General features: G+C 50.0%; 30 protein-coding genes (1 of these 30 only partly in view). 18 read left to right on the top strand and 12 right to left on the bottom strand.

The window, feature by feature from the left end; translation table 11 throughout:
• The 6 genes from ACW6QF_RS11045 to ACW6QF_RS11070 all read left to right on the top strand — a co-directional run.
• A protein-coding gene (locus ACW6QF_RS11045; protein ID WP_456087868.1) for a TolC family protein crosses the window boundary here: on the top strand, nt 1–946 show its 3' portion. 236 nt of this gene lie to the left of the window's left edge; the window shows 946 of its 1,182 coding nt (coding positions 237–1,182); its start codon lies off the left edge, out of view; its stop codon occupies nt 944–946.
• A 225-nt stretch (nt 947–1,171) separates the two neighbouring features.
• Nucleotides 1,172–1,717 (top strand): RNA polymerase sigma factor, encoded by a 546-nt coding sequence (locus tag ACW6QF_RS11050; protein WP_456087890.1) that lies wholly within the window; start codon nt 1,172–1,174, stop codon nt 1,715–1,717.
• A 6-nt stretch (nt 1,718–1,723) separates the two neighbouring features.
• Entirely contained in the window at nt 1,724–2,953 is a 1,230-nt protein-coding gene (locus ACW6QF_RS11055; RefSeq protein ID WP_456087869.1) for an outer membrane beta-barrel protein, read from the top strand.
• Nucleotides 2,954–3,087: 134 nt separating this feature from the next.
• A complete protein-coding gene (locus tag ACW6QF_RS11060) occupies nt 3,088–5,397 on the top strand; it encodes a GH92 family glycosyl hydrolase (RefSeq protein WP_298548020.1) in 2,310 nt (769 codons plus the stop codon).
• A gap of 66 nt (nt 5,398–5,463) precedes the next feature.
• Nucleotides 5,464–7,719, top strand: a complete 2,256-nt coding sequence (locus ACW6QF_RS11065) for a GH92 family glycosyl hydrolase (protein ID WP_456087891.1) — start codon at nt 5,464–5,466, stop codon at nt 7,717–7,719.
• 27 nt (nt 7,720–7,746) lie between these two features.
• A complete protein-coding gene (locus ACW6QF_RS11070; RefSeq protein WP_456087870.1) occupies nt 7,747–8,259 on the top strand; it encodes a UpxY family transcription antiterminator in 513 nt (170 codons plus the stop codon).
• Nucleotides 8,260–8,279: 20 nt separating this feature from the next.
• Here ACW6QF_RS11070 and ACW6QF_RS11075 read toward each other — a convergent pair whose 3' ends face one another.
• Entirely contained in the window at nt 8,280–9,812 is a 1,533-nt protein-coding gene (locus tag ACW6QF_RS11075) for a cobyric acid synthase (RefSeq protein WP_456087871.1), read from the bottom strand.
• The gene (locus ACW6QF_RS11080) at nt 9,809–10,312 is read right to left on the bottom strand and encodes a GNAT family N-acetyltransferase (RefSeq protein ID WP_456087872.1); all 504 of its coding nucleotides are present in this window, start codon (nt 10,310–10,312) and stop codon (nt 9,809–9,811) included. The genes ACW6QF_RS11075 and ACW6QF_RS11080 overlap by 4 nt, the downstream gene beginning before the upstream one ends.
• A gap of 410 nt (nt 10,313–10,722) precedes the next feature.
• On the opposite strand from ACW6QF_RS11080, the gene ACW6QF_RS11085 reads away from it, so the two are divergent.
• The 8 genes from ACW6QF_RS11085 to ACW6QF_RS11120 all read left to right on the top strand — a co-directional run bounded on the left by ACW6QF_RS11085 (nt 10,723) and on the right by ACW6QF_RS11120 (nt 21,177).
• Entirely contained in the window at nt 10,723–11,313 is a 591-nt protein-coding gene (locus tag ACW6QF_RS11085) for a hypothetical protein (RefSeq protein WP_456087873.1), read from the top strand.
• A 1-nt stretch (nt 11,314) separates the two neighbouring features.
• Complete coding sequence (locus ACW6QF_RS11090; RefSeq protein ID WP_456087874.1) at nt 11,315–12,196, top strand: DUF2764 domain-containing protein; 882 nt, start codon at nt 11,315–11,317, stop codon at nt 12,194–12,196.
• A 113-nt stretch (nt 12,197–12,309) separates the two neighbouring features.
• Nucleotides 12,310–14,067, top strand: coding sequence for a V-type ATP synthase subunit A (locus ACW6QF_RS11095; protein ID WP_298548007.1), 1,758 nt, complete (start codon nt 12,310–12,312; stop codon nt 14,065–14,067).
• A 50-nt stretch (nt 14,068–14,117) separates the two neighbouring features.
• Entirely contained in the window at nt 14,118–15,437 is a 1,320-nt protein-coding gene (locus tag ACW6QF_RS11100) for a V-type ATP synthase subunit B (protein ID WP_456087875.1), read from the top strand.
• A 132-nt stretch (nt 15,438–15,569) separates the two neighbouring features.
• Nucleotides 15,570–16,193 carry a V-type ATP synthase subunit D gene (locus ACW6QF_RS11105; protein ID WP_456087876.1) on the top strand — a complete coding sequence of 208 codons (624 nt, stop codon included), beginning with the start codon at nt 15,570–15,572 and terminating at the stop codon, nt 16,191–16,193.
• On the top strand, nt 16,190–18,013 hold the full coding sequence (locus ACW6QF_RS11110; RefSeq protein WP_456087877.1) for a V-type ATP synthase subunit I: 1,824 nt from the start codon (nt 16,190–16,192) through the stop codon (nt 18,011–18,013). The genes ACW6QF_RS11105 and ACW6QF_RS11110 overlap by 4 nt, the downstream gene beginning before the upstream one ends.
• 76 nt (nt 18,014–18,089) lie before the next feature.
• Nucleotides 18,090–18,542: a hypothetical protein gene (locus ACW6QF_RS11115; protein ID WP_005638767.1), complete on the top strand. Its 453-nt coding sequence runs from the start codon at nt 18,090–18,092 to the stop codon at nt 18,540–18,542.
• Between the two features lie 196 nt (nt 18,543–18,738).
• On the top strand, nt 18,739–21,177 hold the full coding sequence (locus ACW6QF_RS11120; protein ID WP_456087878.1) for a DPP IV N-terminal domain-containing protein: 2,439 nt from the start codon (nt 18,739–18,741) through the stop codon (nt 21,175–21,177).
• Between the two features lie 58 nt (nt 21,178–21,235).
• Here ACW6QF_RS11120 and ACW6QF_RS11125 read toward each other — a convergent pair whose 3' ends face one another.
• Entirely contained in the window at nt 21,236–21,520 is a 285-nt protein-coding gene (locus ACW6QF_RS11125) for an HU family DNA-binding protein (RefSeq protein ID WP_298547989.1), read from the bottom strand.
• Nucleotides 21,521–22,928: 1,408 nt separating this feature from the next.
• Here ACW6QF_RS11125 and ACW6QF_RS11130 point away from each other — a divergent pair.
• From ACW6QF_RS11130 to ACW6QF_RS11145, 4 genes are all read left to right on the top strand, one after another.
• A complete protein-coding gene (locus ACW6QF_RS11130; RefSeq protein WP_298547986.1) occupies nt 22,929–23,342 on the top strand; it encodes a BlaI/MecI/CopY family transcriptional regulator in 414 nt (137 codons plus the stop codon).
• Nucleotides 23,343–23,392: 50 nt separating this feature from the next.
• Nucleotides 23,393–24,766 (top strand): M56 family metallopeptidase, encoded by a 1,374-nt coding sequence (locus tag ACW6QF_RS11135; RefSeq protein WP_456087879.1) that lies wholly within the window; start codon nt 23,393–23,395, stop codon nt 24,764–24,766.
• Between the two features lie 8 nt (nt 24,767–24,774).
• On the top strand, nt 24,775–26,013 hold the full coding sequence (locus ACW6QF_RS11140; protein ID WP_456087880.1) for a DUF4934 domain-containing protein: 1,239 nt from the start codon (nt 24,775–24,777) through the stop codon (nt 26,011–26,013).
• A 102-nt stretch (nt 26,014–26,115) separates the two neighbouring features.
• Entirely contained in the window at nt 26,116–27,102 is a 987-nt protein-coding gene (locus ACW6QF_RS11145) for a Gfo/Idh/MocA family protein (protein ID WP_456087881.1), read from the top strand.
• A 74-nt stretch (nt 27,103–27,176) separates the two neighbouring features.
• On the opposite strand, the gene ACW6QF_RS11150 is transcribed toward ACW6QF_RS11145, so the two are convergent.
• The 9 genes from ACW6QF_RS11150 to ACW6QF_RS11190 form a co-directional block, all read right to left on the bottom strand.
• Entirely contained in the window at nt 27,177–29,675 is a 2,499-nt protein-coding gene (locus ACW6QF_RS11150; RefSeq protein WP_456087882.1) for a beta-N-acetylglucosaminidase domain-containing protein, read from the bottom strand.
• A gap of 146 nt (nt 29,676–29,821) precedes the next feature.
• Entirely contained in the window at nt 29,822–31,519 is a 1,698-nt protein-coding gene (locus ACW6QF_RS11155; protein ID WP_456087883.1) for a DUF3857 domain-containing protein, read from the bottom strand.
• Nucleotides 31,520–31,678: 159 nt separating this feature from the next.
• On the bottom strand, nt 31,679–33,646 hold the full coding sequence (locus tag ACW6QF_RS11160) for a DUF3857 domain-containing transglutaminase family protein (RefSeq protein ID WP_456087884.1): 1,968 nt from the start codon (nt 33,644–33,646) through the stop codon (nt 31,679–31,681).
• Between the two features lie 47 nt (nt 33,647–33,693).
• Complete coding sequence (locus ACW6QF_RS11165) at nt 33,694–34,767, bottom strand: AMP-binding protein (RefSeq protein ID WP_456087885.1); 1,074 nt, start codon at nt 34,765–34,767, stop codon at nt 33,694–33,696.
• A 19-nt stretch (nt 34,768–34,786) separates the two neighbouring features.
• Entirely contained in the window at nt 34,787–35,812 is a 1,026-nt protein-coding gene (locus ACW6QF_RS11170; protein WP_456087886.1) for an o-succinylbenzoate synthase, read from the bottom strand.
• A gap of 16 nt (nt 35,813–35,828) precedes the next feature.
• Nucleotides 35,829–36,653, bottom strand: a complete 825-nt coding sequence (gene menB, locus ACW6QF_RS11175; RefSeq protein ID WP_298547961.1) for a 1,4-dihydroxy-2-naphthoyl-CoA synthase — start codon at nt 36,651–36,653, stop codon at nt 35,829–35,831.
• 37 nt (nt 36,654–36,690) lie between these two features.
• On the bottom strand, nt 36,691–38,355 hold the full coding sequence (gene menD / locus ACW6QF_RS11180; protein ID WP_456087887.1) for a 2-succinyl-5-enolpyruvyl-6-hydroxy-3-cyclohexene-1-carboxylic-acid synthase: 1,665 nt from the start codon (nt 38,353–38,355) through the stop codon (nt 36,691–36,693).
• Nucleotides 38,356–38,517: 162 nt separating this feature from the next.
• The gene (locus ACW6QF_RS11185) at nt 38,518–42,384 is read right to left on the bottom strand and encodes a TIM-barrel domain-containing protein (RefSeq protein ID WP_456087888.1); all 3,867 of its coding nucleotides are present in this window, start codon (nt 42,382–42,384) and stop codon (nt 38,518–38,520) included.
• Between the two features lie 19 nt (nt 42,385–42,403).
• Nucleotides 42,404–42,749: hypothetical protein (locus ACW6QF_RS11190; RefSeq protein WP_456087889.1), on the bottom strand; the 346-nt coding region annotated here is incomplete at its 5' end.

Consider the following 42,749-nt stretch of genomic DNA (forward strand, 5'->3'; position numbering starts at 1 on the left):
ATTGGTCGCTTCGCAATCGTTCGACTTCCCGTCTTTATATATGCAGCGGAACAAGCTTTCCAGGCAGAAAGGCGAAAACTACGATCGGCAGGGCGAAGAAGTACGCCAGCAGATTTTGTTGCAAGCCAAGGAAGCCTGCCTGGACTTGATCTTTCTGAACCAGCAAAAGAACCTGCTGGATATCCGCCGGAAAAGTGCCGAACAGCTTGCCGCACTCTATCAGCAACGTTTGGAACAAGGAGATGCCAATATTTTGGAAACGAACAAGATCGAACTCGAACTCTTGAACGTCCGCAACGAAGCACGCATGAACGAAGCGGCCCGTGTGAATAAGCAGCGGGAATTGGAAATGCTGAACGGAGGAATTGCCGTTCAACTGACCGATACGGCTTACGAGGCCGTGGAACTTCCGCTCTCATTTGCCGACCTGCGTCAGGAAATCTTGGGGAATGATCGGCGTCTGTTGTCTTTGCAAAGCGCGAAGGCCGTATCATCGAGACAAATCAGTGTCAATAAGACGATGGGATTGCCTTCGTTCGAGTTGGGTTACCGTATGAACCCGTCTTCGGGCGGCGAACGCTTCAATGGCTTTTTGGTCGGCATCAGCATTCCTCTTTTCTCTAATCGCAACAATGTGAAACAGGCGAAGGCGCAAAGCCTTTACACCGATTTGCAGTTGGAAAGCGCGACGACGGCGGTAGAGAACGAATTGCTCCAACTCTATAACCAGTCGGTAGCCTTGAAGACTTCCATCGACGAGTATGGCGAAGTGCTGAAAAGCCAGAACAACCTGGCGTTGTTGAACAAGGCGATCCAGGCGGGACAAATCTCGATGATCGAATATTTTGTAGATGTCACCACGCTCTATCAGAGCATGCAGAATCATATGCAGTTGCAGAACGAATACCAGAAGGTGATGGCGCAGTTGTATAAATTCAAGTTATAAGAGTGGAGGGGAGTCCTGTTCTATCGAACGGCTCCCCTTTTTGTTTCAGTTATTTTCCTGTACTGAAAATTTATTTTCATGCCTATGAAACTTTTGTTTCACCAGCAGGAAACTTTTATTTCATCCCAGAGAAACTTTTTTCTCATCGGGATGAAATTTTCTTCTTCCCTGCATGCAAGGTTTTATATGTCCCTGCATTTACTATTAAAAGCACTATAAGAATTGATGACAGAAACGGAGTTGGCCGATAGATGCAAGACGGGGGATAATCTTGCCCGCAAGGAGCTGTATGAGCGCTTTGCGGAGAGGATGCTATGCCTGTGCTACCGTTATACCGGCGATGGAGAGACGGCCCACGATCTTCTGCATGACGGCTTCCTGAAAGTCTATTCGTCCATCTCTTCTTTTACTTATAGAGGCGAAGGAAGCCTCCGTGCTTGGCTGAGCCGGGTGTTTGCCAACGTTTCTCTGGAATATCTCCGCCACCGGGACTTGCTTCGTGACGGGATGTCGTTGGAGGAGGTGTCGGACTTGACGGATGAGCCGGAGCCGGATGCAAGTGCGTTGTCGATGGAGGTGCTGATGAAGTTTGTGGCGGAACTGCCTCCCGGCTATCGTACCGTGTTCAACTTATATGTGTTTGAACGTTGGAGTCATAAAGAGATTGCACAAAGCCTGCATATCAATGAAGCGTCGTCGGCATCCCAATTGAACCGTGCCCGCCGCCTGCTGATTACCCGCATCAAGGAACAATTAAAGAAAACGGAATAAAGAGACATGAACGATAAGAACGACATCCTGCAAATGCTCCGAGACCGGGAAGATGAATTCCATCTCCCTCTCCGGAAGGACGGCTGGGAAAAGCTGGAAGCAGAACTTCCTATGCTCATGCCTGAACCGGGAATGCCCGGCTTGCAGACGAAAACGGTCCGCCACAAGTTGTACCGTTGGGTGTCTGTTGCCGCCATAGCCTTGTTGTGCCTGATGATATCGGTTGTCGTTTTCCGCCGTGAGGAGCCGGAGGAAGCAGTGGCGGAACATCCCGTAGCCCCGTCTCCCGAAAAGAAAGAATCCGTTGTACCGTCACAAGCACGCTTTTTCCCATATATTCAGGTAATCGATAGCCTGATGCCGCAACTTGACCCCGTTGATTTGCCGGAAAAGGTGATGATCGCCGGAAACGACTCCGATGATGCCGGAGAGACGGAACCGGTCATGCCGAAACACCGGGATTCCGGGCCGCAGCCGGATAAGCGGAACCGTCTGCCTTATCGCCCTGCTGAGGAAAAGAAGAAGATATTTGATTTTAACCGCTTTGCTTTCGGCATCCAGACCGGTAGCAACCAGATGACGAATATGGGAGGCGGTTTCGAGCATCGTGAAGAATGGGTTAGCCAACCGAATCATCCGAGACCGGAAGAGAAACCTGAAAAGCCGGATGACAATCCGTCGGAAGGGCTTCAGACGAAAGCCGCTACGGGTGGAGGCGGAGGAAGTCCGGAAAACTGGAAGACGGACTATTATTACCGCCATCATATTCCCATCTCTTTCGGATTGTCGGCCCGCCTGTTTGTCACACCCCGGATCGCTCTGGAGACGGGCCTGTCCTATACCTATTTGTATTCGGAAATCCTGAAGGAAGGGAAGACGCAGGACGGTTCGCAAAAGTTGCATTATATAGGCATTCCGCTAAAGTTGAGCTGGACGTTCTATAGATGGAAGAATCTTTCGCTCTATGCTTCGGGAGGCGGAATGATCGAATATTGCGTATCGGCCAAGAAGACAGGGATGGACTTGCGGATCAACCGTTGGCAACCATCCTGGAACGCGGCCGTCGGTATGCAGGCGGAACTTCGCCGGCCACTCTCGTTGTTCGTCGAGCCGGGAGTGAACTATTATTATAATATGAACCCGCAATATCGCAATAGCGAGCTTCGTTTCGAGAGCATGAGGACTTCCCGCCCGTTCACTTTTACCTTCCAGGTCGGGATCCGGTTCACTTACTAAGTGCGGCGTCCTTGGTATAGGATCGGGAAAAATCTCCCTTTTTATTGATTTTTGAGAAAAATCCACATTACTTGCTTTTACTTGAGAGCTTGTTTGGCTTATCTTTGTAAGTAGAATAGTAATCGTATAAGAATATGAAGAAAAAAAGTATATGGGCCTTCGCCCTTATTGCTATGCTGACCAGCTTGGGTAGGCCCGCCGTTGCGGCGGAAGGTGCTTTTGATCCGGTAGAGTATGTTAATCCTTTAATGGGGACGCAATCGTCGTTCGAGCTATCGACCGGTAACACCTATCCGGCCATAGCGCGTCCTTGGGGTATGAATTTCTGGACACCGCAAACCGGCAAGATGGGTGACGGGTGGGGATATACCTATACCGCCAATAAGATACGCGGCTTTAAACAAACCCACCAGCCGAGCCCCTGGATCAATGACTACGGGCAGTTTGCAATCATGCCGGTTGTCGGCGCTCCTGAATTCGACCAGGACAAGCGTGCCAGCTGGTTCTCCCACAAGAGCGAGATCGCGAAACCTTATTACTACGAAGTCTATCTGGCGGAACATGACGTGAAGACCGAGCTGACGCCGACGGACCGTGCCGCCATGTTTCGTTTCACTTTCCCGGAAAACGAACATTCGTATGTCGTGGTGGATGCGTTTGACAAAGGTTCCTACATCAAGGTGATCCCCGAAGAAAACAAGATTATCGGCTATACGACCAAGAATAGCGGCGGCGTACCGGACAATTTCAAGAACTACTTCGTGATCGAATTCGATAAGCCTTTCACCTACGAAGCCACTTTTGCCGATGCAACATTGAAGGAAGGTGCGCGTGAGCAGCAATCCGACCATGTCGGCGCCGTTATCGGTTTCAAGACGGCGAAAGGCGAGATTGTCCATGCGAAGGTCGCCTCTTCGTTTATCAGCTTCGAACAGGCAGCTCTCAATATGAAAGAGTTGGGTTCTGACAATTTCGACACATTGGTGCAAAAAGGCAAAGATGTATGGAATAAGGAGCTGGGCAAGATCGAAGTGGAAGGTGGCACGCTGGACCAGTACCGGACGTTCTATTCCTGCATGTACCGTTCGCTTCTGTTCCCCCGCAAGTTCTATGAAATAGACGCGGCCGGGAAAGTCGTGCATTATAGTCCTTACAATGGCGAGGTATTGCCGGGCTATATGTTTACGGATACCGGTTTCTGGGATACGTTCCGTAGCCTGTTCCCGTTCCTGAACCTGATGTACCCGACGATGTCGAAAGAAATGCAGGAAGGCCTGATCAACACTTATAAGGAAAGCGGCTTCTTCCCCGAATGGGCGAGCCCCGGACATCGGGGTTGCATGGTGGGCAACAACTCTGCTTCGGTTTTGGTGGATGCTTACGTCAAAGGCATAAAGGTGGACGATCTTGAAACTTTGTACAAAGGCTTGATCCACGGGACGGAAAATGTGCATCCGACGGTTTCGTCTACCGGCCGCCTCGGACACGAATATTACAACAAATTGGGCTATGTGCCTTATGATGTGAAGATCAACGAGAATGCCGCCCGTACGTTGGAATATGCCTATAACGACTGGTGCATCTACCAGATCGCAAAAGACCTGGGGCGTCCTAAAAAGGAGCTGGACCTGTATGCCAAACGGGCGATGAACTACAAGAATCTGTTTGACAAGGAGACTAAACTGATGCGTGGAAAGAATAAGGACGGCAAGTTCATGGCCCCTTTCTCGCCCTTGAAATGGGGAGATGCTTTCACGGAAGGGAATAGCTGGCATTATACATGGTCGGTTTTCCACGATCCGCAGGGATTGATCGACTTGATGGGAGGAAGAAAAGAATTCATCACCATGCTCGACTCCGTGTTTGCCGTTCCACCCGTGTTCGACGATAGCTATTACGGGCAGGTGATCCATGAGATTCGTGAAATGCAGATTATGAACATGGGGAACTATGCGCATGGCAACCAGCCGATCCAGCACATGATCTACCTGTATAACTATGCCGGTGAGCCTTGGAAAGCCCAATACTGGCTTCGCCAGGTGATGAACCGCATGTACACCCCGACACCGGACGGCTATTGCGGTGACGAAGATAACGGGCAGACTTCCGCCTGGTACGTGTTCTCCGCTCTCGGCTTCTATCCGGTTGCTCCCGGAACGACGCAATATGTATTGGGGGCGCCTTTGTTCAAGAAAGCCACCCTGCACTTCGAGAACGGGAAGAATCTGGTCATCAATGCGCCGGAGAACAGCGACAAGAACATCTATATCGAGTCGATGTCTTTCAACGGCAAGGAGTACACCAAAAACTACCTGGAGCATTTCGAATTATTGAAAGGCGGGATCCTGGACATCCGGATGGGAGATAAGCCGAACATGAACAGAGGCGTGAATCCGGAAGATTTGCCGTATTCATTTTCAGTTAATGAGAAACAAAAGAAATAAGCGATGGAGATACTAAAGAAAACAGGAAAATTTTTATTGGGCGTCGTGATCGGATTTGCCATCATGATGTTTGCCGACAGGTATTATGTAAAGGGAAAACGGCTGGTGGCCGATAACCTGCCGAAAGAGCCGGTCGAATATGTCAATCCCTATATGGGCAACATCAGCCATCTGTTGGTGCCGACCTATCCGACGGTCCATCTGCCTAACAGCATGTTGCGCGTCTATCCCGAACGGGGTGATTTCACGGGCGACCGGTTGAGAGGGTTGCCTCTCATCGTGACGAGCCATCGGGGCAGTTCGGCTTTCAACCTGAGTCCTTACCAGGGCGATGAGGCCGGTCTGAAACCGGTCATCCCGTATAGTTACGATCGGGAAAAGATCGTCCCGTACCGGTATCAGGTCTATTTGGACGATGTGGATATCGAGGTCGATTATGCTCCTTCCCACCAGAGTGCGGTTTATAGCTTTACATTCGGGAAAGACGAGCCGGCTTACTTAGTGTTCAATAGCCGGAATGGGGAATTGAAATGTGAAGGGAAAACGGTCAGCGGTTTCCAATACGTGGATAAGAAGACGAAGGTCTATCTATATGCCGAGATAGGAAAGGCCCCTGAGAAATCGGGCGCCCTGGTCGATGGAACCGTGAGATACGGCGAGACATCCGTAGAAGGGAAAGATGCCGCCCTGGCACTGGTTTTTGTCGGTCTGAAAGGGCTCAGCGTTCGCTATGGAATCTCCTTTATCAGCACAGAGCAAGCCCGCAAGAACCTGGAGCGCGAGATCAACTCCTACGATGTGGATGCGATCGCCCGGATCGGACGCAACGAATGGAACGATGCTTTAGGCAAGATCCAGGTAAGCGGGGGGAGCGAAAACGACAAGACCGTTTTCTATACCTCTTTGTATCGTTGCTATGAACGTCCGGTAAACCTGAGCGAAGACGGCAGATACTATAGTGCTTTCGACGGCAAGATACACGAAGACGGCGGCCATTCGTTCTATACCGACGACTGGATTTGGGACACTTACCGGGCCACCCACCCGCTTCGCATCCTGATCGACAACGAGCGCGAGAGCGATATTATCAATTCATACCTTTTGATGGCCCAACAGATGGGAACGAACTGGATGCCGACATTCCCTGAAGTGACCGGCGACTCCCGCCGCATGAACTCCAACCATGCCGTTGCCACCGTCATCGATGCATGGCGGAAAGGCGTTCGCGGTTTCGATCTTGAAAAGGCCTACGAAGCAGCCCGCAAGGGCATCGAGGAGAAAACGCTGATCCCCTGGTCGGCGGCTCCTTCCGGATGGCTGGATGAGTTCTATAAGGAACATGGCTATATCCCGGCTTTGAGACCGGGTGAAAAAGAAACGGTGGCTAACGTCTCTCCGTGGGAAAAACGCCAGCCCGTCGCCGTTACCTTAGGAACGGCTTATGACGAATGGTGTCTTTCCCAGATTGCGGCCGAACTGGGAAAGAAAGAGGATGCGGAATATTTCCTCGCCCGGTCTTACAACTACCGGAACCTCTTCAACCCGGAAACCCGTTTCTTCCATCCGAAGGATAAGGACGGCCGGTTTATCGAAGGAGTGGATTACCGGTATTCGGGCGGATTGGGCGCCCGGGATTATTATGACGAGAACAACGGCTATGTTTATCGTTGGGATGTGCAACACAACATCGGCGACCTGATTTCGCTCATCGGAGGAAACGAGGCTTTCACGGCTGCCCTCGATTCGATGTTCGACACTCCTTTGGGAATGTCCAAGTGGCAATTCTATTCGTTCCTGCCCGACCATACCGGTAATGTCGGCATGTTCTCGATGGCAAACGAACCGAGCCTGCATATCCCGTATCTGTATAATTATGCCGGCCAACCCTGGAAGACGCAGAAACGTATCCGTGCCTTGCTCGACCAATGGTTCCGCAACGACCTGATGGGGGTTCCGGGTGATGAAGACGGCGGCGGCATGTCTGCCTTCGTGGTGTTTAGCATGATGGGATTTTATCCGGTGACACCTGGATCTCCGACCTACAACATCGGTAGTCCGGTCTTTTCGGATGTGAAGATCGACCTCGGCAATGGCAACGTGTTCGAGATCGTGGCGGAGGCAGAGGACGGCTCGCGAACCGCCTCTGGGCATGATAATAAATACGTGCAATCGGCCACTTTGAATGGCGAAGAGCTGAACCGGCCTTGGTTCGATCATAGCCGGATTGCCGCCGGCGGTGTCCTGTCTCTCAAGATGGGTCCGAAAGCGAACAAGGAGTGGGGGATCGGAAACCCTCCGCCATCGGCCGGGCCGATGAAATAAGCGCGGTCGTATATTTTTGTGTACGTTATGGAGAAAAAAGGACTTAAGCCGAACGCCGATAAGACAAGTTGGTATGTACTGTACACCGCCCCCAGGGCGGAAAAACAGGTGAGGGACAGGATCGATGCGCTTGGGGTCGAGTGCTGGCTTCCGCTTCATCGTGCCCCCAGGGTCTGGTCTGACCGTGTCAAGATCGTGGAGTTGCCGTTATTCAACTCCTATCTGTTTGTACGATGTACCGATCCGGAGTTGAGAAACCTGGTCCGGGTGTATGGCGTGGCCCGTATCGTCTATTACAATGGGAAACCGGCCGTTGTCCGTCAGAAAGAGATCGACGCCATCCAGGAGTTTCTCGACCAGGCGTCCGAACACGCCCTATGCCCCGGCGAAGAGGTCGAAATTCTTTGCGGCGCCATGAAACATGTATCCGGAAAGGTGAAGAAGATCAAAAAGAACCACCTGGTTCTTTACCTCGAACAATTGGGGGCCACCGTCTGTGTCAAGCTAAACGACGTCGCCAGGGTGGATCGGTTAAGGTAGTACGGGGAGTGTACGGGCGATTAACGGGTCGCCCGTAGTTGCCCGTAGATATAATCCATGTCGACATGTTCCCTGACCAACGCCGCCAACTTGTCGTATTGCTCTTCCTTGAATGCGGCATAGTCGAAAGGGACGTTTTCCGCTTCTTTATCAAATCCTTCGGCCAGGTTGTCCAAGACTTCCGGGTTGTCCAGTATTCCGTGCATATAGCTGCCCCAGCATGTGTTATCGAGATAATAACCATCCGTCCGTCCGTCGTCGAGGATGCAGGCGGGGCTTTCGGGAGCATCGCCGAGCAGGGTCGTCCGCCCCATATGTATCTCGTAGCCCCGACAAGTAGGAGCGGTTCGCGAACCGTCTTCCTTATGCGCCGTGCCCCTACCGTCCGCGGGCAGGAAGGCGAAGGTGCTTTGGCGGGTTATTTTCTCCCGTTCGATGACCGTGCATTGCGGTAGCAGGCCCAACCCCGGAACGGCCGGAAGGTTGCCTTCGAGGGCATCCGGGTCTTCGAGGCGCACCCCCATCATCTGATAGCCTCCGCAGATGCCGATGACCTTTTTCCCGTTCTTGTGGGCGCGGATAATCGCTTCGGCTATACCGGCTGCCCGTAGGCTTTGCAGGTCTGAAAGCGTGTTCTTGGAGCCGGGGAGCAGGATGATGTCCGCTTTTTCTATCTCGTCGATGTTGTTCGTATAATAGGCATTGAAGCGGGGATCCATGTCCAGCACATCGAAGTCGGTGAAGTTGGACATCCGTTTCAACAGGATGATCGCCACGTTGATCTTTCCGTCCCGATGAGTATTGTGTTTCATATCAAGGGCGACCGAGTCTTCTTCTTCGATCTTGATATCGCCGAACCAAGGGATCACGCCTACTACCGGCACGCCGGTCAGGTCCTCGATGATCTTCCTGCCGTCGTCGAAAAGCGAGGCGTCTCCTCTGAACTTATTGATGATGATCCCTTTCATCAAAGCTCTTTCTTCCGGTTTCAGGAGGGCGATCGTCCCGTAGACAGACCCGAAGACGCCGCCCCGGTCTATGTCGGCAACCAAGAAAGTCGCCGCCCCGGCCTGCCCGGCCATCCGCATGTTGGTGATGTCGCGGTCACGCAGGTTCAGTTCGGAAATGCTGCCCGCCCCTTCCAGGACGATCGGGCTATAGCGGTTTTCCAAGCGTCGGAAGGCCTCGATTGCTTTTTCGAACAATTCTTCTTTCCGGTTTTGCATGCCGAAATAATCCCGTGCCGACATGTTCCCGACCGGCCGGCCGTTCAAAACGACCTGCGAGCTCTTGTCATTCGTCGGTTTCAGCAACACCGGGTTCATGTCCGTGTGCGGAACGATCCCGCAGGCTTCGGCTTGTACGACCTGTGCACGTCCCATTTCTCCGCCTTCGGGAGTAGAGTAGGAGTTGAGCGACATATTTTGTGCCTTGAACGGAGCCGGGTAATACCCGTCTTGTTTGAATATACGGCAGAAAGCCGCATTGATGACGCTTTTGCCTGCATCGGAACAAGTTCCGACAAACATGATCGGTTTCAGTCGCTTGTTCATCCTTTTACCTCCATTCTCATGATGTAATCGTTCATGTAGTAGCCGTTCCCGATATGGAAATCACGGGTTGCATGTTCGTGGAACCCCATATGCTTGTAGAAACCTACGGCCGGATTGTGGCGGTTCACGTTCAGCTCTATCGTGAAAGGACCCGGATGGATCGTCTTCAGGTAAGCGACTCCCTGTTCGATTATGAACCGCCCGATCCCCGAACCGTGGAGGGAAGGCAAAGAATAGATTTTCTGGAATTCATATAAATCCTTGCCTACGGTTTCGATGGACAGGTAACCGGAAGGGACGCCGTCGGCATAGATGATGAAGAATCGGTGACCGAGCTCGTTCATCTGCTTCGACAGGCTTTCGAGGCTGTACATCATCTCGAACATGTAGTCGAGCTGCTCGCGGGAGAGGATCGAACCGTAGGTCGGTTCCCAGATATGGGATGCCAGCGTCCGGATCAGCGGACAATCGGCGGGGGTTGCTTTTTCGATGGAAAACATATATTTTGAATTATGAATTTACTGTTTGGGGGCAAAGATACGGTGCATGCCGCCGTTTGCCAAAAAACAGAGGGGGCTAAGGTGTGAAAAAACTGTTAATGCAATGTGTAAAGGTGAGAAACTATGTTTTCCGGTGTGTAAACCATTGTTTCACGAGACGCAGAGCTGTGTGTTGTCATTTGTCACGATTTTTGTCAATCGAAGCGTGTTAACATTTATATTCATTTTATTTTATGCCTTACGTCTATCTTTTTTTGTGTTCGGAGGTTGGGAGCGTATCTTTGCGATATGAAAAAGAAAACGGCCGACCATTGTTGTTTATTCAAAGAAAAGAATAACTTTGTAGGCGTTAAGTACGGGCGGTTCCCGAACCGCCCTGACGGGGAACAACTTAAAAAAATTAGATAGAAATGGATACAAAGATTCAGGAACTGACCGACAAGATCTACAAGGAAGGCGTAGAGAAAGGCAACGAAGAAGCAGGGCGGATCATAGCCGATGCAAATGCCCGGAAAGAGGCTATTTTGACGGAAGCGGAAGCGGAAGCGAAGCGTATTGTGGCACAGGCTGAGAAGCAGGCCGCTGAGTTGAAAAAGAATACGGAAGCCGAGTTGAAACTCTTTGCCGCCCAGTCTGTAGAAGCGCTGAAGAGCGAAGTGGCAAATCTTATTACCGGAAAAATCACCTCCTCCAATGTGAAAGCGATCGTTTCTGATACTGCATTTATGCAGAAAGTGATTTTAGAAATGGCAAAGGAATGGGTGGCGAAGGAAGCGATCACGATCCGGACGGCCGATGCCGAAGCCCTCACCCGATATTTCGAAGCCAACGCCAAAAGCCTCTTGGATGGCGGTGTGAAGATTGAAAAAGTGAACGGCCATGACGCCGGTTTCACGATCGTTCCGGCCGACGGCTCGTATAAGGTGAGTTTCGGCGAAGACGAGTTTGTCGCTTTCTTCAAGGAATTCCTTCGTCCCGGTTTGGTAGAAATGCTGTTCTGATATGGGGAAGTATTATTGCTTAATCGCAGGACTCCCCAATATCGCGCTCGACGATAGTAAACTGACCTGTTCCATCAATGAATTCAGACGGGAACTGGACGGCATACTGACGAAAGCCGATAAGAAGCTGATCGATCTGTTCTTCCTCAAATTCGACAATAAGAACCTGATCGCCCATGCCCAACAACCGGATCGCGATCCGGACCCGCGGGGATGTATAACGTATGATGAGTTCGATGCCCTTTTCAAAGCGTTGAAGGAAGAAGAGAAGCCGCCTAAGAATGACCGGATACCTCCTTATTTCAAGGTGTTTTTGGAAGCATGGATCGTAGAGGGAGGTTTGCGAAACGCCCTTACGGCAACTGCTTCCACATGGGAAGACCGTTTGGCTGCCCTCTATTATGCGTATGCCATGAAAAATCCGAACAAGTTTGTTGCGGATTGGTTCGAGTTGAACCTGAACATCAACAACATGCTGACCGCTATCACCTGCCGCAAACATGGTCTCGATAAAGCCGGTTATATCGTCGGGGACAATGAAGTAGCCCAGGCTCTTCGCACATCTAACGCCCGCGATTTCGGGTTGGGAGATACGGTGGATTATCTGCCGGACCTGCAACGTATCGCCGAAGAAAACGATCTGATGGTCCGCGAAAAGAAGGTAGACCTTTTAAAATGGAAATGGCTTGAAGAGCATACATTCTTTAAGCCTTTCGGCATAGAGAGTGTTTTTGCTTATCTGCTGAAACTGGAGATGATCGAACGTTGGACAACGTTGGATAAGGGGACAGGCGAGAAGACATTCCGCGAAATCGTGGGAGCAATGAAGAAAGGGAGCGAGAATGCCCTGGAAGAATTTAGGAAATTAGAAATGAAGAATTAAAAATTAAAAAATAAAGAGTTAAGAATGAAGGGGTAAGAAATCTAAGGATTGAGTTCGACGCACAATCTTGATTTTTTAATTTTTAATTCTTAATTCTTAATTAATTAAACGTTATGGCTACGAAAGGAATTGTAAAAGGGATCGTTTCCAACCTTGTTACCGTTGAGGTGGATGGACCGGTTTCCCAGAATGAGATCTGTTACATTTCCGTAGGAGGCGTGAAGCTGATGGCGGAAGTTATTAAGGTAATAGGCAAGAATGCTTTTGTACAGGTATTTGAGAGCACTCGCGGTATGCGGGTGGGCGACGAAGCCGAGTTTGAAGGGCATATGTTGGAGGTGACGTTGGGGCCGGGTATGTTGTCACGCAACTACGATGGTTTGCAGAACGACCTCGACAAGATGGAAGGCGTTTTCCTCAGACGTGGAGAATATACTTTCCCGTTGAACAATGATAAGTTGTGGGATTTTAAGCCTCTTGCCCGGGTGGGCGACAAGGTGGCCGCCGGTGACTGGCTGGGTGAAGTGGACGAAAACTTCCAACCTCACAAGATCATGGTTCCCTTTACCTTCAAAGGCGAATATACGGTGAAGAGCCTGAAAGAGGCGGGCGAATATACCATCAACGAAGTGATAGCCGTCCTGACGGACGAAGCCGGCAAAGATGTGGAGGTGACGATGATACAACGCTGGCCTGTAAAACGCGCCATCACCTGTTATAAAGAGAAGCCGCGTCCTTACAAGCTGCTCGAAACGGGTGTCCGTACGATCGACACGGTGAACCCGATCGTGGAAGGCGGTACGGGATTCATCCCCGGACCGTTCGGAACAGGAAAGACCGTGCTCCAGCATGCTATCTCCAAACAGGCGGAGGCCGATATCGTGATCATTGCCGCTTGTGGCGAACGTGCGAACGAGGTGGTGGAGATCTTTACCGAATTTCCCGAACTGATCGACCCGCATACGGGCCGCAAGCTGATGGAGCGTACCATCATTATCGCCAATACGTCCAACATGCCTGTGGCTGCCCGTGAGGCATCCGTCTACACGGCCATGACAATCGCCGAGTACTACAGGAGCATGGGATTGAAGGTGCTTTTGATGGCCGACTCGACTTCCCGTTGGGCACAGGCCTTGCGTGAGATGTCCAACCGTCTGGAAGAACTTCCCGGACCGGATGCGTTTCCGATGGATTTGTCCGCGATCGTGGCCAATTTCTATGCGCGTGCCGGCTATGTGCATTTGAACAATGGTGAAACAGGTTCCGTGACCTTCATCGGTACGGTATCGCCTGCCGGGGGTAACCTGAAAGAACCTGTGACGGAAAACACGAAGAAGGTGGCCCGTTGTTTCTACGCATTGGAGCAGGAACGTGCCGACCGTAAACGCTATCCGGCCGTGAACCCGATCGATAGTTACTCCAAATATCTGGAATATCCCGAATTTCAGGAATATATTGCGGGGCATATCTCTCCGACCTGGATCGACAAGGTGAACGAGATCAAGACCCGTATGTTGCGTGGAAAGGAGATTTCCGAACAGATCAACATCCTCGGTGACGATGGTGTCCCTGTGGAATATCACGTGATTTTCTGGAAATCGGAACTGATCGACTTCGTGATTTTGCAACAGGATGCGTTCGATGCGATCGACGCGGTGACCCCTCTTGCGCGTCAGGAGTTCATGTTGGACAAGGTGGTCAAGATTTGCCATACCGAGTTCAAGTTCGACACTTTCCTCGAAGTAATGGAATACTTTAAGAAGATGATCAACATCTTCAAGCAAATGAACTATTCCGAATATGAGAGTGAACAGTTCAAGAAGTTCGATGAGCAACTCGACGCTTTGCTTAATGAGCAATTGGGTAAATGACCGTGACGTGTGACAATATGACAAATGACAATTAATAAAATCGATTTTTTATGAAGGCATTTCAAAAGATATATACAAAGATTACCCAGATCACAAAGGCGACCTGTTCGCTGAAAGCAACGGGAGTGGGGTATGACGAGCTGGCCTCTGTCGACGGTAAGCTGGCTCAGGTGGTAAAGATCATCGGCGACGAAGTGACCTTGCAGGTCTTTTCCGGAACGGAAGGCATCCGTACGAATGCCGAAGTCGTATTCATGGGAAAGGCTCCTTCCTTGAAGGTGGGCGACCAGCTGGCCGGCCGTTTCTTCAATGCGTATGGTGAGCCGATCGATGGCGGTCCCGTCCCCGAAGGCAAGGATGTCGAAATCGGAGGTCCGTCCGTGAACCCGGTTCGCCGCCAGCAACCTTCCGAGTTGATCGCTACGGGTATTGCCGGTATCGACCTTAACAATACGTTGGTGACCGGACAGAAGATCCCCTTCTTCGCCGACCCCGACCAGCCGTTCAACCAGGTAATGGCGATGGTTGCCTTGCGAGCCCAGTCCGATAAGATTATCCTGGGCGGTATGGGGATGACGAATGACGACTACCTGTTCTTCAAGAATACGTTTAGCAATGCCGGTGCGCTGGATCGAATCGTCAGCTTTATCAACACGACGGAAGACCCGTCCGTGGAGCGCATTCTGATTCCCGATATGGCCTTGTGCGCGGCCGAATATTTTGCCGTGCAGAAGAACGAAAAAGTACTGGTGCTGCTCACCGATATGACCAACTATGCGGATGCTTTGGCGATCGTGTCCAACCGTATGGACCAGATCCCGTCGAAGGACTCCATGCCGGGCTCCCTGTATTCCGATTTGGCTAAGATCTATGAGAAAGCCGTCCAGTTCCCTGCCGGCGGTTCGATCACGATTATTGCCGTGACGACCCTCTCCGGTGGCGACATCACGCATGCCGTACCTGACAATACGGGTTACATCACCGAAGGCCAGTTGTACCTCCGCAAGGATAGCGATGTCGGCAAGGTAATCGTCGACCCGTTCCGAAGCCTCTCCCGTCTGAAACAATTGGTGACCGGGAAGAAGACGCGCGAGGACCATCCGCAGGTGATGAATGCCGCCGTCCGTCTGTATGCCGATGCCGCCAATGCGAAGACGAAGATGGAGAACGGTTTCGACCTGACGGACTACGACAACCGTACGTTGGCTTTCGCAAAGGATTATTCCGAAAAGCTCTTGGCTATCGACGTCAACCTCGATACGACCGAAATGCTCGATGTGGCATGGGGCTTGTTCGGCGAGTATTTCGATCCTGCCGAAGTGAATATCAAACAGGCGTTGGTCGATAAATACTGGAAAATTAAGAAGTAAGAATTAAGAATTAAAAAATAGGAGTTGAGAATTAAGAATTAAAAAATAATGATTCGGGATTTGCTGACTAATCTTTCTAAATTGAAGTATTATTTCTTAATTCATAATTCTTAATTCATAATTCAATAAGAAGTGGCAATAAAGTTTCAATATAATAAAACCTCTCTTCAACAATTGGAAAAGCAACTGAAGATGCGCGAGCGTTCCTTGCCGACGATCAAGAGCAAGGAAAGCGCCTTACGTCTCGAAGTGAAGCGGACCAAAGACGAAGTGACGAAATTGGAACTTCAGCTTGAACAGGAGATACAGAGTTATGAAAACATGGTGGCTTTGTGGAACGAGTTCAATCCCGAACTGATCGCAGTGCGGGATGTTTCTCTCTCTACCAAAAAGATAGCCGGCGTGGTGGTCCCTGTGTTGGACGAGATCGAATTCGAGATCGGCCGTTATAGCCTGTTCAATGCCCCTGCCTGGTTTACCGACGGTATCGAGCTATTGAAAAAATTGGCGCGTACTGGTATCGAAACCGAGTTTTCGGGTATGAAGCTGGAGTTGTTGGAGCATGCGCGGAAGAAAACCACTCAGAAAGTGAACCTTTTTGAGAAGGTGCAGATCCCGGGTTATAAAGATGCGATCCGTAAGGTGAAACGATTTATGGAAGACGAGGAAAGTCTCTCCAAGTCATCACAAAAGATCATGCGGGGGAATCAGGAAAAGCGTAAAGCGAAAGAAGAAAAAGAGGAGGCTGAAGTATGATAGTAAAGATGAGCAAATATGCCTTTATGGTATATCATAGAGAATATGATGCGTTCCTCACGACTCTCCGCGAATTGGGTGTTGTGCATGTGAAGGAAACGAACTCGATTCTGGATAATGCGGAACTACAGGCTTTGTTGGCCGAACGGAAACAGGTCAATGCGGCTATCCGTTATTGCAAGAGCCTGAACTCCCAGACGAAAGAAGGGGTGGCTCTCGCTCCGGCGCGTGAGTTGACGAAGTCCGAAGGGCTGAAGCTGGCGGGCAAGCTGGAAGAAATGCAGGAAGAGAAGGTCCGTTTGCAAGCGGCAAAAGCCTCGCTTGAGAAGGATATCGCGTATATGGATATCTGGGGAGAGTTCAGCTATGCAAATATCAGACGGTTGAAAGAGGCGGGCTTCGATGTGACGTTTTTTACTTGCCCGACTTCCAAATACGAACCTAAATGGGGAGAAGAGTATAACGCTTTCCTGGTCAATAATTTCCAGTCGGTCACCTATTTCGTGACGGTCACCAAGACGGGGACGCCGATCGATATCGATGCCGAGCGTTCGAAAATGCCGGACCGGGGCTTGGCGAAACTTCATCTCGCGATGGAGCAATTGCTGGACAATATCAAGGCATTGGACAACCGGTTGAAGGAATATGCGGCCGGGCAATACAATACATTGGTCGAGTTGGAAAAGAACATCCAAAACGAATTCAACCTTTCCAATACATTGGTGCAGACGGATCGCGAAGCCGGTGATAAGCTGATGTTGTTGGAAGGCTTCGTCCCCGCGGAAGAGGCTCCGGCTATGGAGGCCGCCCTTGAAAAAGAAGGTTACTATTTCCAGGAGTTGGATATACAGGATGGGGACCGGGTCCCGATCAAGCTGAAAAATAACAAGTTCAGCCGGTTGTACGAACCGATCACCAAGATGTTCTCCTTGCCGAACTATGCCGAGTTCGACCCGACGCCTCTTTTTGCCCCTTTCTTCATGCTTTTCTTCGGGTTGTGTTTCGGAGACGGGGGATATGGCTTGTTGGTGTTATTGGTTTGCACGTTCCTCAAGCGGAAAGTCAATCCGGACTTCAAGCCTTATCTGACCTTGTTCCAATATTTGGGCTTAGCGGCTATAATCGTCGGCACCTGCACGGGGTCTTTCTTCGGGATCGCATTGGCCGATGTCCCGGCATTCTCGAAAGTGAAAGATTACTTTGTGAGTAGCGACAATCTGATGACATTCTCGATCGTTATCGGCTTGGTCCAGATTATCTTCGGAAAGACGGTTGCCGCTTTTAAGATGAAAGCGCAGAAGGGTGTCAAATATAGTATCGCTCCTTTTGCCTGGGTTTTTGTCATTACGGCTTTGGCGTTGGCATTCGGGCTTCCGATGCTGAATTTGCAATTGCCAGAAAGCGTCAAGACGGTCTTTATCGGCATTGCGGTTGTCGGCTTGGTTGTCGCTTACCTCTATAACTCGCCGGGAAAGAATGTCTTCCTGAATTTCGGTACGGGGCTTTGGAATACCTATAATATGGCTTCCGGGTTGCTGGGCGACACGTTGTCGTATATCCGGTTGTTTGCAATCGGTTTGACAGGCGCGATTTTGGGAGGTGTATTCAACCAGTTGGCCGTAGATATGACGGAGGGCATGAACATCGTGTTGCGTGCGGTATGCATGTTGCTGATCCTGCTGGTCGGCCATGCTATCAACATCGGGCTTTGTACGATCAGTTCGCTTGTCCATCCCCTACGTCTTATCTTTGTCGAATATTATAAAAATGCCGAATTTGAAGGAGGAGGTAAAGAGTACCGGCCTTTTAAGAAAGCATAGGCAAACGAGATATGTTTTCCATTATTAAAAAGTAAATTAAACAATAACAAAAAAATAAATTAAAACAATTATCATTATGGAACCAATTTTATTAGCTTATCTGGGTATTGCGTTGATGACAGGTCTGACTTTCATCGGTAGTAGTTATGGGGTGACGATAGCGGGTAACGCCGTTGTCGGGGCAATGAAGAAGAATCCCGATGCACTGGGTACTTATATCGCGTTAAGCGCATTGCCTTCTTCTCAAGGATTGTATGGATTCGTGGGCTATTTCATGATGCAGAAGTTTCTGGTCGATAGCATTACGATGTTGAATGCGACCGCTATCTTCGGTGCAGGCTTGGTGTTAGGTTTTGCCGGTTTGTTCTCTTCCATCCGACAGGCGGAAGTTTGTGCAAATGGTATCGCTGGTGTCGGGGCCGGTCACAATGTGTTCGGTGCTACTATGGTGATGGCCGTATTCCCCGAATTGTATGCCATCTTGGCTTTGTTGGTTGTTATCCTGATCGGTGGTACTCTTCCGGTATAATATCATAAAATAAACGAAGGAGGAGGTGTGTCAAAACTCCTTTATCACGATCTTTTAGGCACGGATTTCACGGATTTACACGGATAAATTTATTATCTTTCCGTGTAATCCGCGTAATTCGTGCCTAAATTATGTCTATTGTAAGCAAGATTTTCTTTTGACACACCTTCTTTTATTTATATAAAAACAACGTCAAATGAAAAAACAACTACTATTAGCGATGCTTTGTGCCGGTATGTTCTGCGGTACGGAAGCTCAAGGGCAGGAGACGGAGCGGCTATCCGGATACGTTCAAGCGGAACGTTTCACGAAAGAGAAGCTAAACACGATGCTTTTCTCCACTTCTGTCGATCCACATTGGTTCCGGAAGGGCAATAGTTTCTGGTATGAATATAAGACCGGCAACGGTAATGCCTGGTATGTCGTCGATCCGGTGGCAAAGACGAAGCGTCCGCTTTTCGACCTCGACGATATCGCTGCGCAGATAACCGAGATCGTCAAAGACCCGTTCACCGCCCAGCAACTACCCATCCGGAAGCTCGAAGCAGGAGAGGACGGACGCACTTTCACTTTTCAGATCACTTCTTCGCAAGATGCCAAGAAAGACAGTACCGACAAGGATAAAGGGCCGAAGAAAGAGATCTTCTTTTTCTCCTACGACTATCCTACGCGCAAGCTGACTTGGCTCAAGGATAAGAAAAAAGAGACGGAATATCCCGACTGGGCCTCTTTCTCACCCGATGGCAGGACGGTCGTGTATGCAAAAGATCTGAACCTCTACCGGATGTCCCGTGAGGACTACGAGAAGTTGAAGAAAGACGATAAGGATAGTACGGTTACGGACATACAACTCACAACTTTCGGTGTGAAAGACTTCGGTTTCGGCCAACCTTATAGTTTACTAAACACCGACACGCTTTGCAATGGTAAACGGAAAGGGGTTTGGGGTATCGTCTGGTCACCCGATTCCCGCTATTTCGCCGTGACGGTTGAAGACGAACGTGCCGTGAAAGATCTCTGGGTAATCAACTCCATGGCTTCGCCCCGCCCGACATTGGAAACCTACAAATACCAGATGCCCGGCGAGAAGGAAGCGCCCGTCGAACACCTGTTCCTGTTCGATATGAACGACAATAGCTACAAGGAAATCCGTACGTCCGCATTCAAAGACCAGACGTTGCGTCTGGCACGTCGGCCATGGCAACAGAAAGACCGCGACCGGAAAGAGGTGGCGAGTGTTTGGCTGGGCGATAACGACCGTTTCTTCGTCACCCGTTCGAGCCGCGACCTGCACCGCATCGACATTTGTTCGTATACGGTCGGCCAGGATTCTATTCGTCCGATTATCGAAGAACGGATGAACACGTATCAGGAAGTTCGCCCGTTGGCAACCGTCGGCAATGGCAAAGAACTGATCCAGTGGAGCGAACGCGACGGTTGGGCGCACCTGTACCTCTATGACGGCGAAGGCAACCTGAAGAACCGCATCACACGCGGCCCTTGGCATGTGGACCAGATCGTGAAGGTGGACGAAGCTAAACGTGTCGTTTATTTCCTGGCTAACGGGAAAGATAAAGATGAAAATCCCTACTACGAACATCTGTATCGTGTGGGTCTCGATGGAAATGGTTTGCAACAGGTCACGCCGGGCGACTATTTCCACATGGTCAGCATGGATGACAATGCGGCCTTCGTGGTTAATAACTATTCGCGTGTGAACACGATCCCGCGTACGGATTTGATGGATAGTAACGGCCGGAAACTGATGACGCTCGAAGAGAGTGACTTCTCTGGGTTGCTGGCGGCCGGTTACCGGTTTCCCGAACCTTTCAAGGTGAAGGCGGCAGATGGCGTGACCGATCTCTACGGTGTGATGTACAAACCGTTCAACTTCGATTCAACGGCCCTGTATCCGATTATCGATTATGTATATCCGGGTCCGCAGGTCGAAGCTACCGTTTATCCGTTCAGCCGCATGAGCGTGCGCACGGATCGTCTGGCACAGGCCGGCTTCGTCGTGATCACGGTCGGGAATCGGGGCGGACATCCGAGCCGTTCGAAGTGGTATCATAACTTCGGCTATGGCAACTTGCGCGATTATGGGTTGGCGGATCAGAAGGCGGCTATCGAGCAATTGGCCAACCGCTATTCATTTATCGACATCAACCGCGTCGGCATTCATGGTCATTCGGGTGGCGGATTCATGTCTACGGCTGCTATCCTGCAATATCCCGACTTCTTCAAGGCTGCTGTTTCGTGTGCAGGAAACCATGACAACCGCATTTATAACCGTTGGTGGAGCGAAACGCATCATGGCGTGAAGGAAGTGGTCAGCGAAAAGGGCGACACGACTTTCGTCTACAACATCAAGACGAATGAAGAGATCGCTCCGCGCCTGAAGGGGCACCTGATGCTCGTACACGGTGATATCGACAATAATGTCCATCCGGGTAATACGCTACGTGTGGCAGATGCCCTGATCCGAGCCGGAAAACGTTTCGATATGTTGCTTTTGCCGCAACAACGACATGGCTTCGGTGACATGGACGAATATTTCTATTGGCGTATGGTCGACTATTTCTCTCGCAACTTGCTTGGCGAGCAGGAGACATCGGTAGATATCCCGAAACGATAACTAAAGTGCACCCCGAAGTTTTATGTCTGACTTTTGGGGTGCACTTCATCTTTTTTTGTTATTTCCCGGTATTCAATTTTTGAATCAGGATTTCACTGGCCTTGAATTTTACTGATGTGCGGGCACGTATTTTACATTCTTCTCCTGTGCGAAGGTTACGTCCCGGACGTTCTGTCTGGTAGTGGGGAATCAGTTTGCCAAAATAATGAATGCTCACCCCTTCACCTTCTGAAAGTTTTTCGGTTATTAGATCGATGTATGAATTCAGAAATTTCTTCGCGGCAACGTCCGTACATTCCATCCGTTGTGCCAATTCCTTAATTAGAGCTCTTTTTGTAGTCATATAATAGTTTGTTTTATCGTTATTGTTTTTCTTTTCCTACCCTGTCCCTGGGCGGATTTGTTCAAGATGAAAAAGCGCGGGACCGTTGTTTTTAATACTATCGCTAATCCTGATTAGTATAAACATAGCCCACGCTTTACAAATACGATAAAACGTAAGGAGCTGATTGTTTAGCTACTTCTCCCGGATGGCTTGAAATTGTCTAGATTTCTACTTAGGGATAATACTAAAATCGCTTATTGTGGAAAAATTATTGTCTTATTAATTCATAGGCATTTTTGTTAAATTGTCCGGTAGTCCTCCGAAATCGGACGTATTATAAAATAAAAAAGCGTGAGGACTGTTGTTCGGACTTAAGTAGAGGTTCTAGACAACCCGCCATGAGTTCTATGCAACAGTTTGCTCACGCCCTTATGCTATATACATGAGTATATAATCGAAACATGAGCATTTTTGTTTATGACCCTTCTATGGCTTGAAATTGTCTAGATTTCTACTTAAGGATAAACCAAAACGCTTTTCATATAAATCATAAAATAATGTTTCCTTGACGCTTCAAGGTTCAATTATCACGACAAAGATAGGAAACATCTATGAAAAACCCGATTCATTTCATTAAAAAAGCTCTTATTTATTCACAGGTTTTGAGAATTTAATAAGGGCGTGAATTTATAATTTCCAATTCCCTATAGCAATAACAATGTCTAGATTCCTACTCCGATGAATTGGTTTTACCTCCATACCTGACCACTTTTTCAACGAGATGTTCGGGATTTGTGACTGAAAGATACGATTTTGCATTCAATAATCAAGTGCCGTTTTAATTTGTTTACGACTCTGGAAACTGGAAAGAAATACGGAACAATCCGCTTCTCGGATTAAAAAGCCCGGCTAATGAGAGAAGTTGTAGGGCGGTGATTGTGACAGGAAGGAGCGAGAGCGTAGTGGAAGCAAAATGTTTTTCTTTGTAAAAGTATTTCTTGATTATTATGGAGAATTACAATTTCACTTTTCGTGACTTTGGAACTGGAACTGGACGGAATGGACTGTTTTCCTATGTTATTCCGGAGGGATGGATGAGAGTGTCAAGAGGGGGCAAACAAATCAGAAAAAGAGGGATATGAGAGTGTTGTTAAAAAATGTTGTCATTGAATATTTTAATAATTCTTATCATGAAACAATTGTTCGGAGACCTGCAAAAAGGATGAAAATAAGTGCGGATCGTCTCATTCATCAATCACATCGCGTAACTCGGAGACGGTGTCGTCAAGATGAAGAAGTAACTGCACTTATGCTTCTTGATAATTTTATAATTCCTCTCTCACTAAAAAAAATAGTTCATAAAATAATCTAAATAGTTTGGAAACTATTTTTTTTAGTTACATTTGTCCCGAACAAACAAAATATCATGAAACGACTGACTATAAGAGAAGAAGAGATCATGGGCTATTTCTGGACGAAAGGCCCTTTGTTCGTCAAACAATTGCTTGAATTTTATGACGAGCCGAGACCGCATTTCAATACCCTTTCAACAATTGTACGCGGATTGGAGGATAAAGGCTTCCTAGCACATAACACGTTTGGCAATACTTACCAATATTATGCCGTGGTGACGGAAGCCGACTATAGCCGGGGTACCTTGAAAAACGTCATTGCCAAATATTTCAACAATTCCTACCTCGGCGTTATCTCTTCGCTGGTGAAGGAAGAGGAGATTTCGGTGGAGGAACTGAAGGAGCTGATCGAATCGATTGACAAGCATGGGCGATCTGAGAACGTCGAATGCGGGCGGCTCACGGATCGCCCCAATGGTGACAATTAAGGGGCTGTGTTTATTTTTCAATTTTTCAATTTCAATTTTAAATTTTCAAAATGGGAACATTTTTAGTCTTCATAATGAAATCCACCTGTTGTTTGGCGGTGTTTTATCTGTTCTATCGTCTGCTTTTGAGTCGGGACACGTTCCACCGTTTCAACCGGATGGCGCTTCTCAGCGTGATAGCCTTTTCAATTGCAATTCCTTTTATACGGCTTGTTACCGATGAACCGACCGGTGTGCAACGTACGGTATTGGACATCGAGCGGTTATTGCAGATGACCGGGACTCCTGTGGAAGAAGAGAGTCGCTTCCCGTTTTGGTTGGCGAGCCTGTTTATGGCCTATATCGGCGGATGCCTCTTTTTTGCAGGACGGTTCCTCTATTCCGTTTGCCAGATCATACGTCTGGTGCGTTCGGGTGTGGCAACCGTATTGGAGGATGGGATGCAGCTTGTCGTGACCGACAGGACGATCCAGCCTTTCAGCTGGATGAAATATATTGTCATCTCTCGCATTGATATGGAAGAGAGCGGAGCCGAAATCCTGGCGCACGAACAGGCACATATCAGGGCTTGCCATTCATTGGATATGTGGCTTGCCGGATGTTGTACCGTCCTGCATTGGTTCAATCCCGCCGCCTGGTTGCTGAAACAGGAGTTGCAGAACGTGCACGAGTATGAGGCGGACGAAAGTGTGATCGCGCATGGCGTGGATGCAAAACATTATCAATTATTACTGATAAAGAAGGCGGTCGGCGCACAGCGTTTTACCTCTATGGCCAACAGCTTCAACCATAGTAAACTAAAAAAGCGTATTAACATGATGTTAAAACAAAAATCAAATCCCTGGGCTCGCCTGAAGTTCTTTTATGTGCTTCCGCTTGCAACCGTTGCCGTTGTTGCATTCGCCCGTCCTGAAATCTCCCGACCGTTGGAAAAAGTTTCCGATGTGGAGCTTACCGAAGTCCTCACGCCCCAACACGACAAAAAGATGTCGCAGGTAGAGAAACAAAAGGAAGTCCGTAACGAAGTTCGCCAGGAAAAAAAGCAGGCGCACAAAGATAAACCTCAAGTCGAGATGGCAGTCAACCAGGAGCCTCGCGAGGAGGTAGTCGTCATCGGCTACGGATCGATGACGCATCAGGATGGAAAGGTCTTTGACATAATAAAAAAAGACAGGCCTCTCTTGCGTTCTCTGGAACTTAAATCGAATATGCGTCCTGCCAAAGGTGTCGGATATGCCAAGCCGGACCCGCTTGTCATAGTCGACGGTGTCGAATATACGGATGGACTGGATAAAATCGATTCTGACAAGATCGAATCGATATCAATAATGAAAGATAAGAACGCCATCGAAATGTACGGAAAAAAAGGGGCGGCAGGCGTGATTCTGATCACAACGAAAAAAAGATCTTCTAAAGTAAAATAAAAAATCGTATGAAAAATCATGTGTTTGCGGCAATGGCGTGTCTTTTTCTTGCCGCTTGTGGTAGCGGAGGCGAGACGAAGGTGGCAAAACTCGAAGTGATCCCTTTGGGAGCCGCTTTCGACAATCAGACGGAGTTGAAGGCTTCCGATTGTTTCAGGAAAATACGTTATGTCGCATTGGAAACAACGGATAGTTGCCTGGTGGGACAAGGGGCGTATACTGTCGTCCTGAATGATTGGATTGTGGTAACATCCGGGCGAGACCGTTGTCAGTTGTTCGACAAAAAGACGGGTCGTTTTATCCGTTCGATAGGGCATGTGGGCGAAGATCCCGAAGGCTATTCGAATGTTCACGGAGGTTGGCAGAATCCGTACATCGGCAAACTGAGTTTTCCTGGCTGGAAAAATAAAATCGTTGTTTATGGAGCGGACGGTAAATTCGACCATATCTGGACTCCTCCGATTCCTGCCGGACAGTTTCCGGCAATGTCTGCGTTCGATTACCTGGACGCGGATGTTATCGCCGGCTATTATTCGGCTACTGATAGCTTGCCTGCCCGTATTGCATTGTTCCGTGGAGATGAGACTGTCCGTGTGGAATCATTGCTGACGGAGCAGGAGGGAGACAGGGCGATCACTCCGAACGACATCGCTTCCATCTCGGTTCTGAAAGATGGTGGAGATGGCATGATGATCCTGAAATACAAGGACAATAAATCTGCTGCCTATTCGCTTGGCAACAGTTGTTTCTGGCATGCAGGCAACGATCTTTATTTCCGTCGGTCTTACAATGACACGATCTATCAGGTGTCGGCAGAGAAAGGGTTACAACCTGTGCGCGTGCTGGATTTAGGTACCCATGACTGGCCTTACAACGAGCGTTTTGAGGATAAGAAAGAGGCTATCTACCCGACAAAGTTCATGGAAAACGAAGACGTGATCCTATTCCGTTTTATGACAAATGTCTATAACGACAAACAGAAGACTTATAATGCCCTTTACCGGAAAGCGGACGGAACCGTTAGAGTCTGCCTTTTCGACGATAAGATTACCGACGATATGAACGGTTTCCTTCCTTTACAACCCGTATCAGTCTCCGCCTCCGGCGAATTTTCCGCCATTCTCCCTTCGGAAGAGGTCGTATCCTGGTTTGAGGATAACGCCGGTGAAACGGATATCCCTGCCGGGGTAGCCGCCTTGAAGAAGATAGGTGAGGAAGATAATCCGGTAGTGGTGATTATGGAGTAGGAAAGTACTGCCTATCGCTTTTGAATTCCATGCTTGTGAAATAAAAGTTTCATAGGCATGGAATTTTTATTGTATATTTACCCAATAAATTAATGACAGCTAATGGAACGTTTTAAAGTCGGAATTATAGGAGCCGGGCACATCGCCCGCAAAATGGCGCATACGTTGCGCGATATGGAAGGGGTTGAACCGTATGCGGTCGCTTCCCGTAACTTGGAAAATGCCGAAGGGTTTGCCCGTGAATGGGGTTTTGCACGGGCTTACGGATCATACGAGGAATTGGCGGATGATCCCGCAATACAGTTGATTTATATCGCCACCCCTCATTCCCACCATTTTGAGCAGGCGCGGATGTGCCTCGAAAAAGGCAAGCCGGTCTTATGTGAGAAAGCATTTACCGCCAATGCAGAGCAGGCGGAAGCGTTGATACGCCTGTCGAAAGAGAAACAGGTTTTCCTGACCGAGGCGATCTGGACACGTTATATGCCTTTCTCCAAGACGCTTCGCGAACTAGTCGACGGCGGGACGATCGGTCGTGTGATGATGTTGACGGCCAATATCGGCTATCCGATTGCCGAGAAGGAGCGTATCGCCAAGCCGGAACTTTGTGGCGGAGCTTTGCTGGATATCGGCGTTTATCCGATCAATTTTGCAAGGATGCTTTTCGGTTCGGAGATTACAGGCATTACTTCTGCCTGCGTGAAAGGGGAGACGGGAGTGGATTTGCAGAGCAGTATTACGTTTGTGTATCGGAACCATCGGATGGCTGTTTTACAAATGACCGCTTTCTGTGCGAACGACCGGCAGGGAGTCATTTCGGGAGATAAAGGATACATAATCGTCGACAATATCAACAACCCGCAGCAGGCAATCGTCTATTCGATCAACCATGAGGAAGTGGCTCGTTATACCTGTCCGCCACAGATAACGGGTTTCGAATATCAGGTGCAGGCTTCCATTGACGCGATCCGTGAGGGAAAGATAGAAACGCCTTATATGCCGCATGTGGAAACCTTGCACATCATGCAGATGCTGGATGACCTCCGGTCCGAATGGGGCGTACGGTTTCCGATGGACAGTGGAATTTGAAAATTAAAAATTAAAAATTGAGAATTGAAAATTAGTAGTAGAACATTTAATTTTCAATTCTCAATTTTTAATTTTTAATTTATTTCGTGGATGCGGATTTCTGTTTGTCCTGCGTTATGCAGTTCCAGAGTCTTTACATTTTCTAACGCTTCCTTTTTCAGCTTGATGTAATTTGCCGGACCGGAATAAAGCACCTTTTTCGCTTTGCCTTTCAATGGTGCGCCTTCCACTACGACTTGGCTGCAAGGGGAGCCGGACAGGTACAGTTCGAGCGGGCCCTCTTTGTTATCCTTGTTGATCGCAATATGTGAACCGGCAGTCAACGTATTGACAGATTCCAGGTTCTTGTCATACATCAGGCGGGCAGGATCGATGGAGGTGTCTTCCTTCGTTGTCACGGTAAATTCGTACAGGTAGATTTGCATCTGTTTGTCCGTAGCATTCCGCATGCGGATATAACGTGCTTCGGGAACGATCTTTTCCAGCTTGAAGCGGGCCTGGTCGGTGGGAATATCGGCGATAGTCGTCCATTGTTTACCGTCGGCGGACCATTCGAATACTCGTCCCTTGTTTTCGCTCTTCGGCAGGCTGAAGTTAAAAGAGGTAGCCTCTTTTTGTAATTCCCAAGTGAGGCCGAAGGATTGTCCCGGCTCTATGCGCAGTACTTCGTTCAGGCGGTTGTATCCGATTTGGTCCTTGCCTTCCTTCAATGGCTGATATTTCAATTGTTCGATATCCGTCAGGATAGAAGCTTTGCTCATCCGGGTGGCGGCATCTGCCCGGTTTGCGAACAGCAGGGTGCTTTCGACTCCTGAATGTATCTCCTGTATGAATGGAGTCAGGACGCGCGAGCCGACTTTCACACCTTTCTGGTACGGATTCTGGTTGTAAGTCCGGTCGATCGTGCGCATGCTGTCGAGCAGTGATGTGAGCGACAGATACGATTGCCAGGTGGAGGCACGATCTTCGCCTTGTCCGGTTTCGGCAGTACGGATGGCCGCTTGTCCGGCCTTTCCTAACAGGTGGAATTGCATCAGCCACGGTTTGATTTCGTCTATCAGCGCCTTGTTGCGGCTTGTCTCGATAGCTGCCGGAGCGGCTGTGATTTCGGCGAACAATCGGTTCATCCGGTCGGCCGCATCTGTATTATAGTCGTGCAGGCGGAAGTCATTGAGGAATGCTTCGGCATAACCGGCATTACGGGCGGATTCGTCGCGGCGGTAACGGTGACCGTTTGGTCCCGGATCGCAGTTGTTCTCGCAGAACGTCCGGAATGCTTCCGGTGCTTCCGGCAAAACGTAACGGCAGGCTTCGTTGAAGTCGCTTTCGGGATTATAGGCTTTCATGTTCCAGGCATAATCGGCAACTCCGTAAAGGGCCACTTTGGAGGCTTCCGCCCGTTCCATCGGGTTGGCTACAAAACCGGACATGGCATGGACCGCATTCGGATCGAGCCCGTAAGACGGACCCATCAGCAGATGGTCGCGGCAGTAGTCGCTTACAGGGAAATTCCACCAGACATATGACGGGCGTTGGATGCGCTTGTTTACCCATTCCTGTCCTTCGAGTGTGATGTCGTGGATCACGCTGTTGCCGGTCCACATCACATGGATCGCCGGGTCGAGCGTTCTGCCCAGCACATCCAGGTAGTCGCTTCCCGCCCAGGCCCGGTTATATTCGGTCGGACACATGATCAGGGGGCTGACGCCTTCTTTCTTTTCGATAAACTCCTTTTGCAGGAAATTGAGCAGGTCGGCTTGTTTGTCCGCCTTGGCTCCTTCACCGGAAATATCGTCGAAGAAAACCGCGAAAGAGCGGACTCCCAAATCGTACATCATTCCGAACTTGTTCAGCACATTCGTCCGGTCTTCATCTGTCCATTTGATGTCCAGGCCCGGATGAATCGCCCAGACGAAGTCCACCTTGTTGGCGGCGGCTTCCTTTACCAGATCCTTGATCTGTGCCGCTTCCTTTTCCGGATAAGGTTTGCGCCAGTTCGGGGAACTGTGGTAGGGATCGTCCTTCGGCCCGTAGATATAGGTGTTCATCTTCATCTTGCCATAAAAACGAAGTTGCTCGATGCGGTCGGCATGACTCCAGGGATCGCCGTAAAAACCTTCGACGGTTCCACGGTAAGCAACATCGGGATAGTCTTTGATAACACCGAGTGGCAGTGTCGTATTGCCTTGCCCGTCGGTTTGGGCTAATTGTTGCAGTGTCTGTGCTGCGTAGAAAAGACCGCGACTGTCGGAAACTGCTATGTTGATTTCTTTTGGTGTGATAACTAACAGATAGGCTCCTGAACGTTTCAGTTCGGGTGTCCGGTCTTCCATCGATGTGATTTTAAGCGGTAGCGCTTCGGGATTGTCAGTCATCGACAAGGTTTGCCTGATCAGTCGCATGGCATCTTCATCCGGATGCTGCATGCCGGAAAGGGTGAAACCATGAGGCGCTTTCAACCGGTTGGTCGACAGTGTGACTTCCTGCGGTTGCGGATGGATGCCCGGCAAGGGATTTTGTGCTTGCAGGACACCTCCTACAAGGAGGGCGACGGTTAGATTTAGTAGTTTCATATTTGAGTTGTTTAGGTGATTAATGAATGGTCTGAATGATGGATCGCATTGGCATTCAATCGGGTAACATCCATCCCGTAGGGGCGGAGTTGAACACCGTCCCTACGGGTTGCCATTGTGTAATTATATACCGGATAAATCGTCCTTTACCGTACAGAAAACAACAACGTCTTTCCATTTACGTCGCTCCATTCAGTCAAAAGCTGGCGCAGTGCCTTGTATTCGGAAGATGTATAAAGTTGTTTGTTCAGTTCCAGGCTGCGGGTGACAGTTACCGTACGTCCGTTTTTCTTGACGGCGACGGTCAGGCTACCGGCGGCATTGCGGATCGTCTTGTCGGTTTCCGGTGTGCGCAGTTCCATGTTTTCAGGACATTCGATCGTGTATGTATAAACTTCATTGACAGGGCGCGGGATCAGCAGGTTCTCTTTCCGCTGGCTGTTCAGATGGCCATAAGGCAGATGGGAGAAGCCGGAAGCATCTTCTGGCAATGTGATCGTTGCATATCCGTTTTGTTTGTTTAAGGAAGCCGGGGTTCCCATGTTGCCGGTCTTGAAATAAGGCAATAGCTCTTTCCCTACGGATCCTTTGGTCATAGTTGTCAAATTACCATCTTTCTTGAATGTCAGCGTGATGTCATTCTTAATCTGGTAATCTTCAAGGGTAGGAACGGCAACGGCTACCGGTTTCCCTGTTTGCAGGCTGAAAAGCGGAGTCCGGTCGAAGTTCACCGTTTGCGGACGGCGGGTGGAAGAGGGAGAGAACAGATACAATTCACCGTTCACCATGCAGGAGACGAGCAACTGGTCGACTGCTCTCAGTGCCAATCCTTTGTCTGCGTGAGCTTGGTAAGTTACCATTGGTTCGGCCTTGAAACCGGCTCCATCCAACAGGCCTGCGAGCAAGTTGGCTTTTTCGGCTTCAGTCCCGTAAGCAGTGCTCATGACTGCATCGGCAGGGCGGAGGCGATAGCCGGTCTGGTCCAGCGTCAGCCCGTTGTTGGCAATGTGGTTGGTCGTATATTCGAGGATCGCTTCCAGTTTGTCCTCGTCCTTGTCTTTTCCCTCGATCAGGCTTTCTGCCAGAGTTGTGAGTTGTGGATCGCCGGAAGGATTGAACTGTTTGAGCAGGGTTGCCAATGCCTCCCCTTCGGATGCGTAAGTCGTGGCGGCGAGAAAAGGAACGTCGCCATTCCGGACGGAAACGAACGGGGCGCGGGAAGAAGCCGGCAGGTTACGCAATGTCCAACTTGTCGTACGGATTCCGCCGGATTGTTTGACGGACGCTTTTGCCGGATTGTTTGCCAACGTGTAGGCAAGCTCTTTGGCTTCGGGCGTCACGATCGTCAGGGTGTATTCCTTGACGGGAGAAGATTGGAGCAGCTCTTCGAAAATGTCTACCTCCGGCAGATAACCCGGTTTGGAAGTGACCGTGTAGTCGAGATAGATCGTCGCTCCCAATTCCAGGCCCGTATGGACGACAACCATTTCTTTCAGGTGGTTGTAAGCCGGAGCATCGGCCGCATTGCGGGGAAGAACTTCCACGAAAGCGTTGTCCGGCGTCTTGATGATCGTGCCGTCTTTCTGTTTGGTGTAAGACGAGTTGATCTTCAGTTCCTGGTAGTGCGGATTGTACACGATGAAGCTTTCCCCGTATGTACCGTTCATGGCCGTGTGGGTGAAAAGTGTCAGTTCCATGTTATAGCGGAACTCCTGGCTGCCGTCGGCATTAAGCGTCCAGGTCTTTGCCAGTTTTTTATATTCGGCTTCCGATGCTCCGAAGGCTGTCGTGGCCATTAGCAGCAGGCAAAGGAGGAAGGCGAGTTTATGTTTGTTTCGTATCATTTGATTTATGATTTATAATTTGTGATTTTAGATAGGGTACCATCTGTTCTAATAGATAGGGTATCATCTATTCTAAGGATTGGGGTACCATTCATTCTAAGGATTGGGGTACCATTCATTCTAAGGAATGGGGTACCATCTATTAGGCGGGATGGGGTGTCATCTTTTTATGACGATATAATCCCCGAACGACTTATGTGCATTCACGGCACTCCGGAACCCGTTCCAGTCGCCTGCCTCGTACACGCGTTTCTTCAATGCCAACTTCTGGTGCAACATCACTTTGTTGCCGTCCTGGCGGAGGGAACCTTCGAAGTCGGCGGCAGAACTTTGCGTACTGTCTTCTTTCCCGTCACCCGCTAACTGATAACCTGCGGGAAGTTGGATCGTTTCGTCCAGTTCGACCAGGCGCGAGCATGCATCCTTGAAACCATACCGGCGTTCTTCGAGGTCGGTGTTGATACGCAGATAACTTTTTACCTGGTTGTAAAGGTTATTCATCACCAGCGGCTTGAACAGCATTTCTCCTTCTCCGGGAAGGGCATAACCGGGTATTTCATAACGGAATGTCATTTTGATCGGTGCAGCCTGGTAGTTTTTCGGGTCTTTGCCATAATCCACACTGATAAGGCGGGCTTTAGGCGAAACGGCAAGGAGCTGGCTTTCCAATGCGGACTGCCACTGAGACTGCCAGCCGGTGGTGAAGATACGGCGGATATTGCTGTCCGATTGCCCTTCGGCAGTGATCGTGAACTGTCCGGTCAGCGTACCTTTGGCATCCAGCCGGTTGTCGGCCTTGATGCGGACGTAATGGTTTTCCGGTGCGGAAACCGGTGTGAGGCAGAGGTCGGAACCTTCGGGGACTCCCGGCAAGTAGTTCTGTTGCTGTTCGGCGCTGCTCCACAATTCGCGGCAGAAAGGAACCCAGGTCGGATCGAGCGGCATATAGGTCCCGCTGGAAAGTTTCACGACGGCGACACAATGGTTGAAGTGGTCGGCCGGGATGCTTTCCACGCGGCTGCCCGCCATCGTCATAGCCGGATAGGCTTCGAAGCCTGCCATACGCAGGAAAGCGATCAGGGTACCGGCAATGTCCTTGCAGACACCGCAACGGTCTGTGTAATTCATTTTCAGGTTATGCAGCGTGTAACCTTCGCCTTTGCCCATCGATATGCCGGAGTAGCGGATATTGTCGGCAACCCAGTGGGTGAGGACGGCGATCTTTTCCATCTCCGTCTTTTTGCCTTTGATCAATTCATCCACTTTCTTCTGGGCTTCGGGAATGGCGTCGAAGCTGCCGTAGTCTTCGTTCACTTTGTTGAACCAAAGGGATTTGTCTTGCCAGCGCGGTGTTGACGACATCATCAGTTTCGGTGCTGCGTCGAACAGGTCGACCATGTTCGGTTCGCGTTGGGTCGGCATGATGTCCGTGCTGACGAATGTATAGGCTTTCCGGCCGTCCTCGTAGCGCATGGACGAGGTGCATTCTCCCTGATAGAACTGGAATTGCATCTCTTTCTCCATCGGGATATTTACCTTATATACCTTGCGGACGGTCGGTTCGGTCGCCCAGAAAGGGACGATATCATAGAATTGTCCGCGCATGGGCGGGATGAAACGAGATTCATCGTCACCTGTACCGGCAGTCAGCAGGGCGTAGGTGAACCCTTTCTTGTCGATCTGGTAGTCGATGATATCGCCCGGATCGAGACGGCCTACTTCCATCATGATCTGCCGTGCTCCCCAGTAGATGGCACGGGCGGGAGCGGCATAATCCTGTTGCCGGGTGATGTCGAGGTTGACCACGTCGCCATTGGCTTTATAAATGGTGACGCGGTGGAACTCAGCATGTGCCGTCAGCGGATCATAATCGTATTTAAGGATGCGATTGGCGACCGCTCCGCGTGTGTTCATGACTTTGACGATCTTGCAGACAGTGAAAGAGCCGGAGCCGGTAGGCTGCACGGTCACTGCGGTACTGTCGAGCAGGTTTACGCAATCGTAACCTGCATATAATTCCGGCTTTTGCAGAGTCGGATCGGGTGCCGTCCGGCAACTTTCCCCACTTTGCCCGTAGGCGGACGCCGTGGTGAGAAGGGCGGAGACGAAGATGGATAAGTACTTCATAAAATATAGTGTTTTTGTATGTTTATTTATATTAATCCCGAAATAATTTAACTCGTATATCTTTCCGTTGCCAGTTTCCGGCATGCCGCCCGGTCGATCTTTCCGCTTCCGGTGAGGGGGATTGCTTCAATCCGCAGGATGTGTTTCGGACGCTGGTATTTGGGTAATCGTTCAAATATCTTTTCTTCCAATTCGGAAAGGAGGCTGTTCTCCGGTAAGCAAAGAGACTGTTTTCCAATAAGGGAAGCGGCTGTTCCCTTACCAGGGGAGCGGTCGTTCCCTGCGGTGACCAATAAAACCATCGCCTCTCCGAACTTCGGGTCTGGAACGGATGTTATGGCAAAGTTAGCAGAAATAAGGGGACGCAAGGCCTCCTCCACAATCTCCGTTTGTATTTTTATGCCTCCACTGTTGATGATATTGTCTTTCCTTCCCAAGATGCGGAAACGGCCGTCCGGGAGCAGCTCGGCTACATCGTTCGTGACGAGTGTCTCGTCGGCGACAAGCGGAGCATTTATCACCAATGTACCTTCTGTCGAGAGTGATAGCTTGACAGAAGGGAAAGGCGTGTAATAAGGAGATGCATCCGGTCCGTTCAACCGCCGGAGGGCGATATGCGAAAGTGTTTCCGTCATCCCGTAGGTGGAATAGACGCGGATAGGCAATCCTTGTATCCGGGCTTCCAGCTCACTGTCGATGGAGCCGCCGCCGATGATCAGGATATCGGTTTGGCAGAGCCGCTCCCGTTCTTCCGGTACTTGAAGTGTATTGTACACTTGCAACGGGATCATGGCGGCGAACCGGAGGGGCATGTCGATGTCTGCCATCGGATGCCCGGAAGGTTCACGCACGACCAAGTCCAATCCTGCCACGAGTGACCGGACGACCATCATCTTCCCGGCAATGTACCGGAGCGGCATGCAAAGGAGGGCTTTATCTCCTTGCCGTAACCCTAAATAATCGCAGGTGAGGCGGGCGCTGTTCATCATTTGCTCCTTGCGGACCGTGATTCGTTTGGGTGTACCGGTCGAACCGGAAGTCTGTACCTCCAAGTAAGGAGAGGCAGACTTCCAATCGTCCAGGAAAGTTTGTAAATCTTCTGATATCTTTGGTATTGCCATAAATCTAAAAGTCTGTAAGCTATTTGGGGTTCGACCAAAGGCGATCCCCCTCTACCACCAACGGCATGTCGATGTTGTTGGTGAAGAGGTCGCCGGTCCCCAACCCTTGCGGAAGCGGATTGTCGAAAGTCGCGCACCACTGGGCGATGGCGTTCAGGCCGACATTCGATTCCAAAGCCGAAGTGATCCACCAGCCGATCTGCCGTTCCTGGGCTTCCTTGATCCATTCGCTACAGCCGTACAGACCTCCGTGAAGGGACGGTTTCAGGATGATATATTGCGGATGGATGAAAGAAAGCAATTCTTTCTTCTTCTCCGGCGTGTTGCAACCGATCAGTTCTTCGTCGAGAGCGATGGGAACCGGGGAGGAAGCTGCTAACAGAGCCATATCTTCCCATTGTCCGGCGCGGATCGGCTGTTCGATCGAGTGCAGGTCCAGTTCTGCCAGGCGGTTCAGCTTCGTCATGGCTTCATTCGGTGAGAAAGCGCCGTTGGCATCGACACGCAGTTCGATTTCATCGGAAGAAAATTGTTCGCGGATGATGCGAAGGATTTCCAATTCCTTATCGAAGTCAATCGCTCCGATTTTCAGCTTGATGCAACGGAAACCGGATTCTATCTTGTTAGCCACCTGCTTCGTCATCTCCTTATAACTTCCCATCCAGATCAGTCCGTTGATCGGAATGCCCGCTTCACCACGTGAGAAAGGCGTGTCCCACAAGGCAAAACTATTGGCCTCGTAATGTAAGAGGGCAGTCTCCAAGCCGAATAAGATGGAAGGATAGTCACGCAGTCCGTCTATATCGATCTTGCCTGTGTTGGTGAAGTTTTGGCAGGCCTTAGCCAGCACTTCCTCATATCCGGGAACGTCGTCGCAACTCAGATTAGGCAGTGGAGCGCATTCTCCGACTCCCCAGCGATCGGGATCATCTTTTGAAGAAAGAACCAGAAACCAGCTTTTCCGTTCTGTATACGTCCCGCGTGAAGTGCCTGCCGGTTTCTTGAAATGCAGATCTCTGGGATAAACTTCGATTTTGTAGTGCATAAATTATGTGTTTTATTTAAGGAAATTTCGGATAATCTTCGAAACGAGGCCGGCGTTTTTCGAGGAAAGCTTTGCCGCCTTCCTGGGCTTCGTCGGTCATATAGTAGAGCATGGTGGCATCGCCCGCCAGTTCCTGGATTCCGGCCTGGCCGTCCAGCTCGGCGTTGAGGCCTGCCTTGATCATGCGGAGGGCGAGCGGGCTGAGCAGCATCATTTCTTCGGCCCATCCGACATATTCGTCTTCCAGTTTATCCAAAGGTACGACCTTGTTCACGAGGCCCATGTCGAGTGCCTCCTGTGCATTGTATTTGCGGCAAAGAAACCAGATCTCACGCGCTTTCTTCTGGCCGACAATGCGGGCTAAATAGGATGAACCGAACCCGGCGTCGAAACTTCCCACGCGAGGACCCGTCTGTCCGAATATCGCGTTTTCAGAAGCAATCGTCAGGTCGCAGACCACATGCAGCACATGTCCGCCACCGATCGCAAACCCGTTTACGGCAGCGATCACCGGTTTCGGAATCGAGCGGATCTGCTTTTGTACATCGAGCACATTCAATCTTGCCACACCGTCTTTGCCGATGTAACCGCCGTGACCTTTCACATGCATGTCGCCTCCGGCACAGAAAGCCGTGTCTCCGGCTCCGGTCAGGACGATGACATTGATATCCGGCCGTTCGCGGCAGATATAGAGGGCATCGCTCATTTCCGTCGTCGTAGTCGGAGTAAAAGCGTTGCGATAGCGTTCGCGGTTGATGGTGATGCGGGCAATCCCGTTGTAGAAATCGAAGAGGATTTCTTCATATTCTTTGATGGTTGTCCATTCTCTTTTTGTATCCATAAGGTGAATTTAGTATTATAAATTATGAGATATGTTCTTATTTCTTTAGTTGGTGGTAATATTCTTTGAGCAGCCGTACATCTTCAGCCGCATCCGTGAATACTTCCATCAGCATCGGTCGGCTGTGGGGCGCGGACTGGGTGAAAATTGCCATCGCATCCGTCAGCTCCCCGTCGTTATGGACGGGAAGGTAGTCGAATCCCCGTTCTTCGGCCCATCCTTTGGCGGAAGTTTTGTGCGTGGCGGTCACGAAGCGGTGTGTCTTATTTTCCATTTTCAGTCCGGGGAGCGCCTGGAATATTTCGCCGCCTCCGTTGTTGAGCAGCAGGATGCGCAGGTTACAGCCGAAGTTGGTGTTCCAAAGTGCGTTCATATCGTAAAAGAAACTCAGGTCTCCGATCACCACGAAGTTCAGCTTGTCCGAACAAACGGAGTAGCCGATGGCGGTCGAAAGCGACCCTTCAATCCCGCTCGTTCCCCGGTTGCAGCAGACTTCGACCCCTTCGGGAAGTGTGTATAACTGGGCGTAACGTACGGTCGAACTGTTGCCTAAATGCAAGGCCGCAGGTGCTGGAAGCGATTGGATCAATGCTCCGATGGCAGCCATTTCCGAATAGCCGAATTCCGGTTGCGGCAGGTCACGGGTATTGTTCTCCCATACGCGTGGGAACTCCGTTGTCCGGTTTTCCAGCAGGTAAGCGATCTTTTCGAGGAATTCGAACGGGTCCATCTCGATAACAGTTGTCAGGGAGCCATAAAGATCCGCCACTTCTCCGTCGAGCGAAACATGCCAATGTTCGCGGGGCGGATGCTTGCGGAGGAATTGTTTGAGACGTTTCGACACGATATGTCCGCCGTACGTGATCAACAGATCGGGAACCATCTTTTCCAACTTTTCTTCCGGCAGGGCATAGAGTGCGGCATCGAAATTCTTTACCGGGATGCCGGGAACGGTCTTGTTTCCCGTATGCTCGGTAAGCCAGGCGAAATGTTTGTATAGCAGTTTGGAATATTTCTTTTCAAAAAGATAAATCAGGTTCATCTGTCCGGCAACGATCATGCGGCGGTTGTAGTCGTTCAGCCGCTCGATCAGTCCGGTATATTCACGGTCGTAGACATTTAATCCCTGATAGCGGGTGATGACGCGCACTTTCGGCAATTCCTCTGTGGTGAAGCGGAATAATGGTTCCGAGATCGGCACGTTGATATGCACCGGCCCTTTCCCATGGTGGTTCAGTTCGAGCAAGGCTTCGTTGACAAGGCGGTTGCAATGCCACTCGTCTTCATCGGTATGTATCTCCGGCAGGTTGACGGATTTCTTGACAAGCGAACCGAAAACACCGGGTTGCGGAAGTGTCTGCCCGTCCATCTGCCCGATCCAGGCTCTGGGACGGTCTGCCGAGATCACGACCAACGGCACTTGTTGATAAAAGGCTTCCGATACGGCAGGATGAATATTAAGTAATGCACTGCCCGATGTGCAGCAGACGGCAGCCGGACTGCCGCCATGCAATGCCAGCCCGATTGCGAAGAAAGCCGCGCTCCGTTCGTCCGTCACCGAATAACAGGAGAAGAACGGATGGTTGGCAATCGTATGTACGATAGGGGAGTTGCGACTACCGGGACACAAAACGATTTTCTTGACGTTATGCTCGATGAGCAAAGCTACGAGCTGCAGGATGTTTTTCTTATCTGAGTACATAATGTATTTGTTTCCTTGATCACGCGATGATACGATCACTTTTCTGCAAAGATAACATCTGTGAGGCAGAAAACATTCATAATATTAATGAAAAAGGCTTCGCCTGGGAACGATCCGGCAGGCGAAGCCTTTTTGCTTTCGTTTATTTCAAAAATTCCTTGTTCAGAACTTCTGCATATTCAGATTCTTGTCCACCAGGATTCCGTCGATCGCTTTCAGGTTGAATTTGACTTTGCGTTTTGCTTTCAGCTTGATGGTGAAGAGAACTTCAGAACCTTCGAGCGCCTTTTTGTCGCCAAGATTGACGAAAGTAGGATAGAGCGCCTTTTGGCCGCTGGTGTGCAGACGGTCGTATGTCAGGTTCTCCATCGCACCGAGGTTTGCCGGTTCGATACCGACAAAATCATAGTCCTGCTGGTCGTAAGGCAATGCGAAACTCAAAGCGTTGACAGCTTTGATACTGTCGCCTTTGACGGTGATTTCGACTGTTTCGCCGGCGTTGTACGTCTGCTTCGGAGTGGAGAGGGAGAGCGTTCCGGTTACGCGGTCCGTGCCCGGATTTTCGATACCGTCTTCCAATTGGGTGGCCACAACCGATATGTCGTAAGCATCGATCAGGCCGTTCCGGTTGATATCGCCTGCGCTGACATAATCGAAATCGCTGTCGCTGCGACGCAGCCCCGTGTAGTTCATATACGAAGTCAGGTCGTTCGCATCGATCTTCTTGTCGTTGTTGATGTCGCCCGGCAGATAACTTTCCGTGCCCGGAACCTTGAATACATACAATTCGCGGCCGGAAGCATAGTTGCCGACACCTTCCGTAATATGCAACTTGATGTAGCGGGCTTTCGGCTGATCCTTGAAAGTGAATACTTTCACGTCACCGTTACGTTCCCAGCGGAATGAGTCGACCGCCGTCCAGTTTTCCTTATCCATGCTGTAGGCCACGTCGCCTGCAAGGATCGTACCGTTGCCTCCATCCTGGCGGCACAGATAATGGAACTTATCCAGCTGGTTGATGGTGCGCAGGTCGATGATCATGTCGAACGGCATCGCATTCTTGCGGTACTTCGTGTGGAACATATCGCCCAACTCGGCAAAGTCGAACAGGCGGAAAATTTCGAAGCCTTCCTGTTCTTCGGCTGTCACTTCGCCGCGGATGCCTTTGATGGCAAACTCCAGCGGGTTGGATTTTGTCTTGACAGAGAAGCCGGACCAGTCGGAATGGCCGTCCTTGTTGACGGAGCGGATCTTGAACGAATAGTCTGTTTCGGCAGAAAGGTTGTCGAACAGCAGTTCGGTATTCTTGATCTGTGTATAGAGCATGCCGTTAAAGTCTATTTCGTAGAAGTCGGCGCCGGAAACTTTCTCCCAAGTCGGTTTCAGCGTGTAGGCTTCCGTGTTCCCGTCCGTCACCTGAGCGGCCGGAGCGGCCAGCAAGCCGGTAGAGACGCGGTGGGTGTCGGGCATGTCGAATTGGTAGCCGTCGAGGGTGATGACCGTTTCGTTCAGAACGATGTCTGTCGGAGCCAGTTTGACCAACAACTGCGGATTCTTGGTGATCGTCACCTTTTCGAATTCGCTTCCTTTGGTGGCGAACTTGTTCAGGTTCGGGGCGGCATCGTAGAAATATACGTTCGTGCCGTTCAGGTATTCGTCCATCGAACGGGCGGCAGCCAGTTTCACTTTGGAGGAACCGATTTGGGCGGTGATCTTCTTCGGCATTTTTGAGAGATTGATGCGCAATTCGGTTGCCTTGTCTTTCACGAAGCCGTCAAAATCGCCTGTTGCCGGATGGATGGTCACTGAAACTTTTGACGGGTCGAGGTTCTTGATTTCGATCCGTGTGGTGGTCCCTTTGCCGTTCAGGTAAGCTTGCGTCTTGCCGTCATCGTCATATTCGACGAACTCGCTGTCTCCGGACGGGTAAAGTTCGTAGATGCGCAGACTCTTGTCGATCTCCTTTACATTATTATTAGGGTTCGTCATCGGGATGATCGCACCCGCTTTCACGAATACCGGAAGTTTCCAGAGCGGAGAAGCGAAGTTGTTGACTACGCAGCCGCCTGTGTATTTTTCACCGGTGAAATAGTCGAACCATTCGCCTTCAGGCAGATAGATGCCGTCGCGGATGTCGTTCCCCTTGTCATCCATTTGTGTCTCCTGGTAGATCGGGGCGACGAGGAAGTTCGGACCGTACATGAACTGGTATTGTGTAGCCTTGCCGTATGTGTATGGGTTCGGATCTTCGAGGAACATGGCGCGGATCATCGGCTTGCCGTCTACCGCTTCGCGTGCGATACTATAAGCATAAGGCATCAACTCCGATTTCATCTTCAGATACCAGCGGTTGATGGATGTTGCCGGCTCGCCTAAGGCATGCGGATATTTTTCGTTTGATCCCCAGCCGTCCATGTTCAGCTCCATCGGTGTCCAGGTCTTCCATTGGAAATCGCGGGTATTCATCGCCAGGTTCTTTCCTCCGAAGATACCGTCCATGTCGGAAGTGATATTCGGCTGTCCGGAAAGTCCCGAACCGATATAAGTCGGGATGTGGAAACGGATATATTCCCATTGTCCACCCGTCTGGTCACCCGACCAGATACCGGCGTAACGTTGCGTGCCGGCCCAGCCGTCGAGAGAGATAATGAACGGACGTGCGTCGTTTCCATAATACGGCATGATATGTCCGACATCGGCGACACCGTTCAGACCGAACGAATAACCCCAGCCGACCCATGCCACGTCTGTTTTCAGAACCCGTACACCGGCATCGCGCACCTCTTTTACGATGTCGCGTTGCAACAAGGCGCTGATGCTGTCTTTCGGGTGAAGGTCGGATTGTGTCCAAAGGCCGATCTCGACACCGTTCTTATGGGCGTAGTCGGCGAGGCTCTTTAAGTTTTGGATGTTACCGTCCAATGTTTCGGTCTGTCCGTAGCCGGCTCCGTAGCCGTCGTTCGGTAACAACCAACCTAACGGCATATCATGATTTTTATAACGGTCGATCACGGCGCGGGCGGAGAACTGATAGTTGTTCTTTTCTCCGTTCAGCGATTCCTTGATGCCGCCGTTGTCTTTCTGGCTTTCCTTGTAGCGTTTGCCGTCTTCGAACAGGATACCCTTTTCGTCTTCCACCCAATAGTCGCGGTTGTAAGCGTTCAGATGTCCCTGATAGAATCCGAACTTGGGCAGCAACACCGGGTTACCGGTCAGTTGGTAGAAGTCGTTCAACAGGGCGACCGGTCCGTCGCTGACCATATAGAAAGCATCCAGATAGTCTGTATCGTGGGATAGTTTTACCGTACCTTTTTCGGCAGCGCCGAAATCATATTTTCCCTGTTTGAAGGTGTACCACATGAAGCCGTAGCCGTTCGTGGACCAATAGTAAGGAGCAGGAGAGGCCACGCCGCCGTCTGTCCAACTGTTCTGGTTTTCAATAGCAATGGCTTTGCCCTTATGCGAGAAGCGTCCGTTCTGCACGCCGCCGCCGTAGAAATATTCATCCGGATTTTCTTTCAGCGTCAGGATTGTTTTTCCTTTTTCGTAAGCCACCGGCTTGATCTCTTCAAAAACGATTTTGTTTGTGATGAGGTTGGTGACTTTCAGTAGGGCGGTTGACTTGTCCAGTTGGAGTTTGACTTTTCCGGTCGTGATGGTCACTTGTCCGTTTTCGTCCCGGATGTCCAGTTTGGAAACCGGACGACGGGGATTGTCCACGAGAATCCGGGCTTCCGGTTTAGCCTCCGGATCACGAAGGATGCCGCCGTTGTTGTCCTGGAACATACGGAAAATATTGTCTCCGTAGAAATCGAATGTCATCCGCTGATTGTTGGAGAATACGACGTCGACCGTAGTCGGGTTGATCCGTTGCACACTGACGATCGTTTGCGCCTGCTGGGCGATAGTGGCTACAGGTTCGGAAGTCCCGGTCGCAGCCATTAAAGGAGCAGGGGAAAACATCAATGGCGCAGCAAGAGCGATCAGGATCGCTTGTTTCTGTTTACGATTAGCCATTAAGCGTTTCATGTTTGAATTAATTGATTTATTAGGTTTCTATATTCTGAGACAAAAGTACATAAAATCTTCTATAGTTAATGGGATGACAAAAAGAACTATATTGGAAACCGGCTTTTTCTCTCTTCAAATGTATGAGGACATACGCCCCGGCATTCTTGTTGTTATTGTAATAATTGACCAAAATCCCTATTGGTCTGTTTCGAAACACATGCCCGTGAAAATCGGTTTTCATAGGCATGAAAATGAATTGGGTCTTGTTCACTTTTGCTGTATGGTTACTTTTTGTGTATTTAATTAATAAAAGAGCACAGCTTAAAAAATAAAAGTCTATATTATAAGTGCAAACAAAAATATGGACAAAATCATTAAGCTGT

This window comes from Parabacteroides sp. (genome assembly GCF_977054455.1).

What these genes read in the sequence shown, in the direction of transcription:
- ACW6QF_RS11160 (WP_456087884.1), bottom strand. Translation starts at nt 33,646, where the DNA reads ATGAAGTACTTATCCATCTTCGTCTCCGCCCTTCTCACCACGGCGTCC.
- ACW6QF_RS11185 (WP_456087888.1), bottom strand. Translation starts at nt 42,384, where the DNA reads ATGAAACGCTTAATGGCTAATCGTAAACAGAAACAAGCGATCCTGATC.
- menD (WP_456087887.1), bottom strand. Translation starts at nt 38,355, where the DNA reads ATGTACTCAGATAAGAAAAACATCCTGCAGCTCGTAGCTTTGCTCATC.
- ACW6QF_RS11150 (WP_456087882.1), bottom strand. Translation starts at nt 29,675, where the DNA reads ATGAAACTACTAAATCTAACCGTCGCCCTCCTTGTAGGAGGTGTCCTG.
- ACW6QF_RS11145 (WP_456087881.1), top strand. Translation starts at nt 26,116, where the DNA reads ATGGAACGTTTTAAAGTCGGAATTATAGGAGCCGGGCACATCGCCCGC.
- ACW6QF_RS11140 (WP_456087880.1), top strand. Translation starts at nt 24,775, where the DNA reads ATGAAAAATCATGTGTTTGCGGCAATGGCGTGTCTTTTTCTTGCCGCT.
- ACW6QF_RS11060 (WP_298548020.1), top strand. Translation starts at nt 3,088, where the DNA reads ATGAAGAAAAAAAGTATATGGGCCTTCGCCCTTATTGCTATGCTGACC.
- ACW6QF_RS11055 (WP_456087869.1), top strand. Translation starts at nt 1,724, where the DNA reads ATGAACGATAAGAACGACATCCTGCAAATGCTCCGAGACCGGGAAGAT.
- ACW6QF_RS11155 (WP_456087883.1), bottom strand. Translation starts at nt 31,519, where the DNA reads ATGATACGAAACAAACATAAACTCGCCTTCCTCCTTTGCCTGCTGCTA.
- menB (WP_298547961.1), bottom strand. Translation starts at nt 36,653, where the DNA reads ATGGATACAAAAAGAGAATGGACAACCATCAAAGAATATGAAGAAATC.
- ACW6QF_RS11090 (WP_456087874.1), top strand. Translation starts at nt 11,315, where the DNA reads ATGGGGAAGTATTATTGCTTAATCGCAGGACTCCCCAATATCGCGCTC.
- ACW6QF_RS11170 (WP_456087886.1), bottom strand. Translation starts at nt 35,812, where the DNA reads ATGCACTACAAAATCGAAGTTTATCCCAGAGATCTGCATTTCAAGAAA.
- ACW6QF_RS11115 (WP_005638767.1), top strand. Translation starts at nt 18,090, where the DNA reads ATGGAACCAATTTTATTAGCTTATCTGGGTATTGCGTTGATGACAGGT.
- ACW6QF_RS11110 (WP_456087877.1), top strand. Translation starts at nt 16,190, where the DNA reads ATGATAGTAAAGATGAGCAAATATGCCTTTATGGTATATCATAGAGAA.
- ACW6QF_RS11095 (WP_298548007.1), top strand. Translation starts at nt 12,310, where the DNA reads ATGGCTACGAAAGGAATTGTAAAAGGGATCGTTTCCAACCTTGTTACC.
- ACW6QF_RS11135 (WP_456087879.1), top strand. Translation starts at nt 23,393, where the DNA reads ATGGGAACATTTTTAGTCTTCATAATGAAATCCACCTGTTGTTTGGCG.
- ACW6QF_RS11120 (WP_456087878.1), top strand. Translation starts at nt 18,739, where the DNA reads ATGAAAAAACAACTACTATTAGCGATGCTTTGTGCCGGTATGTTCTGC.
- ACW6QF_RS11125 (WP_298547989.1), bottom strand. Translation starts at nt 21,520, where the DNA reads ATGACTACAAAAAGAGCTCTAATTAAGGAATTGGCACAACGGATGGAA.
- ACW6QF_RS11050 (WP_456087890.1), top strand. Translation starts at nt 1,172, where the DNA reads ATGACAGAAACGGAGTTGGCCGATAGATGCAAGACGGGGGATAATCTT.
- ACW6QF_RS11100 (WP_456087875.1), top strand. Translation starts at nt 14,118, where the DNA reads ATGAAGGCATTTCAAAAGATATATACAAAGATTACCCAGATCACAAAG.
- ACW6QF_RS11080 (WP_456087872.1), bottom strand. Translation starts at nt 10,312, where the DNA reads ATGTTTTCCATCGAAAAAGCAACCCCCGCCGATTGTCCGCTGATCCGG.
- ACW6QF_RS11075 (WP_456087871.1), bottom strand. Translation starts at nt 9,812, where the DNA reads ATGAACAAGCGACTGAAACCGATCATGTTTGTCGGAACTTGTTCCGAT.
- ACW6QF_RS11165 (WP_456087885.1), bottom strand. Translation starts at nt 34,767, where the DNA reads ATGGCAATACCAAAGATATCAGAAGATTTACAAACTTTCCTGGACGAT.
- ACW6QF_RS11085 (WP_456087873.1), top strand. Translation starts at nt 10,723, where the DNA reads ATGGATACAAAGATTCAGGAACTGACCGACAAGATCTACAAGGAAGGC.
- ACW6QF_RS11070 (WP_456087870.1), top strand. Translation starts at nt 7,747, where the DNA reads ATGGAGAAAAAAGGACTTAAGCCGAACGCCGATAAGACAAGTTGGTAT.
- ACW6QF_RS11130 (WP_298547986.1), top strand. Translation starts at nt 22,929, where the DNA reads ATGAAACGACTGACTATAAGAGAAGAAGAGATCATGGGCTATTTCTGG.
- ACW6QF_RS11065 (WP_456087891.1), top strand. Translation starts at nt 5,464, where the DNA reads ATGTTTGCCGACAGGTATTATGTAAAGGGAAAACGGCTGGTGGCCGAT.